This is a genomic window from Cupriavidus sp. 2KB_3, assembly GCF_052115685.1.
In the GTDB taxonomy this organism is placed as follows: domain Bacteria; phylum Pseudomonadota; class Gammaproteobacteria; order Burkholderiales; family Burkholderiaceae; genus Cupriavidus; species Cupriavidus campinensis.
The window spans coordinates 169,483-225,105 of the sequence record NZ_JBFRHD010000005.1 but is presented as its reverse complement, the minus strand read 5'-3'; the positions used below and the strand labels follow the sequence as shown (position 1 = coordinate 225,105).

57 protein-coding genes (2 of these 57 cut by a window edge) are annotated in these 55,623 nt (G+C 65.3%); 34 read left to right on the top strand and 23 right to left on the bottom strand.

The window, feature by feature from the left end:
- Both AB4120_RS07180 and AB4120_RS07175 read left to right on the top strand, forming a co-directional pair.
- On the top strand, positions 1 to 473 hold the 3' portion of the coding sequence (locus tag AB4120_RS07180) for an alpha/beta fold hydrolase (protein ID WP_441642087.1). 352 nt of this gene lie to the left of the window's left edge; the window shows 473 of its 825 coding nt (coding positions 353-825); the start codon falls outside the window, past its left edge; its stop codon occupies positions 471 to 473.
- Positions 474 to 509: 36 nt separating this feature from the next.
- Positions 510 to 827, top strand: coding sequence for an Mpo1-like protein (locus AB4120_RS07175; protein WP_144195912.1), 318 nt, complete (start codon positions 510 to 512; stop codon positions 825 to 827).
- A 25-nt stretch (positions 828 to 852) separates the two neighbouring features.
- Here the strand turns inward: AB4120_RS07175 and AB4120_RS07170 are convergent, their stop codons facing one another.
- Entirely contained in the window at positions 853 to 2,223 is a 1,371-nt protein-coding gene (locus AB4120_RS07170; protein ID WP_149136236.1) for a YihY family inner membrane protein, read from the bottom strand.
- A gap of 118 nt (positions 2,224 to 2,341) precedes the next feature.
- Between AB4120_RS07170 and wrbA the strand changes: the two genes are divergently transcribed.
- Genes wrbA through AB4120_RS07155 form a run of 3 tightly spaced genes read left to right on the top strand, consistent with a single transcriptional unit; the run spans position 2,342 to position 4,823 of the window.
- Positions 2,342 to 2,950 (top strand): NAD(P)H:quinone oxidoreductase, encoded by a 609-nt coding sequence (wrbA, locus tag AB4120_RS07165; protein ID WP_441642086.1) that lies wholly within the window; start codon positions 2,342 to 2,344, stop codon positions 2,948 to 2,950.
- Positions 2,947 to 3,384, top strand: a complete 438-nt coding sequence (locus AB4120_RS07160) for a DUF2069 domain-containing protein (RefSeq protein WP_441642085.1) — start codon at positions 2,947 to 2,949, stop codon at positions 3,382 to 3,384. The genes wrbA and AB4120_RS07160 overlap by 4 nt, the downstream gene beginning before the upstream one ends.
- Positions 3,381 to 4,823 carry an FAD-binding oxidoreductase gene (locus AB4120_RS07155; RefSeq protein ID WP_441642084.1) on the top strand — a complete coding sequence of 481 codons (1,443 nt, stop codon included), beginning with the start codon at positions 3,381 to 3,383 and terminating at the stop codon, positions 4,821 to 4,823. The genes AB4120_RS07160 and AB4120_RS07155 overlap by 4 nt, the downstream gene beginning before the upstream one ends.
- On the opposite strand, the gene AB4120_RS07150 is transcribed toward AB4120_RS07155, so the two are convergent.
- From AB4120_RS07150 to AB4120_RS07115, 8 genes are all read right to left on the bottom strand, one after another.
- Positions 4,797 to 5,156 carry an ArsR family transcriptional regulator gene (locus AB4120_RS07150; RefSeq protein ID WP_441642083.1) on the bottom strand — a complete coding sequence of 120 codons (360 nt, stop codon included), beginning with the start codon at positions 5,154 to 5,156 and terminating at the stop codon, positions 4,797 to 4,799. The genes AB4120_RS07155 and AB4120_RS07150 overlap by 27 nt on opposite strands.
- Entirely contained in the window at positions 5,153 to 6,595 is a 1,443-nt protein-coding gene (locus AB4120_RS07145) for an aminotransferase-like domain-containing protein (protein WP_441642082.1), read from the bottom strand. Before AB4120_RS07145 ends, AB4120_RS07150 begins: the two co-directional genes overlap by 4 nt.
- A gap of 61 nt (positions 6,596 to 6,656) precedes the next feature.
- Positions 6,657 to 7,580: a formate dehydrogenase accessory sulfurtransferase FdhD gene (gene fdhD, locus AB4120_RS07140; protein ID WP_441642081.1), complete on the bottom strand. Its 924-nt coding sequence runs from the start codon at positions 7,578 to 7,580 to the stop codon at positions 6,657 to 6,659.
- Positions 7,577 to 9,901: an FdhF/YdeP family oxidoreductase gene (locus AB4120_RS07135; RefSeq protein WP_441642080.1), complete on the bottom strand. Its 2,325-nt coding sequence runs from the start codon at positions 9,899 to 9,901 to the stop codon at positions 7,577 to 7,579. The genes fdhD and AB4120_RS07135 overlap by 4 nt, the downstream gene beginning before the upstream one ends.
- Before the next feature lie 226 nt (positions 9,902 to 10,127).
- The gene (locus tag AB4120_RS07130; RefSeq protein WP_262389654.1) at positions 10,128 to 11,066 is read right to left on the bottom strand and encodes an amino acid ABC transporter substrate-binding protein; all 939 of its coding nucleotides are present in this window, start codon (positions 11,064 to 11,066) and stop codon (positions 10,128 to 10,130) included.
- Positions 11,067 to 11,070: 4 nt separating this feature from the next.
- Complete coding sequence (locus tag AB4120_RS07125; protein WP_441642079.1) at positions 11,071 to 12,396, bottom strand: dicarboxylate/amino acid:cation symporter; 1,326 nt, start codon at positions 12,394 to 12,396, stop codon at positions 11,071 to 11,073.
- Positions 12,397 to 12,524: 128 nt separating this feature from the next.
- Entirely contained in the window at positions 12,525 to 13,508 is a 984-nt protein-coding gene (locus AB4120_RS07120) for a YihY/virulence factor BrkB family protein (protein WP_441642078.1), read from the bottom strand.
- A gap of 21 nt (positions 13,509 to 13,529) precedes the next feature.
- Positions 13,530 to 13,781, bottom strand: a complete 252-nt coding sequence (locus AB4120_RS07115; RefSeq protein WP_149136243.1) for a hypothetical protein — start codon at positions 13,779 to 13,781, stop codon at positions 13,530 to 13,532.
- A 236-nt stretch (positions 13,782 to 14,017) separates the two neighbouring features.
- Between AB4120_RS07115 and AB4120_RS07110 the strand changes: the two genes are divergently transcribed.
- Positions 14,018 to 15,037, top strand: coding sequence for an HAD family hydrolase (locus AB4120_RS07110; RefSeq protein WP_392388514.1), 1,020 nt, complete (start codon positions 14,018 to 14,020; stop codon positions 15,035 to 15,037).
- Positions 15,038 to 15,081: 44 nt separating this feature from the next.
- Here AB4120_RS07110 and AB4120_RS07105 read toward each other — a convergent pair whose 3' ends face one another.
- Positions 15,082 to 16,215: a citrate/2-methylcitrate synthase gene (locus AB4120_RS07105; protein WP_149136244.1), complete on the bottom strand. Its 1,134-nt coding sequence runs from the start codon at positions 16,213 to 16,215 to the stop codon at positions 15,082 to 15,084.
- Between the two features lie 107 nt (positions 16,216 to 16,322).
- On the opposite strand from AB4120_RS07105, the gene AB4120_RS07100 reads away from it, so the two are divergent.
- From AB4120_RS07100 to AB4120_RS07085, 4 genes are read left to right on the top strand one after another with little or no spacing between them, the layout of a single operon-like run.
- Entirely contained in the window at positions 16,323 to 17,276 is a 954-nt protein-coding gene (locus AB4120_RS07100; protein WP_441642077.1) for a 2-hydroxyacid dehydrogenase, read from the top strand.
- Between the two features lie 7 nt (positions 17,277 to 17,283).
- Positions 17,284 to 17,967: a fumarylacetoacetate hydrolase family protein gene (locus tag AB4120_RS07095; protein WP_149136246.1), complete on the top strand. Its 684-nt coding sequence runs from the start codon at positions 17,284 to 17,286 to the stop codon at positions 17,965 to 17,967.
- 38 nt (positions 17,968 to 18,005) lie between these two features.
- Positions 18,006 to 18,764 (top strand): SDR family oxidoreductase, encoded by a 759-nt coding sequence (locus AB4120_RS07090; RefSeq protein ID WP_149136247.1) that lies wholly within the window; start codon positions 18,006 to 18,008, stop codon positions 18,762 to 18,764.
- Positions 18,765 to 18,811: 47 nt separating this feature from the next.
- Complete coding sequence (locus AB4120_RS07085) at positions 18,812 to 19,801, top strand: Bug family tripartite tricarboxylate transporter substrate binding protein (RefSeq protein WP_441642076.1); 990 nt, start codon at positions 18,812 to 18,814, stop codon at positions 19,799 to 19,801.
- 121 nt (positions 19,802 to 19,922) lie between these two features.
- On the opposite strand, the gene AB4120_RS07080 is transcribed toward AB4120_RS07085, so the two are convergent.
- The 4 genes from AB4120_RS07080 to AB4120_RS07065 all read right to left on the bottom strand — a co-directional run bounded on the left by AB4120_RS07080 (position 19,923) and on the right by AB4120_RS07065 (position 22,820).
- Positions 19,923 to 21,584, bottom strand: a complete 1,662-nt coding sequence (locus AB4120_RS07080; RefSeq protein WP_149136249.1) for a cation acetate symporter — start codon at positions 21,582 to 21,584, stop codon at positions 19,923 to 19,925.
- Positions 21,581 to 21,886, bottom strand: coding sequence for a DUF485 domain-containing protein (locus tag AB4120_RS07075; protein WP_149136250.1), 306 nt, complete (start codon positions 21,884 to 21,886; stop codon positions 21,581 to 21,583). Before AB4120_RS07075 ends, AB4120_RS07080 begins: the two co-directional genes overlap by 4 nt.
- Positions 21,887 to 22,052: 166 nt before the next feature.
- Positions 22,053 to 22,478: a universal stress protein gene (locus tag AB4120_RS07070; protein WP_149136251.1), complete on the bottom strand. Its 426-nt coding sequence runs from the start codon at positions 22,476 to 22,478 to the stop codon at positions 22,053 to 22,055.
- Positions 22,479 to 22,508: 30 nt separating this feature from the next.
- Positions 22,509 to 22,820 (bottom strand): hypothetical protein, encoded by a 312-nt coding sequence (locus AB4120_RS07065; protein ID WP_149136252.1) that lies wholly within the window; start codon positions 22,818 to 22,820, stop codon positions 22,509 to 22,511.
- A gap of 264 nt (positions 22,821 to 23,084) precedes the next feature.
- On the opposite strand from AB4120_RS07065, the gene AB4120_RS07060 reads away from it, so the two are divergent.
- From AB4120_RS07060 to AB4120_RS07035, 6 genes are all read left to right on the top strand, one after another.
- The gene (locus tag AB4120_RS07060) at positions 23,085 to 24,209 is read left to right on the top strand and encodes a PAS domain-containing sensor histidine kinase (RefSeq protein ID WP_441642075.1); all 1,125 of its coding nucleotides are present in this window, start codon (positions 23,085 to 23,087) and stop codon (positions 24,207 to 24,209) included.
- A gap of 4 nt (positions 24,210 to 24,213) precedes the next feature.
- Positions 24,214 to 24,858, top strand: a complete 645-nt coding sequence (locus AB4120_RS07055; RefSeq protein WP_149136254.1) for a response regulator — start codon at positions 24,214 to 24,216, stop codon at positions 24,856 to 24,858.
- Between the two features lie 117 nt (positions 24,859 to 24,975).
- Positions 24,976 to 25,824, top strand: a complete 849-nt coding sequence (locus tag AB4120_RS07050) for a universal stress protein (protein ID WP_149136255.1) — start codon at positions 24,976 to 24,978, stop codon at positions 25,822 to 25,824.
- Between the two features lie 197 nt (positions 25,825 to 26,021).
- Entirely contained in the window at positions 26,022 to 26,804 is a 783-nt protein-coding gene (locus AB4120_RS07045; protein WP_149136256.1) for a helix-turn-helix domain-containing protein, read from the top strand.
- A 144-nt stretch (positions 26,805 to 26,948) separates the two neighbouring features.
- Positions 26,949 to 29,222, top strand: a complete 2,274-nt coding sequence (locus tag AB4120_RS07040) for a heavy metal translocating P-type ATPase (RefSeq protein WP_441642074.1) — start codon at positions 26,949 to 26,951, stop codon at positions 29,220 to 29,222.
- Positions 29,223 to 29,347: 125 nt separating this feature from the next.
- On the top strand, positions 29,348 to 29,803 hold the full coding sequence (locus AB4120_RS07035; RefSeq protein ID WP_149136257.1) for a universal stress protein: 456 nt from the start codon (positions 29,348 to 29,350) through the stop codon (positions 29,801 to 29,803).
- Between the two features lie 34 nt (positions 29,804 to 29,837).
- On the opposite strand, the gene AB4120_RS07030 is transcribed toward AB4120_RS07035, so the two are convergent.
- The 4 genes from AB4120_RS07030 to AB4120_RS07015 are packed head-to-tail and all read right to left on the bottom strand — an operon-like array spanning position 29,838 to position 33,739.
- Positions 29,838 to 31,196: an MBL fold metallo-hydrolase RNA specificity domain-containing protein gene (locus tag AB4120_RS07030; protein ID WP_149136258.1), complete on the bottom strand. Its 1,359-nt coding sequence runs from the start codon at positions 31,194 to 31,196 to the stop codon at positions 29,838 to 29,840.
- Between the two features lie 12 nt (positions 31,197 to 31,208).
- Complete coding sequence (locus AB4120_RS07025; protein ID WP_149136259.1) at positions 31,209 to 32,042, bottom strand: universal stress protein; 834 nt, start codon at positions 32,040 to 32,042, stop codon at positions 31,209 to 31,211.
- A gap of 10 nt (positions 32,043 to 32,052) precedes the next feature.
- A complete protein-coding gene (locus AB4120_RS07020; RefSeq protein WP_149136260.1) occupies positions 32,053 to 32,889 on the bottom strand; it encodes a universal stress protein in 837 nt (278 codons plus the stop codon).
- A 22-nt stretch (positions 32,890 to 32,911) separates the two neighbouring features.
- Positions 32,912 to 33,739 carry a universal stress protein gene (locus AB4120_RS07015; protein WP_149136261.1) on the bottom strand — a complete coding sequence of 276 codons (828 nt, stop codon included), beginning with the start codon at positions 33,737 to 33,739 and terminating at the stop codon, positions 32,912 to 32,914.
- Positions 33,740 to 33,926: 187 nt separating this feature from the next.
- Here AB4120_RS07015 and AB4120_RS07010 point away from each other — a divergent pair, with 187 nt between their 5' ends.
- The gene (locus AB4120_RS07010; protein WP_149136262.1) at positions 33,927 to 34,946 is read left to right on the top strand and encodes a zinc-dependent alcohol dehydrogenase family protein; all 1,020 of its coding nucleotides are present in this window, start codon (positions 33,927 to 33,929) and stop codon (positions 34,944 to 34,946) included.
- Here AB4120_RS07010 and AB4120_RS07005 read toward each other — a convergent pair.
- Positions 34,933 to 35,355, bottom strand: coding sequence for an Hsp20/alpha crystallin family protein (locus tag AB4120_RS07005; RefSeq protein WP_441642073.1), 423 nt, complete (start codon positions 35,353 to 35,355; stop codon positions 34,933 to 34,935). The genes AB4120_RS07010 and AB4120_RS07005 overlap by 14 nt on opposite strands.
- 234 nt (positions 35,356 to 35,589) lie before the next feature.
- On the opposite strand from AB4120_RS07005, the gene AB4120_RS07000 reads away from it, so the two are divergent.
- From AB4120_RS07000 to AB4120_RS06940, 13 genes are all read left to right on the top strand, one after another.
- Complete coding sequence (locus tag AB4120_RS07000; RefSeq protein ID WP_441642110.1) at positions 35,590 to 37,095, top strand: thymidine phosphorylase family protein; 1,506 nt, start codon at positions 35,590 to 35,592, stop codon at positions 37,093 to 37,095.
- 135 nt (positions 37,096 to 37,230) lie between these two features.
- A complete protein-coding gene (locus tag AB4120_RS06995) occupies positions 37,231 to 37,761 on the top strand; it encodes a flavodoxin family protein (RefSeq protein WP_149136264.1) in 531 nt (176 codons plus the stop codon).
- Positions 37,762 to 37,778: 17 nt separating this feature from the next.
- Complete coding sequence (locus tag AB4120_RS06990) at positions 37,779 to 38,219, top strand: universal stress protein (protein WP_149136265.1); 441 nt, start codon at positions 37,779 to 37,781, stop codon at positions 38,217 to 38,219.
- Positions 38,220 to 38,319: 100 nt separating this feature from the next.
- A complete protein-coding gene (locus AB4120_RS06985; protein WP_149136266.1) occupies positions 38,320 to 38,823 on the top strand; it encodes a universal stress protein in 504 nt (167 codons plus the stop codon).
- A gap of 110 nt (positions 38,824 to 38,933) precedes the next feature.
- Positions 38,934 to 39,269 (top strand): ArsR/SmtB family transcription factor, encoded by a 336-nt coding sequence (locus AB4120_RS06980; protein ID WP_441642072.1) that lies wholly within the window; start codon positions 38,934 to 38,936, stop codon positions 39,267 to 39,269.
- Positions 39,266 to 39,748, top strand: coding sequence for an ArsI/CadI family heavy metal resistance metalloenzyme (locus tag AB4120_RS06975; protein ID WP_441642071.1), 483 nt, complete (start codon positions 39,266 to 39,268; stop codon positions 39,746 to 39,748). Before AB4120_RS06980 ends, AB4120_RS06975 begins: the two co-directional genes overlap by 4 nt.
- 9 nt (positions 39,749 to 39,757) lie before the next feature.
- A complete protein-coding gene (locus AB4120_RS06970) occupies positions 39,758 to 40,252 on the top strand; it encodes an arsenate reductase ArsC (RefSeq protein ID WP_441642070.1) in 495 nt (164 codons plus the stop codon).
- 42 nt (positions 40,253 to 40,294) lie between these two features.
- Positions 40,295 to 40,789 carry an arsenate reductase ArsC gene (locus tag AB4120_RS06965; RefSeq protein WP_149136270.1) on the top strand — a complete coding sequence of 165 codons (495 nt, stop codon included), beginning with the start codon at positions 40,295 to 40,297 and terminating at the stop codon, positions 40,787 to 40,789.
- Between the two features lie 3 nt (positions 40,790 to 40,792).
- Positions 40,793 to 41,869 carry an ACR3 family arsenite efflux transporter gene (arsB, locus tag AB4120_RS06960; protein ID WP_149136271.1) on the top strand — a complete coding sequence of 359 codons (1,077 nt, stop codon included), beginning with the start codon at positions 40,793 to 40,795 and terminating at the stop codon, positions 41,867 to 41,869.
- A gap of 9 nt (positions 41,870 to 41,878) precedes the next feature.
- Positions 41,879 to 42,304: an arsenate reductase (glutaredoxin) gene (arsC, locus tag AB4120_RS06955; protein ID WP_441642069.1), complete on the top strand. Its 426-nt coding sequence runs from the start codon at positions 41,879 to 41,881 to the stop codon at positions 42,302 to 42,304.
- A complete protein-coding gene (arsH, locus tag AB4120_RS06950; RefSeq protein ID WP_149136273.1) occupies positions 42,301 to 43,065 on the top strand; it encodes an arsenical resistance protein ArsH in 765 nt (254 codons plus the stop codon). The genes arsC and arsH overlap by 4 nt, the downstream gene beginning before the upstream one ends.
- A gap of 12 nt (positions 43,066 to 43,077) precedes the next feature.
- The gene (locus tag AB4120_RS06945; RefSeq protein WP_441642068.1) at positions 43,078 to 44,283 is read left to right on the top strand and encodes an MFS transporter; all 1,206 of its coding nucleotides are present in this window, start codon (positions 43,078 to 43,080) and stop codon (positions 44,281 to 44,283) included.
- Between the two features lie 153 nt (positions 44,284 to 44,436).
- Entirely contained in the window at positions 44,437 to 45,297 is an 861-nt protein-coding gene (locus AB4120_RS06940) for a transglutaminase-like domain-containing protein (RefSeq protein ID WP_441642067.1), read from the top strand.
- Between the two features lie 43 nt (positions 45,298 to 45,340).
- Here AB4120_RS06940 and AB4120_RS06935 read toward each other — a convergent pair whose 3' ends face one another.
- Both AB4120_RS06935 and AB4120_RS06930 read right to left on the bottom strand, forming a co-directional pair.
- A complete protein-coding gene (locus AB4120_RS06935; protein ID WP_262389624.1) occupies positions 45,341 to 45,748 on the bottom strand; it encodes a hypothetical protein in 408 nt (135 codons plus the stop codon).
- Between the two features lie 114 nt (positions 45,749 to 45,862).
- The gene (locus AB4120_RS06930; RefSeq protein ID WP_441642066.1) at positions 45,863 to 48,559 is read right to left on the bottom strand and encodes an excinuclease ABC subunit A; all 2,697 of its coding nucleotides are present in this window, start codon (positions 48,557 to 48,559) and stop codon (positions 45,863 to 45,865) included.
- A 659-nt stretch (positions 48,560 to 49,218) separates the two neighbouring features.
- Here AB4120_RS06930 and AB4120_RS06925 point away from each other — a divergent pair.
- Complete coding sequence (locus tag AB4120_RS06925; protein ID WP_441642065.1) at positions 49,219 to 51,024, top strand: kelch repeat-containing protein; 1,806 nt, start codon at positions 49,219 to 49,221, stop codon at positions 51,022 to 51,024.
- A 64-nt stretch (positions 51,025 to 51,088) separates the two neighbouring features.
- Here AB4120_RS06925 and AB4120_RS06920 read toward each other — a convergent pair whose 3' ends face one another.
- The gene (locus AB4120_RS06920; protein ID WP_441642064.1) at positions 51,089 to 51,271 is read right to left on the bottom strand and encodes a hypothetical protein; all 183 of its coding nucleotides are present in this window, start codon (positions 51,269 to 51,271) and stop codon (positions 51,089 to 51,091) included.
- Positions 51,272 to 51,543: 272 nt separating this feature from the next.
- On the opposite strand from AB4120_RS06920, the gene AB4120_RS06915 reads away from it, so the two are divergent.
- A complete protein-coding gene (locus tag AB4120_RS06915) occupies positions 51,544 to 52,038 on the top strand; it encodes a BCAM0308 family protein (protein WP_441642063.1) in 495 nt (164 codons plus the stop codon).
- 48 nt (positions 52,039 to 52,086) lie between these two features.
- Here the strand turns inward: AB4120_RS06915 and AB4120_RS06910 are convergent, their stop codons facing one another.
- Positions 52,087 to 52,524, bottom strand: a complete 438-nt coding sequence (locus AB4120_RS06910; protein ID WP_149136280.1) for a hypothetical protein — start codon at positions 52,522 to 52,524, stop codon at positions 52,087 to 52,089.
- 404 nt (positions 52,525 to 52,928) lie between these two features.
- Here AB4120_RS06910 and ppsA point away from each other — a divergent pair, with 404 nt between their 5' ends.
- On the top strand, positions 52,929 to 55,346 hold the full coding sequence (gene ppsA / locus AB4120_RS06905; RefSeq protein ID WP_441642062.1) for a phosphoenolpyruvate synthase: 2,418 nt from the start codon (positions 52,929 to 52,931) through the stop codon (positions 55,344 to 55,346).
- Positions 55,347 to 55,361: 15 nt separating this feature from the next.
- A protein-coding gene (locus AB4120_RS06900) for a polysaccharide deacetylase family protein (protein WP_441642061.1) crosses the window boundary here: on the top strand, positions 55,362 to 55,623 show its beginning. The gene runs 584 nt beyond the window's last position; 262 of the gene's 846 nt are visible here — the first part of the coding sequence; it begins with the start codon at positions 55,362 to 55,364; its stop codon lies off the right edge, out of view.

The following is a 55,623-nucleotide window of genomic DNA, read 5'->3' as shown; positions in this document are numbered from 1 at the left end:
TCGGGCTGCTGGCCACGGCCTATCCGATGAAGGTGTCTGATGCCCTGCTCGATGCCGCGCTCCACCGCGAGGACGAGGCCATCGCGATGGTCAACCAGTGGTCAATCTCCAGCCTCGCCAGCAAGCCGTCGTCTCCCGGGCCCGGCGCCTGGATGCATGGCGGCAGCCAGCGGCTGATGGAGCGCGTGGCGGCGCGCAACCCGGGTGCGCACGTGTTCCACAACGATTTCTCGGCCTGCAACGCCTACGCGCACGGCGAGGAAGCGGCCGCCGCCGTAATCTGCCCGGCGGTGTTCGTAATGGGGTCGAAGGACATGATGACGTCGCCGAAAGCCGCGCAAGCGCTGGCTGGCCGGATGCGCAACGCCACCCTGGTCACGGTGCCGAGCGGCCACGCGATGATGGGCGAGAAGCCGGACGAGGTGCTCGATACGCTGGCCGCCTTCGCGCGCAAGGTCGTGGCGAGCACCTAGACTGGAACCATAACAACACCGAACCCGGAGACGACCATGGCGCAAACCCACAGCCGCGAATTCGAGAGCTTTGCCGCGTTCTATCCGTATTACCTGAACGAGCACCGGGACCGGACCTGCCGCCGGCTCCATTTCGCGGGCTCGACGGTGGCGCTGGCCTGTCTGGCAGCGCTGGTGGTTACCGGCAACGCGTGGTGGCTGCTGGGTGCGGTGGTGTCCGGCTATGCGTTTGCCTGGGTGGGTCACTTCGGGTTCGAGAAGAACCGGCCCGCTACGTTCCGGCACCCGTTCTACAGCCTGATGGGCGACTGGGTGATGTACGCGGACATCCTGCGCGGGCGGATTCCGTTCTAGCCGGGAACCGGCCCGCCCGCCGAGTTCAGACCTGCCCGTGCCAGCCGGGCGGCACTACCTCCAGCGTGCGGCGTTGCGGGCCGCCTTCGTCCCCGGTATCGCCGCCGGCTCCCGGCGCCTCGTTGGCGGCAGGCGTCAGCAATTGCTGGCGGAACACAGCCTCGAGCGGCTGGTCCAGTTGGGGGTTGTCGAGCATCGACCGGAGCAGGTCGACGCCCTGCAGTTGCTGCGCCAGCGCCGTGCGCGGCAGGCGTGCGAGGTTCAGCACAAGGCGGTCGTACAGGGTGCGCAGCGTCACCTGGGACGGGTCACAGAGCAGCGCCCAGTGCGCCTGCCCGCGGTCCTGCTGGAGCTTGCCCACCAGGTGCAGGGTCTTGAGCTTGGCCAGCAGGCTGGCCAGATAGTCGGCTTCCATCCGCAGCTTGCGGCCCATGTCGAGTTCGCCCACGCTGCGCGGCACCTCCTCGCGGGCGCGGTAGAGCAGCAGCAGGATACCCAGCGCGTCGAAGAACTCGCTGCCGGCGAAGGTGCGGCGGCGCCAGTGGCCTTCCCGGATCACGGGCAGGTTGGCGGCGATGGTCGCCCCGAGCAGCGTGACCAGCCAGCTTACGTACATCCACAGCAGGAACAGCGGCAGCACCGCGAAGGTGCCGTAGACCGCCGTGTAGGTGGGAATATGGGTGATGAAGTAGCCGAACGCGCGCTTGGCCACCTCGAAGGCCACGGCGGCCACCACACCGGCCACGATGGCATCGCGCCAATCCACGTAGGCGTACGGCACGGCCATATAGAGGAAGGCGAAGGCCAGCGCCGAGAGCATCACCGGCACGGTGCTGACCATCAGCCCCATGCCCATCGGCATGGAGCCAACGTAGCCCATCGATACCGAAATCAGATAGGAGCTGACCGAGAGACTGGCGCCGATCAGCACCGGGCCCAGCGTCAGCACGGCCCAGAACACCAGCACCCGCTGCGCCAGCGGCCGGCGCCGCTTGACGCGCCAGATGGCGTTCAGCGCGTCTTCCACGGTCAGCATGGTCAGCACCGAGGTCACCATCAGGCCCGCCAGACCCAGCGCGGTCAGCCCGCGCGCGCTCTTGGCGAACTGGCCGAGGTAGCGTGAGACCGAATCGCTGATATTGCCGCCGGGAATCAGATTCTGGAACAGGAAAGCCTCGATCTGGCCGCGGAAGTCCCGGAACACCGGAAACGCGGCCAGCAGCGCGAACGCCACGGTCAGCACGGGCACCACGGCCAGCACGGTGGTGAAGGTCAGACTGGCGGATACCTGGGGCAGGCGGTCCTCGCCGGCGCGGCGCAAGGCGTAGCGCGCGAGCGCGCGCACCTTCTGCAAATTCCACTCCCTGCGCAGGCGGGCGATACGTGCGGCGGACATGCGGGGGCTAGCTCCTGAGTCTTATAGCGGGGCCCAACTATAATACGCGCATTGTTTCGCGGCGCCGGTCCGGGCCGCCCCTCCCGATCCACGACTGAACACCCGACTCCGCGATACCTTGGCCGCCCTTCCCATCCTGGTCCTGTACTACAGCCGTCACGGCAGCACCCGCAAACTCGCCGAACTGATCGCCACCGGCATCGACAGCGTGCCCGGCGCACAGGCCCGGCTGCGCACCGTGCCGCCGGTGTCCACCGTCTGCGAGGCCACCGCGCCCGACATCCCGCCCGAAGGCGCCCCGTACGCCGAACTGCGCGATCTGGAGGAATGCGCCGGACTGTCACTGGGCAGCCCCACCCGGTTCGGCAATATGGCCGCGCCGATGAAGTATTTCCTCGATGGCACCGTCGCCCAGTGGCTGTCCGGCGGCTTGTCCGGCAAGCCCGCCTGCGTGTTCACGGCCACCGGCAGCCTGCACGGCGGGCAGGAAACCACGTTGCTGTCGATGATGCTGCCGCTGTTCCACCACGGCATGCTGGTGATGGGCCTGCCCTATTCGGAGCCCGGCCTGATGACCACCACGGCCGGCGGCACGCCCTACGGCCCGAGCCATTTCGCCCATGTGGACAATCGCGGCCCGGTCACCGACCAGGAAGCCGCGCTGGCCACGGCCATGGGCCGGCGCCTGGCCGAGACCGCGCTGAAGCTGGCCGGAGGGTCACGATGACCGCTCCGATGACCGCCCGGCCCGTTGGCAGTGACGGCGACCTCCACAGCGCGGCGCTCTGGCGCGTCAGCGTGGCCAGCCTGCTGGCGCTGGTGGCGCTCTGCATCGCCTGGGAGTGGTTCCTCGCCCCGCTGCGGCCCGGCGGCTCGTGGCTGATCCTCAAGTTCGTCTTTCTGCTACCGGTGCTGCGCGGCGTGCTGGCGCGCAACCGGTACACGATGCAGTGGTCGTCGATGTTGATCCTGCTCTATTTCACCGAAGGCATCGTGCGCGCCACCAGCGACCGCGCGCCGTCGTCGCTGCTGGCCTGGGCCGAGGTGGCCCTCACGCTGGTGTTCTTCTTCAGCACCATCCTCTACCTGCGCCCGTACAAGCGCCGCGCGCGGGCACGGCAGCAAGCCATCCAGCCCCCCTCCCCCGACACCCGACCATGACCGCTCCGCACCTGGATTCGTTCCTCGACCTCTGCCGCGCCGCAGTGGGCCCGCAACACGTGCTGACCGAGGCCGCCGACAAGGCCCCCTACCTGACCGACTGGCGCCAGCGCTACACCGGCGATGCCTTGGCCGTGCTGCGCCCCGGCAGCACCGAGGAAGTGGCCGCATTGGTCCACGCCTGCCACGCCCACAAGCTGGCCGTGGTGCCGCAGGGCGGCAACACCGGCCTGTGCGGCGGCGCCACGCCCGAGGCTGGCCCGACCGCCGCGGCCGGCGTGGTGGTGCTGTCGCTGCAACGGATGAACCGGGTGCGCCATGTGGACCCGCTCAACAATACGATTACCGTGGAAGCCGGCGTGATCCTCCAGCAGTTGCAGGATGTGGCGCGCGAGCATGGCCGCCTGTTCCCGCTGAGCCTGGCGGCCGAGGGCAGCTGCACGATTGGCGGCAACCTGTCCACCAATGCCGGCGGCACGGCGGTGCTGCGCTATGGCAACACGCGCGAGCTGTGCCTGGGGCTGGAGGTGGTGACGGCCAAGGGCGAGGTCTGGGACGGCCTGCGCGGCCTGCGCAAGGACAACACCGGCTACGACCTGCGCGACCTGTTCATCGGCGCCGAAGGCACGCTCGGCATCATCACGGCGGCGGTCATGAAGCTGTATCCGCTGCCCCGGGCGCGCGTCACGGCGCTGGCGGCGGTGCAGAGCCCGCGCGCCGCGCTGGCGCTGCTGGCCATCGCCCAGTCCCACGCCAGCGCCATGCTCACCGGCTTCGAGCTGATGTCCGCGATGTGCATGGACCTCGTGCGCAAGCATTACCCGCAGCTGCGCTACCCCTTCACGGCGGCCACCGACGCCCATCCGCAGCTGGTGCTGCTGGAGCTGTCCGACAGCGAGGGCGAGGCGCACGCCCGGGCCATCTTCGAAACGATGATGGAAGCGGCCTTCGAAGCCGGCGTGGTCACCGACGCCGTGGTGGCCGAATCCGTGCAGCAGTCGCGCGATTTCTGGAACCTGCGCGAGCACATCCCGATGGCGCAGGTCGAGGAAGGCAAGAACATCAAGCACGATATTGCCGTGCCGGTCTCGCGCGTGGCGGACTTCATCGAGACCACCGACGCGCTGGTCCAGGACGCCTTCCCGGGCGCCCGCATGGTCACCTTCGGCCATCTGGGCGACGGCAACCTGCACTACAACGTGTCCCCGCCGGTGGGGGTGGATCACGAGCAGTTCCTGATCCATCAGGACGCCATCAACCTGATCGTCCACAACAGCGTGCAGTCGCACAACGGGTCGATCTCGGCCGAGCATGGCCTGGGCCAGCTCAAGCGCGAGGAGAACCGGCGCTACAAGAGCGAGGTGGAACTGGGAATGATGCGCGCCATCAAGCAGGCGCTGGACCCGCAGGGGCTAATGAATCCGGGGAAGGTGCTCTGACCGGCCCGGGTCTTCATCGTCATCGGAATCATCCAGATCGGGCAGCGCGCCGGGGGTCTCGAACAGCTCGTCGCACAGCGCGCGGCCCTCGGCAGTCAGCCGGGCGGTGCCCCGCCCTGACTCGTCGATCTCGGCCTCGGCCAGGTCCGCCTCGGCCAGTTGCGTCAGCACGCGCCGCAGCACGCTCATCTGCACTGCCGCGCGCTTGCTGAGGCGGGCCAGCGAGAGCGCCCCGCCGCCGGGCTCCCGCGCGGCCTGCCACAGGGCACCGAGGATGCCGGCCAGTACCGGATCGAGCGTGTCCTCATCGGCATTGTCTTCTGGTTGATTCATGCGCTTGTCTCCTTGCCGGGCGCCGCCTCTGCGAGCGACGTCACCAGTTTGCCCAGCGTCACGACGGCCGCTTCCACCTCGGCCGACCATGCGCTGCTGTAGTTAAGGCGGATGTAATGCGTGTACGTGGGCACCGGCGAGAAGATGTGCCCCGGCGCCACGGTAATCCGCCGCTCCAGCGCCGCGTGATACAGCGCCATGGCGTCCACGCCCTCGGGCAACTCCACCCAGAGCACGTAGCCGCCGGCCGGCCGCGACACACGCGTGCCGGCCGGAAAAAAGCGCCGCACCGCCGCCGCCATGATATTGGCCTGCTGCGCATAGGTCTTGCGCACGCGCCGCAGGTGGTAGTCGTAGCCGTCGTTCTTCAGGAATTCGGCGATGGCCAGCTGGGGAATCGCCGGCGTGGTCAGCGTGTTCAGGAACTTGAGCCGCTCCACCTGATCCCGGTAGCGCCCCGGCAGCGCCCAGCCGATGCGGTAGGCGTTGGTCAGCGTCTTGGAGAACGACGAGCAGTGCAGCACGATGCCAGCCTTGTCGTAGGCCTTCAGCGAGGTGGGATGCACATCGCCGTAGTACAGCTCGCCATAGACATCGTTCTCGATGACCGGAATGTCGCGCTCGGTGAGCAATTTGACGAGTGCCTGCTTGCGTTCGTCCGACATCTGGAAGCCGAGCGGATTCTGGAAGTTCGGCATGACCATGCAGGCGGCCACGGGCCGTTCGTCGAACAGGCGGGCCAGCGCCTGCACGTCGATGCCTTCCACCGGATCCGTCGCCACCTCCACGGCGCGCATGCCCAGCCGCTCGATGGCGTGCAGCATCGCATAGTAAGTCGGCGATTCCACGGCGATGGTGTCGCCCGGCTTGGCCACCGCCCGGAGGCACAGGTTGATGGCCTCGGTGGCGCCGATCGTCACGATCACCTCGTTCGGGTCCACCGCCTGGCCGTTTTCCAGGTAGCGCCGCGTGATCTGGCGGATCAACTGGGGCGAGCCGGGCGGCAGGTCGTCCAGCAGGCTCCACGACTCGTAGCGTTTGCCGATGGCGTTGGCGTACTGGATGATCCGCTGCCACGGGAACAGCTTGGCGTCGGGATAGGGGGAGCCGAGCGGGACGGCGTCGTCGGCGCGGATCGAGCGCAGCGTGGACAGCACCAGCGCGCTCACGTCCACCGGCGACGGGCGGGCCGCCGGGCGGGTCGGCTGGAGGTCGATGGCCGGCTCGCCGGGCCGGGCGCGCACGAAGTAGCCGGACTGCGGCCGGCTCTCCAGCATGCCGCGCGACTCCAGCAGCAAATAGGCCCGGATGACCGTGGTAATGCTCAGGCGATGATGCTGGGCGGCCTGCCGGACCGACGGAATCTTCTCGCCGGGCAGCAGCACGCCTTGCTGCACCAGCGCCTCGATCTCGGCCGCGAGCTTTTCATACAGGGTCACACCGCCAACCTTTCGCCACGTCAGGGTTCATCGGAACGCTGGCGGGCGGGGCGGGGTTGCCCTATTCGGTCACCGTGGTCACCGCGGCCGCCTGTGCCGCCTGTGCCGCCTGTGCCGCCTGTGCCAGCGGCTCAGATCGTAATACGGATTGGGATTTTCCGGGCGGCGACGTGTATTCGACAAAGCCGTCCTGCCGGCAGAAGCTCAGCAGCCGCAGCCCGGCCTGCTCGGCAATGCGGATGGCGAGCGCCGTGGGCGCCGAGATCGTCGCCAGCATCTGGATATGCATGCGCGCGGCCTTGCGCACCAGCTCGTAGCTGGCGCGGCTGGACAGGAACACGAAGCCCTCGTCCATCACCACGCGGCGCCGGGCCAGGTGGCCGATCAGCTTGTCCATGGCGTTGTGCCGCCCCACGTCCTCGAAGGCGTGGAGCACCTCGCCATCGGGCCCGCACCAGGCGGCGGCATGCACGCCGCCGGTGGTGCGCATCAGCATCTGGTGGGCCGGCAGGCCGGCGGCGGCGCGCTGGATCACCTCGCGCGACGGCACGATGCGATGGCGCGGCACCGGCATCCGCACGGGCTGGAGGTCCAGCAGTTGCAGGCTTTCCACCCCGCACACGCCGCAGCCGGTGCGGCCGGCCAGCGAGCGGCGGCGGTCCTTCAGCGCCATGAACGCGCGGTGGCCGATCTCGATGCGGACTTCGATGCCGGCGATGCCATCCAGGCCACCGTCCACGCAGGCCGGCTGCACCTCGACATCGTAGATCTCCTTGATGCTGTCCACGATGCCCTCGGTCAGCGAGAACCCGACCGCGAACACCTCCAGGTCCAGCGGTGTGGCCATCATCACGGCATGCGAGATGCCGTTGTAGACCAGCGCCACCGGCACTTCCTCGGCCACGTTGTCCAGGTCGACCGTGCGGGCGTCGCCTTTGTGACGGGCGACCTGCCGCTGGGCGTAGCCCAGTTCCGCCTCGCTCATGCCGCTGCTTGCGCTGACGCAGCCCGGGCCAGCAGCACCGGGATCGACTTCGAAGTCGGCGTGCCGGAGCGGTCGCCGATGCTCTCCAGCGGCACCAGCGGATTGGTTTCCGGGTAGTAGGCGCCCAGGCAGCCGGCCGGGATGTCGTAGTCCACCAACAGGAAGTCCCTGGCATGGCGCGTCACGCCGTCTTCCCAGACGCTGGTGATATCCACGCGCTCGCCCTCGGCAAACCCCAGCCGCGCGCGGTCCGCCGCGTTGATGAACACCACCCGGCGCAGGCCGAACACGCCGCGATAGCGGTCGTCCAGCCCATAGATCGTGGTGTTGTACTGGTCGTGCGAACGCGTGGTCATCATCACCAGCAGGTCGTCGCCGTAGCGGGCGCGGGCGCGCTGGATCGGGGTGTCCTTGTCGATCGCATGGACCAGGAACTGGGCCTTGCCCGATGCGGTGCGCCACACGCGGTTGCGCGAGGCCGGCGTCAGGTGGAAGCCGCCCGGGTGCGCCACGCGCTCGTTGTAGCGCTCGAAGCCGGGGATCACGCGCTCGATGGCATCGCGGATGCGCGCATAGTCCTGCGCGTACCAGTGCCAGTCCACCTTGTCCGAACCCAGCGTGGCGGCGGCCATGCCGGCCACGATGGCGGTCTCGGACCGCAGCTCCGGCGAGGCCGGCTTGTTCATGCCGTAGGAGATATGCACCATGCAGACCGAATCCTCGACGGTCACGCCCTGGGCCACGCCGCCCTGGAGGTCGATCTCGGTACGGCCGAGGGTCGGCAGCAGCAGCGCGTCCTTGCCGATCACGAGGTGGCTGCGATTCAGCTTGGTCGCGATGTTCACGGTCAGGTCGCACTGGCGCAGCGCTTCCCAGGTGCGCGGGGTGTCCGGCGTGGCGATCGAGAAATTCCCGCCCAGGCCGATGAACACCTTGACCTTGCCGGCCAGCATCGCGTTGATGGCGGCCACCACGTCCTGGCCATGTTCGCGCGGCGGCTCGAAGTCGAACGCGGCGCCCAGGCGGTCCAGGAAGGCCTCGTCCGGCTGTTCCTCGATGCCCATCGTGCGGTCGCCCTGCACGTTCGAATGCCCGCGCACCGGCATCAGGCCGGCGCCGGGGCGGCCGATATTGCCGCGCAGCATCATCACGTTGGACAGCAGCTGGATCGTGCTGACCGAGTTCTTGTGCTGCGTAATGCCCATGCCCCAGCAGGCGATGGTGCGCTCGCTCTTGACGTAGACTTCGGCCAGCGCGTCGATGTCTTCGCGCGGGACGCCCGATTCGGCCACGATGTCGGCCCACGATTCGGCGCGCAGGTCGGCTGCGAAGGCTTCGAAGCCGGCCGTGTGCTCGGCCAGGAAGTCCACGTCCACCACGCGCTTGCTGCCGGTAGCGATGGCTTCGTCATCGAGTTCGATCACGCGCTTGCCGAGGCCCTTGATCAGCGCGAAGTCGCCGGCCAGCTTGGGGCGGACGAACATCGACGCAATCTTGGTGCTCTGCCCCGTCACCATCTCGGAGACGTGCTGCGGGCTCGTAAAACGCTGAAGTCCGCGCTCCTTGAGCGGGTTGATCGACACGATGGCCGCGCCCCGCTTGGCGCAGTCGCGCAGCTCGTTCAGCATGCGCGGATGGTTCGTCGCCGGATTCTGTCCAAAAACAAGGACGGCGTCGGTCAGCTGGAAGTCGTCCAGCAGCACCGTGGCCTTGCCCACGCCCACCGTCACCGGCAGGCCACGGCTGGTGGCCTCGTGGCACATGTTCGAGCAATCGGGGAAGTTGTTGGTGCCGACCATGCGCACGAACAGCTGGAACAGGAAGGCGGCCTCGTTGCTGGCGCGGCCCGAGGTGTAGAACGTGGCGGCGTTGGGGTCGTCCAGCTGGTTCAGATGCCGGGCGATCAGCTGGAACGCGTCCTGCCAGGCCACCGGCTGGTACTTGTCGGTGGCGGCGTCGTAGACCATGGGGTGGGTCAGGCGGCCGTGCTGCTCGAGTTCGAAATCGGACTGGGCCATTAGCGCCGTCACGGTGTGATCGGCAAAGAACTCGGGCGTCACGCGCTTGCTGGTGGCCTCGGCGGCCACGGCCTTGACGCCGTTTTCGCAGAATTCGAAGGTCGAGGCGTGCTGGCGGTCAGGCCACGCGCAGCCGGGACAGTCGAAGCCGTCCGGCTGGTTCTGCTTGAACAGGGTCTTGTACTTGCCGCCTGCAACCTTCTCCTTGATCAGGTTGACAGCGACTTGCTTCAGGGCGCCCCAGCCGGCGGCCGGGTGCGTGTAGGGGGCAACATGCCCCTTCTCTGGGGTAGGGATACTCATCGGGGGGCGACTCGCAATCAAGTGCTCGGAGCGCGGCCCGGTTATCCGTGATGTCGGCGCATCCGCAGCGATTGATGCAGACTAGGCGCGATTGATGAGTGGAGGGACGTACAGAACACCTGCGGGCGAAAGAGTACAGTTTGCGCCATCGCGGTGCAGCAATGCAAAACTGTACTTAGGTGTTAGTGAACACTACCCCGGTATGGCAAGCCCGTATTGAATCGACTCAGTCCGGCTGCTGCGGCGTGCTGCTGAGAATGTCTTCCAATTGTGCGCTCATCGGGATGTTCAGCCGCTCCCCGGTGGGCAGCCGGCTCAGGAACCACTGCTTGTAGAGCCGCTCCAGTTCGCCCGTGGTGATGAGGTCGCGCACGGCGCGGTCCACCACCGCCGCGAACTGTGGATCGTCCTTGCGCAGCATGATCCCGTAGGGGTCGTAGGACAGGAAATCGCGCGTCACATCGAACTGCTTGCCCGCGCCGGACTTGGCCAGGAAGCCGTAGAGCAGCACGTCGTCGCCGGCGTAGGCATCGGCGCCGCCGTGGCGCAGCACCTCGAAGGCATCGGCATGGTCGCGCGCCCGGATCACCTTGAGGTTCAGGGCGAAGCGGGTGGAGAGCTTCTCCAGCGCATCGGCATTGGTGGTGCCGGCGGTGGCCACCACGGTCTTGCCCTTGAGGTCGCGGAAGGTCTTGATGGCGGAGCCGCGCGGCACCATCAGCTTGGTCCCGGCGATAAAGATCACCGGCGAGAACGCCACCACCTTCAGCCGTTCGGCGTTGCGCGTGGTGGAACCGCATTCGAGATCGACCTTGCCCGAAGTCACGGCATCGAAACGGTTTTCCGAGGTCACCGGCACCCACTGGATGGCGAGGTCACGCCCCACCTCCGCCGCCGCGGTCTGGACGATGGCCGTGCAGACGTCGATGGAATAGCCGATCGGCCGCCGCGCCTGGTTCAGGTAGGAGAACGGCAGCGATGATTCCCGGTAGCCGATGATCAGGCTGCCGGTGTCCTTGGCCTTGCGCAGCGTGCCGGAGAGCGCGCCGGTGTCCTGCGCGACGGCGGCGCCAAGACAGGCAAGCCAGCACACGGCCGCCGCCGCCGCGCCGGCCAGCCATCTGGGCGAACCCCGGGACAGATGAGGGAGACGGAGAATGGACATGGCATCAGGCCTGTGCGGTCCCAGGCTTGTGCAGCGGCGGCCCGCCGCCCTCGTCCACGCCGCCCTCGCTGCCTTCACCCCGATCCCCGAGCGTGGATTCGCTCGACAACTGCCCTTCCCACTTCGCCACCACGGCCGAGGCAATCGAGTTGCCCACGGCATTGGTGGCCGAGCGGCCCATGTCGAGGAACTGGTCCACGCCCATGATCAACAGCAGCCCCGCCTCGGGGATGTTGAACTGGTTCAGCGTGGCGGCAATCACCACAAGTGACGCACGCGGCACCCCCGCCATCCCCTTCGAGGTCAGCATCAGCAACAGCAGCATCGTGATCTGGGTGGCCAGCGGCAGGTGGATGTCGTACGCCTGGGCGATGAACAGCACGGCGAAGGTGCAGTACATCATCGACCCGTCCAGGTTGAACGAGTAGCCCAGCGGCAGCACGAAGCTGGAAATCTTGCGATTGACGCCGAAGCGGTCCAGCGCGTCGAGCATCTTCGGATACGCCGCCTCGGAACTGGCCGTGGAGAAGGAAATCAGGAACGGCTCGCGGATCAGCCGGATCAGGGAGACGATGCGGCGGCCCAGGAACGCCCAGCCGGCCAGCGCCAGCAGCCCCCACAGCACGAACAGCGACAGGTAGAAGCTGCCCATGAACTTGGCGAAGGTCAGCAGGATGCCCAGCCCCTGCGTGGTCACCGTGGAGGCAATCGCCGCGAACACGGCCAGCGGCGCCATCCACATCACGGCGCCGGTGATCTTCAGCATCACCTGCGCGAGATCTTCGATCACCCCGGCCATGCGCGCACCGCGCTCGCCCAGCGCCGCCAGCGCCGTGCCGAAGAAGATCGAGAACACCACGATCTGCAGGATCTCGTTGTTGGCCATGGCCTCGGCCACGGATTTCGGCACCAGATGCGCGATGAAGTCCTTGAGCGTGAAGGCGTTGGTCTTGAGATTGGTGGCGGCGCCCACGTCGGGCAGCGGCAGGCCGATGTTGATGCCGGGCTGGAGCACCGTGGCCATGATCAGGCCCAGCGTCAGCGACACCAGCGAGGCCGTGATGAACCACGCCAGCGCCTTCACGCCCACGCGGCCCACGGTGCTGGCGTCCCCCATATGGGCGATGCCCATGACCAGCGTGGAGAAGACCAGCGGCGCGATGATCATCTTGATCAGCCGCAGGAAGACATCGGTGATGACGGAGATGTAGCCGGCCACATCCTTGGCCAGCTTGGGGTCGGGAAAGGCCGTGTGGCACGCGTAGCCGACCACGCCGCCCAGGATCATCGCAATGACGATGTAGGTCGTGATACTGGACTTCTTGCTCATGACGACTCCTTGGGCTGCCGCATCGAACAGGTCCTGCGCCGGGGCCGGCACTTAACGATAGAACGCGGATGCGAAATGCCCAAATACGAAGTCACGCGGATGGTGCATGTGGATCGGACGCCACGCAGCTACCGGCTGTCAGTCAGCCCGTCCCGGGTCGGCGCAGCAGGTGCCACTGTTACCACTGTTGCCACTGGTGCCACTGGTGCCACTGGTGCCACTGGTGCCACTGGTGCCTCCCGCGGCGCCGCGTGCTTGAGCGAGCCGTAGCGGTTGGCGTAGAGCCAGGTGAATTCCGCCCCCAGCAGGAAGATCTGCGCGGAGTAGTAGACCCACATCAGCAACACCACGAGCGAGCCGGCCGCGCCATAGCCGGACGCCACCCCGCTCTTGCCGATGTAGAGCCCGATCAGGAACTTGCCGATGCTGAACAGCACGGCGGTGACAGTGGCGCCGAGCCAGACGTCCGGCCAGCGCACGGCGGCGTGGGGCATGATCTTGTAGATCATGGCGAAGACGACGGTCACCATGGCCACGCTGACGAGCAGGTCGAGCACATGGCCGAGCAGTTCGCCGTCGAACAGCGGCCCCCACACCCGCCCCAGCGCTGCAAGCCCGGCGCTGGCCAGCAGCGAGACGATCAGCAGGAAGCCAATGCCCAGCACCATCCCGAAAGACAGCAGCCGCGCGCGCAGCAACGCCAGAATGCCGGACGCTTTCTTGCGCTCCGGCACCTGCCAGATGCGGTCCAGCGCGCTCTGGAGTTCGGCGAACACTGTGGTGGCGCCAATCAACAGCGTCACCGTGCCGACCAGCGCGGTCAGCGTGCTGAGACCGGGGTCGCTGAGCGCGAGGAGCATGTTCTCGATGGCCTCCGCGCCTTCCGCGCCGATCAGCCCGGTGAACTCGCTCATCACCGCCCCGCGCGCCGCCTCGGCCCCAAAGACCATGCCGGCCACCGAGATCACGATCAGCAGCAGCGGCGCGATCGAAAACACCGTGTAGTAGGCCAGCGCGGCGCCCATGCTGGGCGCGTAGTCGTCCATCCACGCGGTCACGCTGTCGCGCATCAGGCCGTAGGCCTGACGGAGGGAGATGGGTCGCCAGCGCATCGCCGCGCCTGCTCCGTGGATTTACTTCTTCGGCTGGTCCTGCCCCACCGGCACCGGCCCCTTGCCCGGCACATGCTTCACGAGGTCGGACGTGGCCCAGTCGCTGCCGTGATCGCGCGGCTTTTTCTGGTCGCGGTTGTCTTCGCCATAGTGCGGCGGCCCCGAGGCGGGGTCGCGCGGCGTGCCATCGGGCCAGACGCCGCCGTCGCTGCGGCGGTGCACGCTGTGCGCATCGCCGTGTTCGGTGAGTTTCCCATCGGCTGGTTTGGTCATCTTCGTCTCCGGTCATGGCATAGCGGAACCAAGAGAAGCGAATTCCATACCCGGCCCCGGGGCACGGCCCAGCACCACCGGGCGGGTTGCGGGCGGGCCACCAACCGGCAAAAACTACACACCCGCCCGTGCGCCGCCTATATTGGAATGTATCCAATCCATCACAGGAGACCTCGATGCGCTTCCCTTTGCGCTGGATGCAAGCCGATTTGCCACGTGCAGCCGCCACTGCCGCCATGCTGCTCGCACTGGCGGCCTCGGGCGTGGGACTGGGCGGATGCTCGACCGCGCCCGTGGACCCGTCGGCCAAATCGACGTCCGCCTCTGCCAGCGCTCCGCAGGCCGACGCCCTGCCCTCCTGGCGCGACGGCCCCGCGAAGCAAGCCATCGTCAAGTTCGTCTCCGACGTGACGCGCCAGGGCTCGCCCACCTACGTGCCGCCCGAGCAGCGCGTGGCCGCCTTCGACAATGACGGCACGCTGTGGAGCGAGCAGCCGCTCTACTTCCAGTTCTTCTTCCTGCTCGATCAGGTCAGGGCCGCCGCGCCCCAGCATCCGGAATGGCGCAACAACCCAGCCTTCAAGGCCCTGATGGCCAACGACCTGGCCAAGGTGATCGCCAACGAGAAGCAGCTGTTGCAGTTGATTGCCGTCGCCAACAGCGGCATGAACGTGGATGACTACGACAAGACCATCCGCAACTGGATCGCCAGCGCGCGCCACCCGAAGTTCAATCGGCCCTACACCGACCTGGTCTACCAGCCGCAGCTGGAGCTGCTGTCCTACCTGCGCGCAAACGGCTTCAAGACGTACATCGTGTCCGGCGGGACCATCGAGTTCATGCGGCCCTGGGTGGAGCAGGCGTACGGGATTCCGCCCGAGCAGGTGGTCGGCTCGACGCAGGCGGTGCGCTATGGCATGTCCAACGGCAAGCCGGCGCTGGTGCGTGACCCGAAGCTGGAGTTCATCAACGATGGCCCCGGCAAGCCGGTTGGCATCTATCGCCATATTGGCCGCCGGCCGATCCTGGCCGTGGGCAACTCGGATGGCGACTTCCAGATGCTGGAATACACCACCACCGGCGACGGCCCGCGCCTGGCCGTGCTCGTGCATCACGACGATGCCGAGCGGGAATTCGCCTACGACCGCGCGTCCAAGATCGGCAAGCTGGACAAGGCGCTCGACGCCGCGAAAGTGCGCGGCTGGACCGTCATCAGCATGAAGCAGGACTGGCAGGCGGTGTACCCGAAGCGATAGGGATAGGGTTAGCGACAGGGTTAGCGCCCCGCGCCCCGCGCCCGCTACGGCATGATTCCGATGTAGCGCCCGCGCGGGCGGATCACCTGCCCCACGCCCAGTTGCTCCAGGCTGTGCGCCAGCAGGCCGATGCTGCGCGCCGTGGCGAACAGGGCGAACGCGGCGTCGTCCGGCAGGTGGTAGTGGATGACCAGCGCCGCCAGCGCCACGTCGATATTGGGCTGCAGGCCGGTCAGCCGGGTGGCCTTCTCGATAAAGCGCGTGATGACATCGGGCGGATCGAACAGGGCCAGCAGCGCCACCGCGCGTGGGTCCCCATCGGGATAGAGGTGATGGCCGAACCCGGCCAGCGGCAATCCGGTGGACAGGTAGTGGGCAATCACCTGATCCTCGCCCAGCCGCTCCACCTCGTTGAACAGCGCCTTGACCCGGCCGGACGCATCGCCGTGCAACGGCCCGGACAGCGTGGTCAGCCCCGCCAGCAGGCAGGCCGGCAGCGAGGCGCCCGTGGACGCCGCGATACGCGCCGCGAATGCCGAACTGGTCAGCTCATGGTCCACCAGCAGCACCATTGCGGTCCGCAGCAGATCCGCCACCTGCGGCGACTGCTGCCACCCCTGCGCAAAGCGGAGGTGCAAGGGCTGCTGCCCCGCCTGCGCGCCAAAGGCGTTGGCCAGTTGGCCAACCAGCTCCTGCGCTTCCAGATGCAACACCCGCGTCATGCGCCCATGCGTGGAGTGGCCCGTGGCCGCCAGCGTGGCCAGCGTATGGAAGGCCGCCACGCGCCCGGGCTCGGCAACGCTTGCCGTCGATGAGAAATCGACGGTCTGTCCGGCATCCCAGAGCAGGTGCGCCACCTCTTCCAGCGTGGCCGATCCGGCCAGCGTCACGGCGTCCTGCCCCCGGTAGTACAGCCGCTCGCGCACGAAGGTCGAGAGCGCGGTGGGGATGCTCGGCTCCGCGCCGAACAGCGTGTTGGTGGCCAGCGTCTCGTGCTTGCGCCCGGCCTGCTTGCGCCGGGCGAGGCCGGCCACATCCTCGGCCCGATAGAGGCTGCGCCGCGTGTCGGCAGGGTCGGACATGACCTCAAGCTTGCCCCGGCTCACGTAGGCATAGAGCGTTTGCGGCCGCACGCCAAGTCGGCTGCACGCCTCGTCCATCGATATCCAGGTTCCCATGTTGACGCTTCCCGTACGAATTTATATTGATTTTATATATCAATCTTGCCTCGTTAATCAACTATTACATACCATGCATCCATCAACAACACCCCAGCGCTACGCACATGAAGCCGCAAATCCTCCAGCTGAACCCGATCCTGATCCCGGCGGCCAATGACGAACTGGCCAGCCGCTACGTGGTGCACAAGTACTTCGAGATTGCCGACCAGGCGGGCTGGCTGCGCGAGCACGGCGCGTCCATCCAGGCGGTGATCACCGGCGGGCACACCGGGATTTCGCGGGCGATGCTGGAGCAGTTGCCGGCCCTGAAGGTGGTCGCCGTCAATGGCGTGGGCACCGATGCGGTGGACCTGGCCTACTGCCGCGAGCGCGGCCTGGCGGTGACTGCCACGCTGGGCGCGCTGACCGAGGACGTGGCCGATCTGGCCATCGGCCTGCTGATTGCCGCCTGCCGCAATATCTGTGCGGGCGACCGCTTCGTGCGGGACGGCCAGTGGGAACTGCATCCGCAGCCCAGCGCCATTCCGCTGGCGCGCCGGTTCAGCGGCATGCGCGTGGGCATCGTCGGCATGGGCCGGGTCGGGCGCGCCGTGGCCACGCGGGCAGCGGCGTTCGGCTGCCCCATCCGCTACACCGACCTGCGGGCCATGGACGACGTGCCGCACACCTTCGTGGCAAACCTGCTGGATCTGGCCCGCGAGAGCGACGCGCTGGTGCTGTGCGCCGCCGCCGACAAGGCCGAAGGCATCATCGATGCCGCCGTGCTGGACGCGCTCGGCCCGCAGGGCTACCTCGTCAACGTGGCGCGCGGCCGGCTGGTCAACGAAACGGATCTGGCCGATGCCATCGTCGCCGGGCGCATCGCGGGCGCGGGCCTCGATGTGTTCGTGGATGAGCCGCGCGTGCCCCGGGCACTGCGCCAGTCGGACCGCACCACGCTGCAGGCGCACCGCGCCAGCGCCACCTGGGAGACGCGCGGCGCCATGGCGCAGATGGTGCTCGACAGCGTGTCGCAGGGGCTGGCGGGCGAGCGTCCGGCCATGAGCCTGACCACCTGAGACCGCGATGGATTTCGTCTTCCCACCGGCCCCACCGGTCTCGCTGCCGGTCTTGGGTGACACCGCGCGGTTTCCCATCGCCCGGGTCTTTTGCATCGGCCGCAACTATCGATGGGACCCGGCCGAGCCGGCGCCCCAGGCCATGCCCGCGTGGTTCATGAAGCCGGCGACGGCCGTGGTGCCGGCCCGGGGCGAGCTGCCCTATCCGCCGGAGACGGCCGAGTTCTGCCACGAGGTGGAACTGGTGGTGGCCATCGGCCGGGGCGGGCGTGACATCGATCCGGCACAGGCCGAGGCGCAGCACATCTGGGGCTATGCCGTCGGGCTGGACCTGACCCGGCGCGACTTGCAGCAGCAAGCCAAGCGCGTCGGCGGCCCCTGGGAGCCCGCCAAGGCCTTCGACCACTCGGCGCCGTGCAGCGCCCTCGTGCCCGCCGCCACCTGCGGCCATCCCCACGAAGGCGCGATCCAGCTGGCCGTGAACGGTGTCGAGCGGCAGCGCGCGGACCTCTCAGGCCTGCTCTGGCCGGTGCCGGAGCTGGTGGCGATGCTGTCCCGATCCGTGACGCTGATGCCGGGCGACCTGATCTTCACCGGTACGCCGGTGGGCGTCGGGCCCTTGCAGCCCGGCGATGTCATCCAGGCCAGCGTGGCGGGGATCGGCGAGCTAGCGCTGACCGTCGCCCGCTGAAGACCATCCGCCACAACATATATATATAGGAGACCCCCTTGAACGCACCCCGCAAGATCGCCCTCGTCACCGGCGCCGGCAGCGGCGTGGGCCGCCTGACGGCCATCGCCCTGCTCAATGACGGCTGGACCGTCGTGCTGGCCGGCCGGCGCGCCGAGCCGTTGCAGGCGCTGGCTGCCGAGGCCGCCGAACGTGGCCAGGCCGCCATGGCGGCGCCCACCGACGTGACCGACCCGGCCAGCGTGCAGGCCCTGTTCGACACCATCGAGCGCGAGTTCGGCCGGCTGGACCTGCTGTTCAACAACGCCGGCGTCAACGCCCCCGCCGTGCCGATGGACGAGCTGCCGCTGGACAAGTGGTTCAATGTGATCAACACCAACGTCACGGGCGTCTTCCTCTGCGCGCGGGCGGCCTTCGGCCTGATGCGCCGGCAGTCCCCGCAGGGCGGGCGCATCATCAACAATGGCTCGATCTCCGCGCACACGCCCCGCCCGTTCACGGCGCCGTACACGGCCAGCAAGCACGCCGTCACCGGGCTGACCAAGGCGCTGGCGCTGGACGGCCGCGCCTACCACATCGTGGCCAGCCAGATCGACATCGGCAACGCCCTGACCGAGCTGTCCGAGCGCATGACGCGCGGCGTGCTGCAGGCCAACGGCACCACCGCGCCGGAGCCGATGATGGATGCCACCCATGTTGCCAATGCCGTGCGCCACATGGCCTCGCTGCCGCTTGAGGCCAATGTCCTGACCATGACCGTCATGGCCAGCGCGATGCCCTTCGTCGGGCGCGGCTGACATCACAGAGTTAACAAAAGTTGACCAGACATAGAACGGAGACAACCATGCAATTCACCCCCCTTATCAAGACCCTTGCCCTGTCCGCAGCACTGTCCACCACGCTGATCGTGGCGCCGGGGCTGGCCTCGGCGCAGCCCAACTACCCGAGCCGCCCGGTCACCATCATCGTTCCGGCCCCGGCCGGCGGCGGCATCGACCTGATCGCCCGGGTCGTGGGCGAGAAGCTCTCGGTCAAGTTCGGCCAGCCGTTTATCGTCGAGAACCGCCCGGGGGCGTCCAACAACCTCGGCACGGCGGTGCTGGCCAACGCCAAGCCGGACGGCTACACCATCGGCATCGTGGGCGGCAGCCACAACATCAACAAGTTCCTGTTCAAGAACCTCGGCTGGGACCCGCAGAAGAGCTTCGAGCCCATCGTCTACACCCACGAGATTCCGCTGGTGTTCGCGATCTACCCGAAGCTGCCGGTCAAGACCATGCCTGAACTGGTGACGTGGATGAAGGCCAACCCCGGCGAAGCCAAGGTAGCCACGTCCGGCCGTGGCAGCGCGCAGGAGATGGCCGCCGAGATGTTCCGCATGGTCAGCGGCGCGCCGGTGCTGCTGGTGCCCTACAAGGGCTCCTCCGCCGCCCACCCCGACCTGGTGGCCGGCCGCACGGCGCTCTACATCGACACCATCAGCGCCATTCAGGAGCAGGTGAAGGCGGGCAACGTGCGCGCGGTGGCGGTATCCACCCGGAACCGCTCCAAGGCGCTGCCCAACGTGCCGACGGCCGAGGAACAGGGGCTCAAGGGCTACGACGCCAACACCAACGGCGGCTTCCTGGCCCCGGCCGGCACGCCGAAGGAGATCGTCACCAAGCTCAATACCGAGATCAACGCGGCGCTGAAGCTGCCCGAGGTGCGCGCCAAGCTGGAAGCGGCCGGCATCGAGGTGCAGGGCGGCACGCCGCAGGCTTACGCGGCCCTGATCCAGTCCGACCTGACCAAGTGGGGCAAGGTCGTGAAGCAGGCCGGGATCGAGGCGGAGTAATCGGCGGAGTAATCCGTACCCGCTGGCTAGTGGTGAGGCGCCCCGGATCCTGCACCGGGGCGCCTCCCAACTGTCCCGGTTCGCGCAGGACAACCGCCAGGTGTGCCGCGAGTTGCCGGACTCAGTGGCCAGCCGCCTCGACCGCACCGATTCCGGTCTCGGAACGCAGTTCCTGCGCTTCGAAGCCAGCCTTGTCCAGGCGCGCTCTTGCCGACTTGTCGGTTACCGATACGATCCAGATGCCAAGGAAGCCGATCGTCATCGAGAACAATGCCGGGGACGTATAGGGAAACGGTGCGCTCTTGAAGTGGAACACATCGACCCACACGGCCTGCGACAGGATCGTGAGCACCACAGCCGACAACAGCCCCATGAAGCCGCCTATCGTCGCGCCACGTGTGGTGCAACCCTTCCACAGCACTGACATGAACAGCACCGGGAAGTTGGCCGAGGCCGCCACCGCAAAGGCCAGCGATACCATGAAGGCAATATTCTGCTTCTCGAAGACGATGCCAAGCACAACGGCGACCATCCCGAGGATGACGGTAGTGATACGCGAGACCCGCAGTTCATCGCGACTGCTTGCATTGCCATGCTTGAACACGGTGGCATACAGGTCGTGCGACACGGCCGATGCACCGGCCAGTGTCAGGCCAGCCACGACGGCCAGGATGGTGGCGAAAGCCACGGCCGAGATAAAGCCGAGAAACACGTTCCCGCCGACCGCGCTGGCCAGGTGGACGGCCGCCATATTGACGCCGCCAAGCAGCTTGCCGCTGCCATCCTGGAAGGTCGGATTCGTCCCCACCAGCACGATGGCACCGAAGCCAATGATGAAGGTCAGGATATAGAAGTAGCCGATCCAGGTCGTGGCCCAGAAGACCGACTTGCGCGCCTCCTTGGCATTGGGCACCGTGAAGAAGCGCATCAGGATGTGCGGCAGCCCGGCCGTGCCGAACATCAGCGCAATCCCGAACGAGATGGCCGAGATGGGATCCTTGATGAAGTTCCCCGGACCCATGATGGAGTCCTTCTTCGCGTGGACCTCCACGGCCTTGGCGAACAGGATCTCCGGGCTGAACTGGTGCTGGGCCAGCACCATGAAGGCCATGAAAGACGCGCCGGCGAGCAGCAGGCAGGCCTTGATGATCTGTACCCACGTCGTCGCGGTCATGCCGCCGAAGAGGACATACACCATCATCAGCGTACCGACGATGACCACCGCGATCCAGTATTCCAGCCCGAACAGCAGCTTGATGAGTTGCCCGGCACCCACCATCTGCGCAATCAGGTAGAAGGCGACCACGACCAGCGTGCCCGATGCCGCGAACGCGCGGATCGGCCCCTGCTTGAAGCGGTAGGCAGCAACATCGGCAAAGGTGAAGCGGCCCAGGTTGCGCAGCCGCTCCGCCATTAGAAAAGTGACGATCGGCCAGCCGACGAGGAAGCCGATGGAGTAGATCAGGCCGTCATAGCCATTGGTGAAGACGGCCGCCGAAATGCCTAGGAATGAGGCCGCCGACATGTAGTCGCCAGCAATCGCCAGGCCGTTCTGGAATCCGGTGATGCCGCCGCCACCGGTATAGAAGGCGGCCGCTGATTTTGTCTTCGTGGCTGCCCACTTGGTAATGAACAGCGTGCCAATGACGAACACGGTGAACATGCCGATGGCCGTCCAGTTGGTCGGCTGCCGCTGCATCTGCCCGAGGTCTCCGCCCGCTGCAAGGGCGGCCGATGCCAGCAGCAGCGCCGCGCTGGCGACGATGGCGTGGTGGGTTCTCATGCCACCTCCCGCTTGATCTGCTCGGTCAGCTTGTCGTACGAGTCATTGGCATGGCGCACGTAGAAGCCGGTGATGGCCACCGTGAATGCAATCACGAACAGGCCGATCGGCATCCCCCATGTCATCACGCCGCTTCCCATTCTTGTAGAGAGAAGCTCCTTGTCGAAGGCGATCAGCAGAACGTACCCGTAGTAGACAACCAGCATCACGGCGGTCAACGACCAGCCAAGCCTGCTGCGTTTGCGGACAAGCTCATGGTATGCGGGATTTGCCCTGAGTCTTGCGACCAGATCTTCATTCATCGATGTCTCCTGCCATTTCTTATGCTTCGTCATCGCCGACCTTGGGCGGCGCAGTGCTGGACGCGATGGATGTCATCGCAATCCATGCCGCTAGGTTAATCGCTACCCCTTACCCAGGTCTTACACGCGCGGTGACTGGCGCGGCGCATCGCGCATCGGCATGCGGCTAGCGCCGTTGAGGCACGAGCACTACCGGAACGGCACTATGGCGCACGATCTCCTCTGCAACGCTACCCATCAACAGGCTCTTCAGGCCGCTGCGCCCGTGCGTGCCGGTCACGACGAGTTGCGCATCGCTACGCTCCACGATCCGCCGAAGCTGGCCGGCGATGTTTCCCGGCGCGTCGATGTCATCGACCATCACGACGCGGCCTCGAACATTCCTCGCTTCCGCGCTCGCCAGGGCATCCGCCAGCAGCTTCTTGCCCTCTGCCACGAGCCTTGCCCGCACGCCCTCCTCCTCATAGCCGGGGTCGACGATGTGCACGATCTCAAGTTCGGCATCGAAAGCCGCCGCCAGCCTGATCGCCTCGTCGAGGCCTCTCGCCGCGCATTGGCTCCCATCGACGGCAACCAGAATTTTCTGGTACATGACCTGTCTCCTCTACCAATGGCCGGCCGTCTACTTGCTCTGCCCCTCGGTGTAGGGATCGAACTTGCCCGACCGCGCCACATCGTCCGGTTGGGGCCGCTCGTCCGGCAGCTTCTTCGCCGGCGCAGCGTTGGACTTCGTCCTCACGCCATCGGTGTACGGGTCGAAATTCCCGGCCTTGCTGGCACCTTCCTTCCCCTTTTCAGGCGACGACGGCTTTGCCTTGGTCGTATGGGAGCCGCCATACAAGTCGCCGCCATCCGTGTAGTTTTTCTGCGCCATGGCGGGTGCCGCCACGAGGGCAACGACGGCTGCGGTAGCCACTAAGATCATCCGTTTCATTCTGGTCTCCTTCAAGCACAAGATGGCGTTGAGTCCAGACTAGGTGCCACGGCCCGGCAGGGCTTGATACATATCAAGCCGCCCCGCCGAGCGGAAAAGGGAGACGATGCCGAGTGGTCACGGCGTGGTGGCGCTAATGATTCTCGGTATTCAAGCACGCTCTCAACGTCATATTTCTCACTGGAAGAAGCTATATTGTGATGAGCCGGGCCATCAGGCCGCCGGCGCAGGCGCCTGCCCGCGCCACCTCCAAATGAGCCGAATATGACGCTCCCCTCACCGAATGCGGATGGCCGCTGGATCCTGCCGGATCAGATCACAGGGAACGAGGCATGTTTTTCTGCAATAGTGCGCACCTCCATGGAGGCCATTGTTTCGGTAAACGAGGGGCAAAGCATTGTGCTCTTCAACCCCATGGCTGAAGCGCTGTTCGGCATTTCCGCCTCCGAGGCCGTCGGAAAACCGCTGGACCTGCTGATTCCGAGCCGATTCCGTGCGTCGCATGTGACGCACGTCAAGCGCTTCGGCGTCACCGGCGTGTCCGATCGACAAATGGGCCAGCAGCGCACCCTCTTCGGCCTGCGTCGGGACGGCAGTGAATTTCCGATCGAGGCTTCCATCTCACAAACCAGCGATAGCCAGGGACGCAAGCTATTCACCGTCATGCTGCGCGACGTCACGGAGCGTGTGCGCGCCGAAGCACGGTTGCGTCACTCCCGGGAAGAACTGCAGGCCCTCTCCGACAGCATCCTCTCCACCCGGGAGGAGGAGAAACGGCGGGTGGCCAGGGAACTGCATGACGATATCGGCCAGCGTTTGAGCGCCCTGAAAATGGACCTCGTCATGCTGGAGGACGATCTGCGCAGGGAGGGCGCCTCCACAGGCAGTTGCAGTCAGGCCGCCGCCATGCACGCCGGGCTCGATGCCGCCATTGCCGCGGTCCGACAGATTTCGGCAGACCTTCGGCCAGCCCTCCTGGATGAGCTGGGCCTGACTGCGGCACTCGACTGGCTGGGAAAGGACTTCAGCCATCGTTACGCGATTTCGGTCGACACCCATGTGCCGGATCATGTCGAGGTTTCCGATCAGGCAGCGACGGCGGTGTTCAGGATCGTTCAGGAAGCCCTGAATAACGTCGTCCATCATGCCAACGCGAGCCGGGTGTGGATCGACCTGCATCAGGCCGACGACGACCATGTCCTGTCTGTGCGAGACGATGGCGACGGCTGGGACGGCGAGATCAAGGATCCTGCCCGTCGCTCGTTTGGATTACTCGGTATTCGGGAGCGCGCACGCCTGCTTGGCGGCACCCTGTCTCTTGCCAATACCCCGGGCCGGGGCTTCGAACTTTCCCTGCGGTTTCCCACCAGGTTTGCCGAGACGAGGTAATGCCATGATACGTGTGGTGATTGCAGACGATCATGCCGTCGTGCGTAACGGCTTGCGGCATATTCTCGAACGAGAATCCGATGTCGGGGTCGTTGGCGAGGCCTCCAAGGCATCGGAGGTGTCACATGTGGTCAGGGAAACTTCGCCGGATGTCATCCTGCTCGATCTTTCCATGCCTGGCCGCAGCGGCCTGGAACTGGTGCGACTGGTCCGTACCGATCATCCCGCCACGCGCATCCTCGTACTGACGATGCATGCGGAGGAACAATACGTCGTCCGCGCGTTTCGCGCGGGCGCCGCCGGCTACCTGACCAAGGACAGTGCGGCGACCGATCTCGTAGCTGCGCTCCGGAAGGTTGCCGGCGGCGGCACCTATGTCAGCCCGGAAATGGCGGAGAAACTCGCCCTCGGCCTGCAGGAGCGCCCAGACGCCCCGCATAAGGGCCTGTCGGACCGGGAGCTCGAAGTCTTCCGCCGCATCGTGAACGGGGAGTCCCTGACCGAGATCGCCGAGGCCCTCTCCGTGAGTGCGAAAACCGTCAGCACCTACAAGATGCGCCTGCTCGAAAAGTTGCAACTGCGCAGCGACGCGGCACTGGTGCGTTACGCCATCCAGGCCAATCTCTTCCCCGACGATTCAGAAATCTAGCCCCTTGGCGCCAAGGATGAGGAAAGCTGTTCGACGTTGATGTATCGCAACGTCGACCTTCCGCACTCACTTAGAGTGAAACCATCCCCGTGCTCGACCCCTTGCCAAGGAGCCTGGATGGACATCTCGGCCATCATGATCCATGTGGACGCATCCCCACAATCCGCGGCCAGGCTCTCGCATGCGGTGGCGATCGCTACGGCATTCCATGCCACGTTGATCGGCCTTCTTTCGCAGAATGCCGGCGCCCCGGCCGGGACCGATCGCCACCACAATGGAAAACACGTGGGAAGCGCCATCGCAGCCGACCTCTCGGCCAACTGTGATGCGGCGAGGCTGGCCTTTGACACCGCCACGGAGCACCTGCCCGTGGCGGTGGACTGGCGTGTCGGGGAAGGCACGCCTATCGATGCCATGCATTGTGAAGGCCGGCTGGCAGATCTCATCATCGTGGGCCAGCCGGCGCCAGGTGAGGTCGGCGCATCTGCCACACGGCGGTTCATTGAATTGACGATCGTGGGCACGGGCCCGCCGGTGCTGGTCCTCCCCGCCGGCGGCAAGATTGCCGCGGCACCGTGGCCCTATGCATCGGCCATGGTGGCGTGGAGCGGCACCCGTGGATCGGCCATGGCGCTGCGGAGCGCACTACCCTTTCTCCTGCTCGCCCAGCGCGTGAACCTCGTATCCTGCCCGCCTGACGGCCTGGGGCGCCACCCGGGTGTCGCGCCGCCAAGCTACGCGATGAGCTGGCTTTCCCGCCATGGCGTGAAAGCGACGCTGACGGAAATGATCGTCCATCCATCCGGCAGTGTGGGCGACGCCCTGCTGGAATTGACCGCGCGCCGCAAGGCCGACCTCCTCGTCTGTGGGGAATACGGACGCCGCGCCATGAGCGATCTCGTCCTGGGCAGGGTCGCCGACACGCTGCTGAGCAAATCGCCGATTCCCACGCTCTTCGCCTGCTAGACATCCGGGCACGTCATCCCCGCCATGTCAGGTTACCCTGACAGAAGCCGACTCATTCCTGACGCTGGTCTCAGCCATTGCTGATTTCGCTCGGCCTCGCGCTCGTCAATACTCAATCCAACGGCTCACGTCTGATGCGACCGCCGGCGCAGGACTCAAGTCCGCGCCCACTGCAGCCTCAACAGGAGGAAGCAATCATGTACGGATCCACTCAGGTGTTGGAAGCGTCGCATTCGCCTGGCGCGGACGACCTATTGGCGCCGCCTGATACGCGCCTCGGCGAAGCGCCAAGGCAGATGAATGCGAACTGTTCGCTTTGCAGCCTCCGGGCGCTCTGTTTTGCGTCGTGTCTGGGCGAAGACGAACTGCCCCGCCTCGAACGGGCTGTCAGTCAATGGCGCATGATTCATCGCGGCGATTATCTCTTCCGCGTCGGCGACAAGTTCCACAGCTTGTATACCCTGCGCTCGGGATCGTTCAAGACCGTTGCCGGCCACGAAGATGGCCTGGAACATGTCAGCGATTTCATCCTGCCGGGCGAAACGCTTGGGCTGGGCGCCATCGGCAGCGGGCAATACGATTGCGATGCCATCGCGCTGGAAGACAGTGCAGTCTGCATCATCCCCTTCGCCGCGCTGGAATCGCTCTGCCACGACGTGCGCAGCGTGCAGCACCACCTCAACCAGACCCTCAGCCGCGAAATCGTGCGCAATTCCAGGCAGATGGTCCTGCTGTCCGGCATGACCGCTGAACGACGCGTCGCGTCTTTCCTGGTTGATTTCTCGCGACGCCTGCTTGAGCGGGGATACGCCGCGCGATCGTTCACGCTGCGCATGACGCGTGAGGAAATTGGCAGCTACCTCGGCATCAAGCTCGAGACCGTCAGCCGGACCTTCTCCCGATTCCAGCGCGAAGGCCTGATGCGGGTCGACGGCAAACAGATCGAGATCTTCGACCCGGAGGCGTTGGCGCAAATCTAGTTGGGCCGCTGAGACGGGGGGAGCGGATCGCGAATGATTCTCAGCAGCCGCATTCGTCACCTCAGCACCTACACTGATTGCAGCGCCGCGGCGAGTGCCGGCGCCAGGTGCCATCCCGCTCGCACATGGCGAAAAGCCGACTTCATGAATCTGCTGTTACTGGTCATCTCAGCACTGACTCTCCTTGGCGGCTGGGCGGCCAGTCAGTTCGGCGATGCGAACCTCGCTCGCTGGATCTGGATCGGCGGCATTGCCCCGAATGTCCTCGCCTTGCTCGTCGACTGCACAAGATCGCTGTTGCGACGGCAGGCCGGGGTCGATCTGCTCGCCCTCCTCTCCATTGGCTTCGCACTCTGGTTCGGCGAATGGCTGATTGCGTCCGTCATCACGCTCATGCTTGCCAGCGGGCGCATGCTGGAGTCGTACGCACAAGCGCGCGCGCAACGGGAGATCACCGCACTGCTCGCCCACGCGCCGAAGCGCGCGCACCGGTTCGACGGGCAGCAGTGGCAAGACATCGACCTCGCTGACGTACGCGTTGGCGACCAGCTGATGGTCAGGCATGGCGAGATCGTCCCCGTCGACGGCACGCTCAGCCATCCGGCCGATCTTGACGAGTCCACCCTGACCGGCGAGGCCGCAATCCGGAAACGGGCGGCGGGCGAGGCGGTCAGCAGCGGCGTGCTGAACTCGGGCGCGGCCGTCGAAATGATCGCCGGCGCCACTGCTGAACACAGCACCTTCGCAGGCATCGTCCGGATGGTGGAAGCCGCCCAGAAGGAGCGCAGCCCTGGGGCACGCCTTGCGGACCGCTACGCCGTCGCCTTCATGGCCGTCGCGGTGCTGCTGGCCGCCGCGGGCTGGATCTGGACTGGCGATCCGCTGCGGAGTCTCGCTGTGCTCGTAGTGGCTACCCCGTGCCCCCTGATCCTCGCGGTACCCACCGCGATCGTTTCGGGGATGTCCCGTTGCGCCAAACGGGGGGTGCTTGTCAAGGGCGGCGGCGCGCTCGAGCGTCTGGCCGTCGCGAACACCCTCTTCTTCGACAAGACCGGCACCCTGACCAGCGGGCGCGCCCACCTCGCTGCCGTCGATTGCGCCCCCTCGTTCCAGTCGGACGAGATCCTCCGCCTTGCCGGGTCCGTCGCCTGTGCCTCCACGCACGTCATCTCCGATGCAATTGCCGTGGCGGCACGCGAGCGGGGATTGCAGCTGGCGCCCCCCGCCAACGTACGGGAAGTGCCAGGATCCGGCGTACAAGCCATGGTCGGTGGCCTGGATATCAAGCTGGGGGCCATGCAGTATGTGCTCGGCACAGGCGACCTTCCGTCCTGGGCAGGCGCGTCCCTGAAGCGCATGCGCCCGGAAGGCGCCTCTACCGTGTTCCTCAGCATCGATGGTCGCCTTGCCGGCCTCCTGCAGTTTCTGGATGGTATCCGCCTGGAGGCACCCCGCGCGCTGCGCATGCTCCGGGAGCTCGGCATTCAGCGTCAGGCCATGCTCACCGGCGACCAGCTCGACATGGCGCAGTCCGTCGGCGAGATCCTGGGCATCACGGAGGTCTTCGCCGAGCAGTCTCCTGCGGACAAGCTGGACAAGATCAAGCGCGCGCGGGCGTCTGGAACCGTGATCATGATCGGAGACGGCACCAATGACGCCCCGGCCCTGGCTGCCGCGGACGTCGGGGTGGCCATGGGTGCGCGAGGCGCCGCCTCCACCGTGCAGGCTGCGGATGTTGTCCTGCTCGTCGACCGCTTCGACCGCCTGGTCGACGCCGTCACCATCGCCCGAGGAACGCGTCGCATCGCCTGGCAGAGCGTCATGGTCGGCATGTCGTTATCGTTCCTCGGCATGCTGGTGGCGCTGGCCGGGTATCTTCCGCCCTTCTCCGGCGCGGTGTTGCAGGAAGTCATCGATGTTGCCGTCATCCTCAATGCACTGCGCGCGCTGCGCCTGTCGCCCGCAAAGTCGACGAATTCCCTGCCTGCAACGGAGGTGGCCAGGCTCCAGCACGAGCATGTGGAGCTCGGCCAGTACCTCGACCAGATCCGGACCCTGGCGGCAACCCTACCGCAGCTTGACCCCGGCAAGATGAAATCCGAGCTGGCCGCCGTGGTGCAGCTTCTGGCCGAGAACATCCTCCCCCACGAGCGCGATGACGACTGGAACCTCTATCCCGGCATCGCGCGGCGGCTGGGCGGCGAGGATCCGCTGGCGGCGTTGAGCGCCGTGCATCGCGAGATCTTTCGCACCGCCCGCCAGCTCGACCTGATCGTACGGGAGATGCACCCCTCCGGCCCCGACAGCAGCGAGATTCGCGAGGTGCAGCGACTGCTCTATGGTCTGGAGGCCATCCTGCGCCTGCACTATTCACAGGAGAACGAGCTGTTTCACGTGCTGGGCGAGGCGCCAGGCTGAGATCGCACTGGCGGCCTTGACCTGGCGCAAGGCCCCGGCAATCGCCCCGCCTATGCTGGATGCAAGGCGTCATGCCAAGCGGCGACGCCCCATGCAGCGCTCCAACGGCTACCAGGGGATTCTCCATGTACGAACGCATTTTGCTCGCCGTCGATGGCGGCCCATCCTCCGACCTTGCCATCTCGCAGGCCGTTCTGGTCGCCAAGGCGATGAACGCCGAAGTCAAGGCGATCTTCGTCGTGGACGATAGCGAACTCTTCTTCGAGAGCAGCTATATCAACCCGGACGATGTCTTGCGCGACCTCTTCAGCGTCGGGCAGCAAACGCTTAGCCGCGTGGCAACGCGACTTCAGGATGCGGGGGTGCGCTGCACCACCGCGGTGATCGAAAGACCGGTGTCACCCGGGCAGATCTCGTCGACGATCGTGGCGCAAGCGGATACGTGGCCCGCAGACATGATCGTGATGGGCACGCACGGCCGGCGGGGTGTCAGGCGGATGATCATGGGGAGCGTGTCCGAAGGCGTCATTGCCAAGACGAACAAGCCCGTGCTGCTGGTACGCAGCGAACGGGACGCCTGAAGGACGCCTGACCGGTCCGTCCGCCTCCGCCAGTTCACGCCAGGGGGTACGACGCCCGATACTCGGGCATCGTGACATGCCACCGCAGTTCGCGTTCGATCCGCTGGCGCAGTGCATCGCTGGCCTCCGGCTCGCCGTGTACAACGAAGGTGCGTCGAGGCGGCGCACTGAAGCCCCGCAGCCAGACCATCAACTCATCCGCATCGGCGTGCGCCGACAAGTGCTGGATCTGCGCCACCGAAGCGCGCACGGTAATGTCCTGCCCGTGCATGCGTAGCGTGCGCCGGCCGGCGGCCAGTGCCGCGCCGCGCGTGCCGGCGGCCTGAAATCCCGACAGCAGGATCGTGCTGCGAGCATCCTGCCCGTAGGTCTCCAGATGGTGGACAACCCGGCCGCCAGTCGCCATTCCGCTGCCCGCGAGGATGATCTTCGGATTGCCAACGTGATTCAGCGCGATCGACTCCTCCATGGTCTGCACGGGAGTCGCCATCGCACACGCCGCCGCACACGCCTCGCGCGGAATATGCAGCTCCTCCGGATGCAGCGAGAAGATCTGCGTGGCATCGATCGCCATGGGGCTGTTGAGGTAGATCGGCACGTCAGGCAGGCGACCCTGCTGCCGCAGCCGGTAGAGGCAATAGAGGATGGACTGGGCACGGCCTACCGCGAACACCGGCACGATGAGGCTCCCTCCCCGGCCGATCGTGGCCTCGATGATCTCGCCCAGGGCGTCCACAGGGTCTGTCGCAGGATGGAGCCGGTCGCCATAGGTGGACTCCACCAGCAGGTAATCCGCCCGGGCGATGGCTTCCGGCGGGCGCATGACCACGTCATGCTGGCGGCCGAGGTCGCCCGAGAACACAATCCGCTGGCCTTCCACGTATAGCGTCACGATCGCCGCGCCGATGATGTGCCCCGCCCGGTGGAACTCTACCTCCACGCCCGGCGCCACCGCCACCCGGGAGGCAAATCGGGTGGGCTCGAGTCGACGCAGCGCGCGCGCGGCGTCGGCGGCCGTATAGAGCGGTAACGCCGGATGGTGGCGCGAGAAGCCCTTGCGGTTGGCGAAGTTGGCGTCCTCTTCGGCGAGATGCGCGCTGTCGGGCAACAGGATGCCGCAAAGCTGCGCGGTGCCCATGGTGCAGAAGACCCGACCGCGGAAGCCGTTGCGCACCAGCAGCGGCAGATAGCCGCTGTGATCGATATGGGCATGCGTGAGCACCACCGCATCGAGCGAAGCCGGATCGACCGGAAAGGGATCCCAATTGCGCAAGCGTAGCGCCTTATAACCCTGGAACAGACCGCAATCGACCAGAATCCGGCTCCGGCCGGTGTCCAGCAGATACTTGGAGCCGGTCACCGTATCGGTCGCGCCGAGGAACTGGAGTTGCATCGTCGATCTCCGTCAGTGCGACATGAACAAGGGCACCTCGCACCGCTGCAGCAAGGTGCGGGTCGTGCCGCCGATGACCAACTCCCGTAGCCTGGCGTGCCCATAGCAGCCTGCCACGAGCATATCTGGCGCCAGCGTCTCCAGACACGACAGGATCGCTTTTCGCGGCGCACGGTCAGAGGGCAAGCCACGGCTCGCGGCGTCGATGCCGTGCCGCCGCAGATAGGCCTCCAGGCCGGCGTGTGCCGTGCCCGGCTTCCCATGCGTGGGGCCACCCTCGGACGTGAGGATGGTGACCTGCCGGGCGCGCCGCAGCAGCGGTAGCGCGTCAGCGACGGCTCGCGCCGCCTCGCGCCCCCCATCCCACGCGATGGCCATGTGGCCGCCATGCAGTTCCCGCATCGCCTGGGGCAGCACCATGACCGGCCGCCCGGCGCTCAGTATCACTTGCTCGGGTACATCGGGCACCACCGGCGGCACGCCGTCCCACGGCGGGCGCTGCGCCAGCAGGCTGAGATCGGCCAGCATTCCGCGCGTGACGAAGGCCCGGGGCGCTTCATCCTCGACGGCCTCATGCGCAAACGATATCGCCAGCCCCATCTCGGCCACCATGTCCTTCATCAGGTCGCCATATGCGGCAGCTTCGGCCCGCAATCTGTCGCGTGCCAGGGCGGCATGACGTGGGCCATCGTCATCCGAACCGCGCAGGTGCCCTAGCGGCACGCCCGTCGCCGTGACGCCGGCAAGGTGTGCACCAAAAGCGGACGCCAGGCGCGCAGCCGCGCGCAGGCGGTCACGGCAGCCCGCGTCGCGGCCAACTTCCACCAGAATTGTCTTGAAGTCCATGTCGTAAGGGCTAGTGGGTCATCAGTACCGGAACGGTCATCGAGGCGAGCAATGTCCGCGTCACGCCGCCGAGCACCAGCTCCCGGAAGCGCCCATGTCCGTATGCACCCATGATCACGAGGCTGGCGTCGAAGTCGGCGGCGCGGGACAGGATCAACTCGCCGATCGCCAGGTCCGTCCCGCCGGGAGCGTGCTCGACGACCACTTCCGCACCTTGCCCTTCGAGCAGGCGCACCGCTGCCGCCACCGGCGAAGCATCGGTACGCAGCGCCATGGTTGCCGAATTCGCGTGGAGCACGCATACCTGGCCACCCGCCAGCAGGGGAATCGCATCGTGCAAAGCGCGCGCAGCTTCGCGCCCGCCATCCCACGCGACCATGGTGCGGGGGCCGAGCGCCCCGAAAGTGCCCGCGCAGGGGATGACAAGGATCGGCCGCCCCGACTCCAGCACCAGCGACTCGAGGAACTGCGGGGCGACATAGCTATCGGGATCGTTGGCATCGTACTGGCCAGCCACGACCAGTCCGGCCTCGCGGACTTCCCTTAGCGCCATGGTCACGGGCTCTCCCTCCGTGGCGCGCCATTCCACATCAATCGACAAGTTCTTTACCGCAGCCTCGAATTTGGCGCGGACCTGCTCGCGCGCCTCGTTGCGCCGGGCCCGGTCCGCTTCCAGGTACTGCGCCGCGTTGTCCATCAGGTAGAACCAGCGCGGATCTGGTGCAAAGCCCACAAAGAGCCCCACCAGGCGGCATTGGTGCGCCACCGCCAGCCGCACCGCCACATCGAGCCGGATCAGCGCCTGGTTGCTGGTGTCCAGGTGGACGAAGATGCTGTGATAGGTCATGACAGGCTCCGAAGATGACGAGCTAGTGCGAGAGAAGGAGCGGGATGGTGCTGTGGCGCATCAGGGCGTGCGTCGTGCCGCCCATGACCAGCTCACCCAATCGCGAGTGTCCGTAGCCGCCCGCCACCAACAGGCTGGTGGCATCGGCATTCGCAATCCGCAACAGGCTGTCTGCGGGGTGCTCGCCTTCTTCCACCCGTACCGTGGCCGAGATGCCGTGCGTGGACAGCCAATGCGCCATGCCGGCAACGTTCGCCTCGTCGGGCCTGCCCGCCTTGACAATCACGACGATGGTCACGCGTGTGGCCTCGGCCAGCAGCGGCAATGCATCCGCCACCGCGCGCGTGGCCTCCCGGCGGCCGTCCCAGGCGATCAGGACGTGTCCGCCCAGGCGGAACCGCGCGCCGCCGGGCGGTACCAGCAGTATGGGTCGTCCCGCGTGGAGCAATGCGTACTCGGCGGCCTTCGCCATCGGCAATGGCGCCGTCTCGAACGCGGATGGCGGTGCCGGCAGCACGATATCGGCGAAGTGGCCTTGCAAGGCGAGGGCCGATCCGGCCTCCTGCTCCAGGATGACCTGGGAAGTCTGCACCTGCGGCGCCACGCGGCTCACGACCGCGTTCATCGCCGTGGCGTCCGCGCGCACGGCGCGTTCCCGGCCGTTTTCATACAGCGCCTCGTAAAGGCCGGCCTGCTGCCCGGCGCTGCGGTACGGCTCGAGCTGCATCCCCAGCGCGGTGAGCCCAACGACATGTCCCGAAGACGCCGACGCCAGCAAGGCCGCTGCCTCAAGGCGCACTTCACGCGCAATGTCATCCCCTAGATCCACGAGGACGGTCTTGTAGTCCATGGCATACCCTTAATCAGCCGAGTGGAAGCTCGTTGCCTCTGGAATGTAGCCATTGGCCGCTACGCCGGGTTGCGCCAAGTCAAGCCCCCGGGTCTCCCGTCTCTCCCCCTTATGCCTCAGGGCCATCTAGTCTTGTGAATGGGCGGAAGCACGATGCGCCCGGCGGACGACGTGCGGGAGGTGGGCCATGCATGGCACGATGCGGGCGATGATCTTCGATGGCGGCAGCGCGCACCTGCGCGCGGCGCTTGTGCCGGTTCCGATGCCTGGACCGGCCGAAGTGCGGATTGCGGTATCCAGATGCGGCATTTGCCGTACTGACCTTCATGTCGTCGATGGCGAGCTGCCGCACCCAAAGCCGGCGCTGATACCAGGGCACGAAATCGTCGGAAGAGTCGATGTGTGTGGCGCCGGCGTCACCGGCCTGACACCTGGCGACCGGGTCGGCGTGCCGTGGCTGGCGCATACCTGTGGCCAGTGTCCCTACTGCCTCGCCGGCCTTGAAAACCTCTGTGACAAGCCCCTGTTCCACGGCTATACGCGCGACGGCGGCTACGCCGAGTACGTGATCGCCGACAGCCGGTACTGCTTTCCGATTCCGGCCGGATACGATGACGAGCATGCGGCGCCGTTGCTATGCGCCGGGCTGATCGGCTTCCGGACGCTGCGCATGGCCGGGGAAGCAGCCAGACGGATCGGCGTCTATGGCTTCGGCGCCGCGGCACATATCGTCACGCAGATTGCAGTCGCGCAGGGCCAGCAGATCTACGCCTTCACCCGGCCTGACGACGAGGCAGCAAAGCGCCTGGCACTGGAAGTCGGCGCGAGCTGGGTCGGATCGAGCGCGGACCCAGCGCCTGTAGCGCTCGATGCCGCGCTGATCTTCGCGCCTGTCGGCGCCCTGGTGCCCACCGCGCTTCGTGCCGTGCGCAAGGGTGGCACGGTGGTGTGCGGCGGCATTCACATGTCCGACATTCCCACCTTCCCCTATCGGCTGTTGTGGGAGGAACGACGGATTGTCTCGGTCGCCAACCTGACCCGCGAGGACGGCCACGAGCTGATGCGCGTCGCCGCCAACACGCCGCTGCGCACCCACACCACGTCCTACCCGCTCGAACGCGCGGAAGACGCCCTCTCCGACCTGCGTAGCGGGCGGCTTACCGGCGCGGCCGTGCTGGACATCGGATCGACGCTCAGCGGATGCTGATGGACTTCTGTGGCGTGGCCTCCCGCTTCGGCAGCACGAGGCGCAGCACGCCGTCCTGGTAGCTCGCATCGACCTTGCTCTCGTCGATGTTCGTGTCGAGCGTAAAAGCCCGCTGCATCGATCCGCTATAGCGTTCACGCCGGATCACCCGCTCGCCTTCCTTCTCCTCGCTGGCCTTCTCGATCCTGGCGGAGATCATGACCGTGCCACGCTCGACGGATACCTGAATGTCCTCCTTCTTGGCGCCCGGGATCTCGGCCACCACGGTATAGTCCTTGTCCGACTCGGTGACATCGACCTTGAATGCGAGGCCAGTGTCGGGCCCCCCCCGCAGTGCGCGAAACATGCCATGGAACATGTCGCCGATGGGTTCCATTGCAAACGGGTCGTACAGACGGATATTGCTCATGAAGATCTCCTTGATGGATGGCTCGCTGTAGCACGAACGACTTCATACTGGCAAAGACGACGGCATTGCCATTGCGCCAGATCAAGCCTGCGCCACCGTGCATTCTTATATTGGAGTCATGAAACCCCATGTAATCTCGCATGTCCCCATCCTCGCCATCCTGCTCGCGGATGCCGGCACCGTGACGTGGGCGTCCTGACCGTGAGCGAAGCGGTCAGTGAACCCGGCGCGCCGGTGGGATCGAGCCATGACGTGCTATTCAAGCCGCTTGGCATCGATACGTGGCGAGAGCATGTCGTGTACCTCCACCGCGATTGCGCCGTGTGTCATGCCGAAGGCTTTACGGCACAGACGCGGGTCACGGTCACCATAGGCCCGCGCAGTCTGGTCGCCACGCTGAATCTGGTGGGGTCGGCATTGCTCAGTCCCCTGCAGGTATCGTTGTCGACGAGCGCCTGCCACATCCTGCAAGCGCGGGAAGGCGACATCGTTCGCGTGTCTCATGGTCCAACGCTGGATTCGTTGCGCGGGGTGCGGGCAAAGGCCTATGGCCACCGCCTGGATCGCGCCCAACTCTGCGCGATCATGCATGACGTTGCGGCTGGCCGGTACGCCGACGTGCATATCGCCGCGTTCCTCACTGCCTGCGTCCACGCCAAGATGAATCTGCGCGAGACGGTGGATCTGACCCGGGCCATGGTGGAAACCGGCGAGACGCTGCATTGGGACAGGGCGATCATCGCTGACAAGCACTGCGTAGGCGGCCTGCCCGGCAACCGGACAACCCCAATCGTAGTCGCCATCGCCGCCGCGTCAGGCCTGATGATTCCGAAGACATCCTCCCGCGCGATTACCTCTCCCGCCGGCACGGCGGACATGATGGAGGTTCTCACACCCGTGGCGCTGAACGCCGGCCGCGTACGCGAAGTCGTGGCGGCAACCGGCGCCTCCCTCGTTTGGGGCGGCGCCCTGTCGCTCAGCCCCGCCGACGACGTATTGATCCAGGTAGCCCGCGCGCTGGAACTGGATAGCGATGCACAAATGGTGGCATCCATCCTGTCAAAGAAGATTGCCGCAGGCGCAACGCATGTGCTGATCGACGTTCCGGTGGGGCCCTCGGCCAAGATCCGGCAGGAAGCGGATCTGAACCGGTTGCGCAAGCTGATGGCCCACGTGGCGGCGGCATGCGGTATCCGCGTCCTGGTTGTCCGCACCGACGGCACCCAGCCCGTGGGCCGTGGCATCGGGCCGGCGCTGGAAGCCCGCGACGTTCTTGAAGTCCTGCAATGCAAGCCCGGCGCACCGCAGGACCTGCGCGCACGCAGTGTGATGCTTGCGGGGCTGCTGCTTGAATTCTGCGCGAGCTGCCCCGAAGGAGCCGGCCCGGCGCTGGCCGTCCGCGCATTGGACAGCGGCGCCGCCTGGAGAAAGTTCGAAGCCATCTGTGAGGCACAGGGAGGCTTGCGCGCGCCCGGCGAAGCGGTATTCCGGCAGGAAATGACTTCGCCACGCGACGGCATCGTGACGGAAATCGACTGTCGTCTTCTTGCCCGCACCGCCCGCCTTGCCGGCGCGCCGGAACGGCAGGTGGCCGGGATCGACATGAACGTACGCCTCGGGGACGCGGTTCGACGTGGTGACACGCTCTACACGCTGCACGCCCAGGCCTCCGGAGAGCTCGCCTACGCCGCCGCGTACGCCGCAAGCCACCCGGCGATCCAGATTGGCGAACCCCGCTGAAAACCGGATGTGCGCTGTTGACACAAGTCAAGGGTGCCGCCGAAGCAGCTTCTAGACTGATCATGCACTGGCGAGGTGCTGCCCTGTGACGAAGCTCCCCGTCATCGGTTCAGCAAGCCGGAAAAGGGGAATGTCATGCCTGATAACGTCATCGTCTACTACTCTCGCAGCGGGACTACGCGGCAGGTTGCCGAAGCGCTGGCGACGCAGACCGGTTGGCCGTTGGCCGAAATCCAGGACGTGCAAAGCCGTGCAGGGCTGATCGGCGATCTGCGCTGCGTGGTGGACAACCTGTTTCACCGGCGTCCGGCTTACCGCTACAACGGTCCGCGACTCGCCAACTGCCGCTCGGCGGTAGTGCTGGCGCCGGTGTGGATTCGCCATCTGGCCGCCCCGATGCGCAGCTTTCTCCACGATCAGATGCCATTCCCCGCAAGGCTTGCCGCCGTGTGCGTGATGGCGGCACGGGGTGGTTTCGATGCGGCCGCGGAGATCGCGCTGATCTGCGACAAACCGCCCCACCCAACGCTGGTGCTGTTGCAGCGCGATATCGCCAGCGGAGAGGCCTTCCAGGATCTTTCGGCATTTTCCAAGACCCTGCTCGAAGGCGAGAGGGAGACGGTCAGCAGTCCACGCCAGGCCTGGCTATCGCCAAACGAGGCATGACGTCCATGGAGACCAACATGAGCAATATCGTTCTCGCTACCGATGGTTCGGCCTACGCCGATGCCGCCGCGCGGAGTATCGTCCAGAAACGTCTCTTCAGGGATGACGTGACCGTCCATCTGGTGCATTGCACGCCCGACCTGTCCGGCGAGGTCAAGCAATTCGTCAGCCGCGACGACATTACGGCCTGGCATACCGACGAAAGCAATCGAGCAATGCAATCCACGCTCGATATCCTTCGCGCGGGCGCCGTTCCGGTGGAGACCCATGCACTGATAGGTTTCGCCCCCGAACGCATCGTGGCCGTGGCCAAGGAGGTCAACGCCATCGCCATCGTCATGGGCACGCATGGCCGTGGCGCCTTCCTGGACGCCATCATCGGGTCCGTGGCGGGGCGGGTCATCGCCCACGCGCCCTGCCCCGTCGTGCTTGTGAAAGCCACGGCAAGCGCAGCCTGAACTCGCCGGGCCTCAGACTCAACGGGACCATTGGCGCCTGGATGCTTCCACGCCGAAGTTTCATTCCACCAGGGCGCTACGGCCCGAGAGGAGGTTCACCATGTATCAAAGGATCCTGGTCGCCATCGACGACAGCCATTGCGCACGCGCGGCGCTGACGGAGGCCATTCACCTGGCGGCGTCCTGCAAGGCCCAACTGGAGATCACGCATGTGATCGACTACGGCTTCCTGCAGCACGAACTCGGCCAAGGGGAGCTAAGCACCCGGCGGCCGCAGCTCGCGGCGGCCGGGAACACGCTCTTGTCCCGGGCGGGGGCCATCGCCAAGGCGGCCGATGTGCCATACACCACGACGCTCGTCGACGAGATGTCCGTGCTGGGGGATATCGCAGCGGAAGTGCGCAAGATCGCTGCCGCGTGCGGCGCGCAGATCATCGTCGTGGGCACCCATGGGCGTCGTGGGATTCGGCGCCTGCTTGTTGGCAGCGTGGCGGAGAGCCTGGCACGCGAGTGTTCCGTGCCCGTGCTGCTTGTGCGCGAACCGGTTCGGCCGGAAGGCGAGGTCTCCGGCCCTGCACCGGAGGTCACAGAAGCCGCAACCTAGCCACAACTTGGCCGCTGGCCGCGCTCGACGATGTCGGGCGCGGCCGAGCGAGCCGGGTAACTACACGGCGCGCGGTTGCACAATTTCCATATTTCGACTACATTCGAAACATGGAAACAGATAACGCACTGGGCGCGCTCGCCGCCCTCGCCCACGCAATACGCCTGGCAGTGTTCCGCCTGCTCGTGCAGGCCGGGCCGGCGGGGCTGCCGGCCGGCCGCATCGCCGACCTCATGGTTATGCCGGCGTCCTCCCTCTCCTTCCATTTGAAGGAACTGCACCGTGCCGGCCTGCTCACCAGCCGCCAGGACGGGCGATCAATCATTTACATGGCGCGCTTCGAAACAATGAACGCGTTGATTGGCTATCTCACAGAGAACTGCTGCGGCGGAAACCTGTGCTCGCCGCTCGCCGGCTGTTCCGTGACCTCGGAGTCTCAATCATGAAGCGCTTCCACGTGCATGTGAGCGTGGCCGACCTCTCGGCCAGCATCCGTTATTACTCCGCGCTCTTCGCCGCCGAGCCGAGCGTCGTCAAGGACGACTATGCGAAATGGATGCTTGAAGACCCGCGGGTGAACTTCGCAATTTCGGCGCACGGTGGGGAACCGGGTGTCGACCACCTCGGATTCCAGACCGACGACGCTGACGAACTCGCCGAGTTGAAGTCGCGGGCTGAGGCCGCAGACATGGCGCGGCTCGATGAAGGAGAGACAACCTGCTGCTACGCCCGCAGCGACAAGTATTGGCTGACCGACCCACAGGGGATCGCCTGGGAGCACTTCCATACGCTCGGCACGGTGCCGGTGTATGGGGAATCCCGCCAGACCGACGCTGCGCCCGTCGAATCCGCATGCTGCGCCCCACGAGCGCCCAAGGGAAAGCCCATTGGCGTTGCAGTGACCTCCAAATCGTCTTGCTGCTAAAGGCCGGTCATGAGCGAAAAGATCTACAACGTCCTGTTCATCTGTACCGGCAATTCGGCCAGGTCGATCCTCTCCGAAGGGCTGATGAACCATCTAGGCCAAGGCCGATTCCGCGCCTACTCGGCCGGCAGCCATCCGACCGGCGTGGTCAATCCGCTGGCACTGGCGGCGCTCGCGCGGCACGGAATGGATACCGCCAGCTTTCGCAGCAAAAGCTGGGACGAGTTCTCGCAAGACGGCGCCCCGCCGCTCGATTTCGTCTTTACCGTATGTGACAAGGCAGCCGGAGAGATGTGCCCCATCTGGCCGGGCCAACCGATGACCGCCCACTGGGGGGTGCCCGATCCCGCTGCATGCGAAGGTTCCGTCGCACAAAAGCAGCAAGCCATCAACGACGCCACCATCGCGTTGAAGCGCCGCATCGAGCTGTTCCTTTCCTTGCCGCTGCCGAAACTTGACACCGTCGCGCTTCAAAAAGCCGTGCGGGACATCGGAAAGAGCTGACGCCTCTCCCCCGCCCCGCCCTTGTTTCTTTCTCGCCGCCCCATGACCACCAACGTCCTGATTCTCTGTACCCATAATTCCGCGCGCAGCGTGCTGAGCGAAGGCATGCTGAACCATCTTGCCAGGCAATTTGGCCGGGATGTGCGCGCCTACAGCGCCGGCAGCTCGCCGAGCGGCCGCATCAACCCTTTTGCCATCGACGTCCTGCGCGAGGCCGGTGTCGACGTGAACGACTTCCGCAGCAAGAACTGGGATGAGTTCGTCGCAGACGGGGCACCCAAGATGCGCGTCGTCATTACGGTCTGCGATAGCGCCGCCGAAGAGGAGTGCCCCTACTGGCCTGGCAGCCCTGTGAAGATTCACTGGGGCTACCCCGACCCCTCGAACACGGACGGCGGGGACGACAAGAAGCGACTCGCGTTCGAACTGACCCGGCAGGCCATCGCCTACCGGATGCTGCAATTGCTGCTCTTGCCGATTGAAGATATGAGCGATGCGGAACTGCAAGAGACGCTCCAGCGTCTGGCCGGGAGCTGAGCGATGTCGAGCCAGAACATCGCTGCTTCGAACCAAACTGCCAGCAAACCGGCCATTGGATTCTTCGAGCGCTACCTCACTGTCTGGGTCGCGTTGTGTATCGTCGTCGGCATTGCGCTGGGACAGATCATGCCGGACGTGTTCCAGGCCATCGGCCGTATGGAGTACGCGCAGGTCAACCTGCCCGTTGGCTTCCTGATCTGGGTGATGATCATCCCCATGTTGCTAAAGATCGATTTTGCGGCGTTGGGCCAGGTGAAATCACATTGGCGCGGCATCGGCGTGACCTTGTTCATCAACTGGGCGGTCAAGCCATTTTCGATGGCACTGCTGGGCTGGCTCTTCGTGCGACATCTGTTCGCGCCGCTGCTGCCCGCCGATCAACTCGACAGCTACGTCGCCGGGTTGATCCTGCTGGCCGCCGCGCCCTGCACGGCCATGGTGTTCGTCTGGAGCCAGCTCTGCAAGGGCGACCCGTATTTCACGCTGTCGCAGGTGGCGCTGAACGATGCGATCATGGTCGTGGCGTTCGCCCCAGTCGTGGCGCTGCTGCTTGGCCTCTCGTCGATCACGGTGCCCTGGGACACCTTGCTGACTTCGGTCGCGCTGTACATCATCGTGCCGGTCATCCTCTCGCAATTGCTGCGCAAGGTGCTACTCACGCGTGGCGCGGCGCATTTCCAGCGCGTCACCCATGCACTCGGCCCCTACTCCATCTCCGCACTGCTGCTCACGCTAGTCCTGCTTTTCGCCTTCCAGGGCAAGGCGATCATCGACCAGCCACTCGTGATTGCACTGCTGGCGGTGCCGATCCTGATCCAGGTTTTTCTGAATTCAGGTCTGGCATACCTGCTGAACCGCAAGCTTGGCGTCGCCCACTGCGTGGCAGGCCCGTCGAGCCTGATCGGGGCGAGCAACTTCTTCGAACTGGCGGTGGCCACCGCAATCAGCCTGTTCGGCTTCCAATCGGGGGCCGCGCTGGCAACCGTGGTCGGAGTGCTGATCGAGGTGCCTGTCATGCTGTTGGTCGTCAACATCGTCAATCGCTCACAGCACTGGTACGAGGCCAAGGCTCAATAAGGAATCTCGATGTCTGTCACGATCTACCATAACCCGGCATGCGGCACGTCGCGCAACACGCTGGCCATGATCCGCAACGCCGGGATCGAGCCGGAAGTCATCGAGTATCTGCACGCCCCGCCTTCGCGCGCGCAGTTGCAAAAGATGATTGCCGACGCAGGCCTGACGGTGCGCGAAGCCATCCGGGAGAAAGGCACGCCTTACGCGGAACTGGGGCTTGGCGACCCGGCGCTCACGGACGCTCAGTTGCTTGACGCCATGCTCGCCCATCCCATCCTGATTAATCGGCCGTTCGTCATCACTGAACAGGGCGTGCGGCTGTGCCGCCCCTCCGAACTGGTACTCGATATCCTGCCGTTGCCGCAGCTAGGCGCATTTACCAAGGAGGATGGCGAAGTCGTCATCGATGCGCAGGGCCGGAGGGTGATGCGATGACAGCGTCGTTGCCGAACATCGTCCCCGCCGTCCTCGATATCCCCGACCAGCACAAGCTGGAGCCGGCACGCGTCAGCACGCATCCGCCGCGCATCCTGCTGCTTTATGGCTCGCTGCGGGAAACGTCCTACAGCCGGTTGCTGACGCTGGAAGCCGAACGCATCCTGCAGCACTTCGGCGCCGAGACGCGCGTGTTCGATCCACGCGGACTACCGGTGACCGACAGCGTGCCGGCCGACCATCCCAAGGTCGCGGAGCTGCGCAAGCTGTCCGAATGGTCCGAGGGCCAGGTCTGGTGCAGCCCGGAGCGTCACGGCACGTTGACTGCCGTCTTCAAGAACCAGATCGACTGGCTGCCGCTCGAGAGTGCCGGCATTCGGCCCACGCAAGGCCGCACGCTGGCGGTCATGCAGGTTTGCGGCGGCTCACAATCGTTCAATGCGGTCAACGCGTTGCGCGTGCTGGGCCGCTGGATGCGCATGGTGACGATCCCGAACCAATCGTCCGTGGCCAAGGCTTACCAGGAATTCGATGCATCTGGCCGGATGAAGCCCTCTTCTTACTACGACAGGGTTGTCGATGTGATGGAGGAGTTGTACAAGTTCACGCTCCTGGTTCGTGACCGGTCCGACTACCTGACCGACCGCTACAGTGAGCGCAAGGAGGCCGCCCCAGCGCGCGCCGCGGCACTTGCCGCCGCCGCAATGGATCACGAGCGGACCGCGGCGTCCGCGGACACCGACGACGGCGAAGTCGAGTAGGTAGGACAGAGCATGTCGCAATCGCCGAATGGCAGCCTCGTGGCCCGCCTGGGTGCCGCGCAAACACTCGCGTGGGCGTCCTCCTACTACCTGGTGGCGATGCTGGCGGTGCCCATGGCGCGCGACACTGGCGTGTCCGTGCCCACGGTCTTCGCGGCATTCAGCGCGGCACTGGTCGTCTCCGCACTACTCGGCCCCTATGCGGGGCGGCTGATCGACCGACTGGGTGGACGGCCGGTGTTGATGGCTACAAGCCTCGTGTTCGCGGCGGGACTGGCCGGCCTCGGACTTGCCCGGGAAGTGGTTGGCCTGTTCGCTGCCTGGCTTGTGCTCGGCATCGGCATGGGCAGCGGCCTCTATGAAGCGGCTTTCGCCACCCTGGTGCGCCTGTACGGCACGCGCTCGCGCAATGCCATCACTGGCATCACGCTGATTGCTGGCTTCGCCAGCACGGTGGGGTGGCCCCTCTCCTCCTATCTCGAAAGCCACCACGGCTGGCGCGTTGCCTGCTTCGTATGGGCGGCGCTGCACTTGACGCTGGGCCTCTTGCTCAATGCGAGCCTGCCGCGTGCCGACGAAGAACCGGCATCGCCAATCATCCGACAGACCGCGCAGCCCGACGGTATTGATCTGGACGGCCCGACGCCCGACCCGATGGCGACCTACGTGCTGGCCTTCGTGTTCGCCGCGACATGGTTCATCAGCACGGCAATGGCCGCGCATCTGCCACGATTGTTGCAGGCGGGCGGCGCGACCCTGGCGACAGCGGTGGTGGTCGGTGCGCTCATCGGCCCTTCGCAAGTGGGTGCGCGCCTGCTCGAGTTCGGCCTGCTGCGCAAAGTTCATCCGCTGCTGTCGGCGCGGCTTGCCGCTTCCCTCCATCCAATAGGCGCGGCGGTCTTCGTCATTGTCGGCGCGCCGGCAGCCACGCTGTTTGGCGTGCTGCACGGCGCGGGCAACGGTATCCTGACCATTGCCAAGGGAACCCTGCCACTTGTGATTTTCGGCCCCCATGGCTATGGCCATCGCCAGGGCTTGCTGATGGTGCCCGCACGCATCGCCCAGGCGCTGGCACCCTGGCTGTTTGGCATCTGCATCGATCTTTGGGGCGCACAGGCGCTGTGGCTATCGGGCGGGCTAGGACTTGCCGCCACCGGGGCGCTGTTCGCCATTCGCGTTCGTTCTGCGACGGCCGAGCCCGCGGAAAGCCTGGCTTAGGCGCGTCCTCTCATGGTGATCAAGGGCCTGGCCCAACAAATGTGAGCGGCCGTACAACAGGCGCCTCTGCATAGCAGTACACTCCTATTGCCATCGCCGTCCCGATTCGCTACAGACGGCGATCCCAGCCCCCCCTTCGGCGCAAGGTCAACGATGAACCGCATCCGGTACCTGGTGAACCTGTCCTATGAGATCCTCGATCCCACAGCGGACTTTCTGTTGCGTATCGAAGCGGCGAGGACGGGACGGCAGTCGATCGTGTCCGAACACCTCGCGATCACGCCGGAGATGCCCGCCACACGCTACACGGATCCTGTCCTGTGCAACCGCCTGCTGCGGATTCGGGCGAACAAGGGCCTCCTGGCCATCCGGTATGAGACCGTGGTGGAGATCGACCATCGGCTCGACGATGGAAAATCGATCAGGCAGGTCCCGGTCGCCGAACTGCCTTTTGAGGTACTTCCCTTTCTGACGCCGAGCCGCTATTGCGAATCCGACCGGCTGATGGAATTCGCGATGCGCGAGTTTGGCGGCATGCGCCCTGGCTACCCGCGCGTATATGCAATCAGGGAATGGGTGCGCAACCACATCCGTTTTCTCTCGCACTCGACCAATGAGCGGACGTCTGCGACCGATACGATCGTGGAGCGGACCGGGGTGTGCAGGGATTTCGCCCACCTGATGATCGCCATCTGCCGCGCACTGAGCATTCCGGCCCGGATTTCCAGCAGCCTGGACTATGGCGCGGATCCGGCAATGGGGCCGCCGGATTTCCACGCGGTGGTGGAGGTGTACCTGTCGGGAGGCTGGTACGTGCTTGATCCCTCGGGGGTGTCGATTCCAACTGGCCTGCCGCGCATCGGCACCGGCCGGGATGCCGCCGACGTTCCCTTTGCGGCGATATTTGGGAAGGTTCAGTCGGAACGTCCCTATATCGAAATCGAGGCATTGACCGATCCTGCCGCCGGCATTGACATGCCACTCGCCACGACCCACGCCATTTCGACCTGGTGACCAGTGGGCGCGCACTTACCCAGCGACACGGGGGGGGCTGTGCTTAGACGGGCGAGTGCCGCCGCGCTGGTCGCCTTGCCATATTGCCTCCGCCGACGGGCTTCAGTTCCCCCTCCCATGGCAACGCGTCGAGATCGAGCACATGATCGCCGTCGGCGGTCTTGTGGTAAAGCTGGTCGCGCAAGACCTGGCCAATGGCAATGCGGCATAGCCGTTCGCTGGTCTGGTCGGTCACAGGCTGGAGATCGCTGTCGGGGCTTCGCACCGCAAAGGAACGTCTTCCGGTGCCCACAAAGCTCGTGAATTGCACACCCGTTGGGTGGTTGCCATCCCGGAAACTGACCGCCACATGGTAGGCAAGGTGCTCAACGTCGGCCGCTAGTGTGCAGAGGAAGCTGAAAGGAGAAGTGGCGCCGTGCATACTTGTATCGCCCTTATAGGAGAAAGTCATGAATTTTGCGACTGCCTCTGACTTTACTCCTTCCCCCCAACTCGCGGCGGAACTATTTCTCCGCACCGAATATTCCCCCTCGCTCCCGGACACGCCGCCGCAACAATAAGCGTGCTACGCGGCAGGCGGCCCCGATCGCCCTAACGCCTTTGCCAGATATTCGCCGGTGCGGCTCGTCGCCACGCTGGCGATCTCCGGGGGACGGCCGCAGGCCACGACGCGGCCGCCCTGCTCTCCCGCGCCGGGGCCCATGTCGATCACCCAGTCCGCCTGGGCCACGACACGCATGTCGTGCTCGACCACGACCACGGTGTTGCCCGCATCCACCAATTCCTGAAGTTGCACGAGCAGGCGGTCCACATCGGCGGGATGCAGTCCGTTGGTGGGCTCGTCCAGCACGTAGAGGGTGTCTCCGCGCTGGGCGCGCTGCAGCTCGGTGGCCAGCTTGATCCGCTGCGCCTCACCGCCGGACAGTTCAGTCGCTGGCTGCCCCAGGCGAAGGTACCCCAATCCGATGTCCCGCAGCGCCTTCAGCGATCGCATCACCGGCGGCTCATCCGCAAAGACTTCGCATGCCGTATCGACGGTCAGGTCGAGGATCTCGGCAATATTCCTGCCCTGCCAGGTAATCTCCAGCGTCTGCGCCTGATAGCGCGTGCCGTGACAGGCGGTACACGGCGCATACACGCTCGGCAGGAACAGCAGCTCCACGCTGACGAAGCCCTCGCCTTCGCAGGTCGGGCAACGGCCCTGGGCCACGTTGAAGGAGAAGCGTCCAGGCGTATAGCGTCGCCTGCGGGCCGCAGGAGTGTCGGCAAACAGCTTGCGCACATGATCGAACAAGCCGGTATAGGTGGCGAGATTCGATCGCGGCGTCCGGCCAATCGGCTTCTGGTCGACGCGCACCAGCCGGCGCACCGCCGCCGTGTCACCCGCCACGCGCCCCGTAATCGGCGCATCCGTCACCGCGAACAGTGGATCGCGTTCCTCGTCGGCGTCGCTATCGTTCGTGCGGCCAAGATGCCGGTTCACCAGTTCCGGCAGGGCCTGGCTGATCAGGCTCGATTTCCCCGATCCCGAGACGCCCGTCACGGCCACGAAGCAACCCAGCGGTATCGCCGCATCAATCTTATGCAGATTGTTGCGAGAAACATGCACCAGCTTGAGCCAGCCAGCCGGGTCGCGAGGCGATCGCGCGGCCAGCTGTTGCTCGCCAAACAGATACGCGGCAGTACGCGACGCCTGCACTGCGGCGAGCCCGTCAATCGGCCCGCTGTAGAGCACGTGGCCGCCGCCCTCGCCGGCGGCGGGCCCGACGTCTACGATCCAGTCCGCGCTAAGCATGGTCTGCGTGTCATGTTCGACGACGAACAGCGAGTTGCCAGCCGCCTTCAATCGTCGCAACGCCACCAGCAGCGCTTCGCCATCTGCCGGATGCAGCCCTGCCGAGGGCTCGTCGAGCACATAGACCACACCGAACAGCTGAGAAGACAGCTGCGTGGCCAGCCGCAGCCGTTGCAATTCGCCCGATGAGAGCGTCGGCGTGCTGCGGTCCAGCGACAGATAGCCCAGTCCGAGATCGATGAGCGTGGAAATCCGCTCCATCAACTCTTCCGCGATGCGCTGCGCGGCCAGCCGCTTTTCGTCGGAGAGGTTGGGCGTGCGCCGCACGTCAGGCGCGGCTTTGTGCGCAGATCCCCCAGCTGCCACGCGCCGCGCCGTGGCGGCGCGCATCGTCTTCGTGCTCAGCACCGCGCCGGAGGCTGCCTTCTGGCTCGCCCACTCGCCGTGCGCAATCGGCCGCATGATCTCCGCCACACGGGCAAGCGGAAGGTTCGCGAACTCGCCGATATCCATGCCCGCGAACGTCACCGATAATGCCTCCTTCTTGAGCCGCTTGCCGTGACAGGCCGGGCATTCGCGTCCGATCATGTATTGCGAGACGCGCTTCTTCATCAGCGGGCTCTGCGTCGTGGCGAAGGTCTGCAAGACATAGCGACGGGCGCCCGTGAACGTGCCCTGGTAGCTGGGCTCCAGCTTGCGCTTGAGCGCGGCGCGCACCTCCTTGGGCGTGAAGCCTGCGTAGACCGGCACCGTGGGCTGTTCCTCGGTGAACAGAATCCAGTCACGATCCTTCTTCGGTAGCTCGCGCCACGGCTTGTCTACGTCGTAGCCGAGCGTGACGAGGATGTCGCGCAGGTTCTGCCCGTGCCATGCGGGCGGCCACGCCGCGATGGCGCGCTCGCGTATCGACAAGGAGTCGTCGGGCACCATCGTCTGCTCGGTCACATCGTAGATGCGTCCCAGACCATGGCAAGTGGGGCAGGCGCCCTCCACCGTGTTCGGCGAAAAATCCTCCGCATACAGCATCGGCTGCCGGGCCGGATAGGTGCCCGCGCGCGAATAGAGCATACGGACAAGGCTCCCCAGCGTCGCGACGCTAGCCACGGTGGAGCGTGCATTCGGCGTGCCGCGCTGCTGCTGCAGAGCGACGGCGGGCGGCAGCCCTTCAATCGCATCCACCTCCGGCACACCCACCTGTTCGATCAGCCGCCTGGCATAGGGGGCCACCGACTCGAAGTAGCGGCGCTGCGCTTCCGCGTACAGCGTGCCGAACGCCAGGGACGACTTGCCGGACCCCGAGACGCCGGTAAATACCACCAGCGCGTTGCGCGGGATATCGACATCCACGTTCTTGAGGTTGTGCTCGCGCGCGCCGCGCACGCGGACGAAGTTGTCGGGCACGCCAGCGCGCGCAGCCGGCAATGAGTCGTCAGGTGTCAATGGGTGCTGGCGGTCTTCATCCTTCATGCGAATTGGCCTGGACTCGATGGGGGCAGTACTCGTTTCGCTCGTTCGGCACCGTCGGTCTTGCAAAAATTCCCGACAGAATCTACGTGCTTTCAGCTTATTCGCACGCCGGCAGCCGACGCGCGGTCCGTCGCGTCTTCCGCACGCACGCCTCCCTGAAAAGCAGCGTGCCGACCGTCCCAAGCACGCAGCAAACGTGCCAATACACCAAGGTGGGGAGGATTCAGCGAAAAGTGCACAATATGTCACTACTGACCAAGGAGACGCGCCGGAAACGCCGACGTCAACCCGGCGACAAGCAACCGTTGCCGCGTTCACCGCCTTGGGCTTGTCCCCAGAACTGGGGATGCGCAGACCCTGCACGCACTGCTAAAGTCGCGCACGCGCCAAAGATCAGCGCACGCCCATCTTCGCCCATATGGCAGGACGGTACGTTTCCATAGATTCGGGTCCTGTTCATGTCTCATTGCTCTGTCGGGGGCGCCCCCGCTGTCGGCTTCGTCTCGCCACTCACCACCAAGTACGCATCGCTGACACGTCGCACGCCATCGCGACACCCCGCGATCTTCTGGACCCTTCTGCTGGTCCTGACGTGCCTGCTGCTAGGCTGCAGCGATGAGGACCCGGCGCTTCAACCGCCTGCCGGTCTGATGTACGGTATGACGTCGGCGACCTACCAGGTCGGGAATCCGATTGTGGCAAACCGCCCCACCGCGAGCGGCGGAGCCGTCGACCGCTACACGATTGTCCCCGCACTGCCCACAGGCCTCTCGCTTGACGCGGATTCCGGCGCAATCACCGGCACGCCAACCGCAGAAAGCGTCTCGGCCGTCTATACGGTCACCGCGCAGAATAAGGCCGGCAGCGCCACCGCGCGCCTGGAGATCGAAGTGCGCAGCGTGGGCGCGGCCCCGGTCATGCTGAGTTACCGGGAAGCCGCGGTCACCTACACCGCCGGTCAGCCCATCACCGCCAACGCGCCGACCAGCAGCGGGGGCCCGATTGCGGCCTACAGCGTCACGCCCGCGCTCCCGGCGGGTCTCTCGCTCGATGCCCAGACAGGCATCATCAGCGGCACGCCGACCACCACGACACCCACCGCGACATACACCGTTACCGGCAGCAACGTGACCGGATCAACCACCGCGACGCTGCAGATCACGGTACAACCCGCCGCGGTTGCGCCCGCAAGCCTGTCTTACCCAGCGGCCAGCGTACTGTATGTCACGACCGAGCCCATTACCCCGAACACGCCTGCGGCAACGGGCGGTGCAATCGCAAGCTTCACGATATCGCCGGCGCTGCCTGCAGGGTTGAGCCTCAACGCCACCACAGGGGTCATCAGTGGCACGCCCACCGCGATCCAGTCGTCGGTCACCTATACGATCGTCGGCAGCAACGCGGCAGGCAGCGTGCAGGCACAGGTGCAGATTGTGGTGACGGCGCGAGGCACCTGGAGCGCAGCCAGCCCCGCGCCGATGCCGTTGCCTGTGCACTACTTCACGGCCACGCGGCTCACCGACGGGCGCGTGCTCGTCGCCGGCGGCTACGGCGCTGGCGGCATCACCAATACCGCATGGTTATACGATCCCATTGCCAATACGTGGCTGCCCACCGGCGCGATGGCCACGGTGCGGGCCGGCCATACCGCCACGTTGCTGCCCAATGGCAGCGTTCTTGTGGCGGGCGGCCAGACCAGTTTCTCAACCGAGACCGCTGCCGTGGAAGTCTACGATCCCGTCACGGAGACATGGATCGCCGTCGGTAACATGACCGAAGAGCGCGAGAATCATACTGCGACGCTGCTCGCAAATGGCAAGGTGCTGGTTGCGGGGGGCTATAACCACTCTGGCGGCGGCGTCACGTTCACGGCGAGCATGGACGTGTTCGACCCCGCCGCCAACACCTGGACCCGGATGCCCACTTCGCTGGCCACACCGCGCGCCCAGCATGCCGCCGCACTGCTGCCCGACGGCAACCTGCTCTTGATTGGCGGCACGAGCAAGCTGGGTCCATTGAATACCGCCGAGCGCGTTGCGATCGACGGCAGCGGCACGACGCTCGAGGCGTCGCCAGTAGTCGGCAATGTGACCGTCGCCACGACGTTGCCGGACGGCACCATCCTCGCCTGCGGCGACGGCTCGGCCAATGCCTATCGTTACACGCCGGCCACGTCCAACTGGACTGCAAGCACCATGCTCGGGTGGCGTTTGATCCCGACAATCACCCTGCTGCCGGACGGACGCGCCCTGGTGGCCGGCGGCATCATCATGGGCGGCGGTGGTGTGCGCACGAACTCGGCCGAGATCTACAACCCGGACACCAATAGCTGGACTGCGGCCGCTTCGATGACCGCTGGCCGCAACGCTGCACAAGCGGTGGTGCTTACCGACGGGACCGTACTCATGATGGGCGGTTTCAGCGGCACCGGCGAGGTGGCCACCGTCGAGCAATATCAGCCTTAGAGAATGGCACCGCACGAGCGGTCGCGGGTGCTCCAGCATTCGTCAATTGCCGCGAGGTGCTCCATCAACTCTTGTGGAGCACGCCTCTAAGTAACTGTTCAATCGCTCCGAATCGACTGTTCAGTAGTTCGGTCTGCATCTTGAGGGCGTCAATTAGCAGGGAAATCTCCGGGTGACCCGTATTTTGGGCTTTTGTCGACAGCTCATCAAATACCGGCCACAACTGTTGGATCTGATTCGGTTCCACGGCAAGTCTCCTTGTGCAATACGGTGCCGTTCAACGCTGCACAACCACAGCGCCAATCCGGCTAAGCGGGCGCGACAGGAAAAACGCCTGTCCTGATCAGTCTATGCTGGTTCGACAATCCCACTCATATCAATTGAGACGACCGTGAAGCTCAACGCAGCGCATGTATCGTCGCGCACGCTCAGCGAGGGACCTGAGGATTGATCGAGGTCAAGGGGGACAGGCAGCGCGGGACTAGAGTAGTTTCTATACGACATCCGAGGGGAACGCACATGAAGTCCCACACTAGGCCTTTTAAGGCAGGTAGCCAAGAAAAGATATTCCCGGAGCATGAAAACGATGCATACAAGCTGAAAGGCAAATTGCGCGACCCCTCAGTGTGCTCTACCTGCGAGGCGGTTTATCAGGACGCACGGTGGCAATGGTCGCCCCGCCCCCCGAGCGCGGAGGAAGTCGTCTGCCCCGCCTGTCATCGGATTGCCGATCGTGAGCCTGCAGGTTTTCTGAATATCGAGGGTGAATTTGCGCCACAACATCGGGAGGAATTGGTCCAACTGCTTCGCCAGCATGAGGCGCGCGCGCGCGCAACGCACGTGATGCAACGCATCATGGCCATCGAAGACGATTCTGGGAAGATGATCGTGACGACGACTGACATTCATCTTGCCCGGGATTTGGGTGAAGCGCTCAAGGCGGCCTTCCATGGCTCGCTGGAGTTGAAATACAGTAAGGAGGACAACTTACTGCGTGCCTATTGGCGACGTTAAGGGAGAAAGACGACAAGCCGTCTGATATCGAAGACTCACCCGTCTTCCTTACGACGGGTAAGTCAGCGAGTGCTTGGTCGCCTGCGTTTCACTGGCCTTTTTGTAGGCATCAATCCACACTGCAAGTTGCGGGTGTATATAAAAATCGAGAACGTCTCCTACGTTGATCGAAAGCGGGTGGCGGCCCAGGATCATGGCCAGTGATATAAGCGGGATCTGAAAAGGTGCCAGATCGGTCGGGTCTACCAACAAACCATTGGGAGCGTGGCTGACGGTGAGCATGTCCGTCACTCTGTCACGGCCGCTCACCACCAGTGCCTCCATACTACCGAGAAGCGGCTTGTCCTGAATCTCAGGCGACACTGGATAGATGCTGACGGTGCCAGCACTGATCCGGTGTTCTTTGTGCCAAATGGACAATGCCCAGGTTTCAGTCGGATTCTCTCCCCAAATCTCTAGGGTGCCCTCATCAATCTGCGCCTTCATGGTTCTCTCCATACGCAATGTGCAGCAGCACGGCGGGCGGATGACACACAAGCAAATGGGTCCGCGTATGCATTATTGGCGCCACTCGGAGATCGAGCTTGAGGCAAGTCAACGTCGGGATAGTTGCCCTGCACGGATTCCGGCGTGCGCTGCGGAGCCCCGTCACACCTTGATCCGCGGCGCCCGGGGCCATGCTCTCTTCAGCGCACAGCGCTGCCGTCGTTAAAGCGTACGGCTGGGGCTTTTGCGTTGGATCAAGCTGCGGTTCCATTTCACCACTAGTTTGAATCAGTCTGCCGCTCCCTCGCGCTGTTCAGTATTCCTTACGGCCTGCCGGGGTATTACCGTGACAAACGAATCCTGGCTTCCCCGCGCCAGCATCATCTACCGAGCAGGAGCTGCACATGCCCAACGAACATACGCAGGTTGTGTGGTTCGAAGAACTACGGCGAACCGATGTTCCCCGCGTCGGAGGTAAGAACGCATCGCTGGGTGAGATGATGGCCAACTTAGCGCCCCGAGGGGTGATAGTTCCATCAGGGTTCGCAGTCACGGCGTATGCCTACTGGCGCTTCGTCGATGCCAATAACCTGCGGGAGCCGGTGTCCAGGATGCTCAGCAAACTTGCTGAAGGCAAGGCGTCCCTTGCCACGGCCGGAGCGGCCATTCGTCAGCTCATTCTTGACGGCGAATGGCCCAAAGATACGGCTGAAGCGATCTGTATGGCCTATGCCGAGCTGAACCGGAGGACTGGCAGGGCAAATATGGACGTCGCCGTGCGCTCAAGCGCTACCGCCGAGGACTTACCGGATGCGAGTTTCGCCGGTCAACAGGAAACCTTCCTCAATGTCCGGGGTGATCGCGCACTCCTTGACGCATGCCTGCGCTGCTACGCGTCGCTGTTCACCGACCGTGCAATCAGCTACAGGCAGGCCAAGGGTTTCGATCATCTGAAGGTTGCTTTGTCGGTCGGCGTTCAGCGCATGGTGCGATCGGACCTAAGCGGCGCCGGTGTGATGTTCTCGATCGACACGGAGACCGGCTTCAACAAGGTGGTCCTGATCAACGCCGCTTGGGGTCTGGGTGAGAGTGTTGTCCAGGGCACCGTGGATCCGGACGAGTACGAGGTGTTTAAGCCACTTCTTTCGAACCCGTCTCTCGCGCCAATCATCGGGAAGAAGCTCGGCAACAAGCGTCGCAAAATGATCTACACGCGGGATGACCGCGCCCCGACGAAGTACGTCGCTACCGCGAGGGCGGAACGTGCGTCCTTTGTATTGGGAGATCAGGAGATTCTTACCTTGTCGCGCTGGGCCTGCACCATTGAAGACCACTATGGCCAGCCCATGGACATTGAATGGGCGAAGGACGGTGAGAGCGGAGAAATTTTCATCGTCCAGGCCAGACCAGAGACGGTCCAGTCGCGACGCGAGGCAAGCGCGGTGAAAAGCTATCGCATCAAGAAGGCCGGCCGCAAGCTGGCGTCGGGCGTGAGCATCGGGGATGCCATCGCGGCGAGCGTCGTTTGCGTCATCGAAAGCCCACGCGAGATGGGGCGCTTCGTCGACGGCGCCATCCTCGTGACCCAAGCTACGGACCCCGACTGGGTGCCCGTCATGCGGCGCGCGGCGGCTATTGTCACCGATCAGGGTGGCCGCACCTCGCATGCAGCCATAGTCAGCCGCGAGCTTGGGCTTCCGGCAATCGTCGGCACAGGCAATGCAACCCTCCTGCTGCACGACGAGCAAGAGGTGACCGTGTCGTGCGCTGAGGGCCGGGAGGGCTTTGTCTACGAAGGCACCGCTGACTATGAAGTCGAGGAAATCGATTTTGGCAGTATCCCGGCAACGCGTACCAAGGTCATGTTGAACCTGGCCAACCCGGCGGCAGCTTTCCGCTGGTGGCGGATCCCGGCCGATGGTATCGGGCTGGCGCGGATGGAGTTCGTGATCAGCAATCACATCAAAATCCACCCAATGGCGCTGGTGCGCTACGACACGCTAAAAGACGCCGAGGCCAAGCAGACAATTGCCGGCCTGACAGCCGGATACGAAGACAAGACCGAGTACTTTGTGGACCGGCTCGCGCGCGGACTGGGGAGGATTGCCGCTCTCCAGTATCCCCATCCGGTCGTGGTCCGCATGAGCGACTTCAAGACCAACGAGTACGCTCATCTGATCGGCGGCGAGGAGTTCGAGCCGCGGGAGGAGAACCCGATGCTTGGATTCCGTGGCGCGTCACGCTACTACTCTCCCCGCTATCAGGAGGGATTCGCGCTGGAATGCAAGGCGATCTGCCGCCTGCGCAAGGAGATGGGGTTTACCAATGTGATCGTCATGATTCCGTTCTGTCGCTCGGCGAAAGAGGCGGACCGCGTACTTGCGGTGATGGCGGAGAACGACCTCGTGCGCGGCGAAGACGGCCTGCACGTATATGTCATGTGCGAGATTCCGGCAAACGTCATCCTGGCGAGCGAGTTCGCCAAGCGATTCGATGGCTTTTCAATCGGCAGCAACGACCTGACTCAGCTCACCCTCGGCGTGGATCGCGATTCGGCGATGCTCGCAGAGCTATTCGACGAGCAGGACGACGCGGTGAAATGGATGATCCGCAGTGTCATTGCAGAGGCGCACAAGGCGGGCGCCGATGTCGGCTTGTGCGGCCAGGTGCCTAGCGACCACCCAGAGTTCGCCGGGTTTCTTGTCGAAAACGGTATCGACTCGATGTCGGTGAGTCCCGACAGCTTTATCGCCGTCAAGCACCATGTCGCCGCCGCCGAACAGGTGAGATCCGGGATCGCGTCGCCGCCGCAGCCAGGATGATAGGCGCCTGTGTCCATGCTCGATCCTCCTTTCCCATTTCTCTTAATAAGAAGACGCCTCGCCGTGCCGGTTGGCATCGCACTTTGCATGGCGTTCGGTCCCGCGCTCGCGGTCAGCATTACCGGGACAGACGAAGAAGCAGTATCGCCTCAATCGGTTCCGGTGCTCGTCTACCATCGCTTCGCCGCCACTGCGGAAGACTCCATGACGGTGCGCGTCGACAATTTCCGCACGCATTTGCGTGCAGTCGAGGACGCGGGCTTTCACGTTGTACCAC

Bases quoted from the DNA above. Each gene is read 5' to 3' on its own strand.
- AB4120_RS07155 (WP_441642084.1), top strand. From the start codon at position 3,381: ATGACCGCTCCGCACCTGGATTCGTTCCTCGACCTCTGCCGCGCCGCA.
- AB4120_RS06970 (WP_441642070.1), top strand. From the start codon at position 39,758: ATGAGCGAAAAGATCTACAACGTCCTGTTCATCTGTACCGGCAATTCG.
- AB4120_RS07050 (WP_149136255.1), top strand. From the start codon at position 24,976: ATGGACATCTCGGCCATCATGATCCATGTGGACGCATCCCCACAATCC.
- AB4120_RS07010 (WP_149136262.1), top strand. From the start codon at position 33,927: ATGCATGGCACGATGCGGGCGATGATCTTCGATGGCGGCAGCGCGCAC.
- AB4120_RS07080 (WP_149136249.1), bottom strand. From the start codon at position 21,584: ATGAGAACCCACCACGCCATCGTCGCCAGCGCGGCGCTGCTGCTGGCA.
- AB4120_RS06990 (WP_149136265.1), top strand. From the start codon at position 37,779: ATGAGCAATATCGTTCTCGCTACCGATGGTTCGGCCTACGCCGATGCC.
- AB4120_RS06930 (WP_441642066.1), bottom strand. From the start codon at position 48,559: ATGAAGGATGAAGACCGCCAGCACCCATTGACACCTGACGACTCATTG.
- AB4120_RS07015 (WP_149136261.1), bottom strand. From the start codon at position 33,739: ATGGACTACAAGACCGTCCTCGTGGATCTAGGGGATGACATTGCGCGT.
- AB4120_RS07105 (WP_149136244.1), bottom strand. From the start codon at position 16,215: ATGGGAACCTGGATATCGATGGACGAGGCGTGCAGCCGACTTGGCGTG.
- AB4120_RS07065 (WP_149136252.1), bottom strand. From the start codon at position 22,820: ATGAAACGGATGATCTTAGTGGCTACCGCAGCCGTCGTTGCCCTCGTG.
- AB4120_RS06915 (WP_441642063.1), top strand. From the start codon at position 51,544: ATGAAGTCCCACACTAGGCCTTTTAAGGCAGGTAGCCAAGAAAAGATA.
- AB4120_RS07025 (WP_149136259.1), bottom strand. From the start codon at position 32,042: ATGGACTTCAAGACAATTCTGGTGGAAGTTGGCCGCGACGCGGGCTGC.
- AB4120_RS07130 (WP_262389654.1), bottom strand. From the start codon at position 11,066: ATGTCCATTCTCCGTCTCCCTCATCTGTCCCGGGGTTCGCCCAGATGG.
- AB4120_RS07150 (WP_441642083.1), bottom strand. From the start codon at position 5,156: ATGAATCAACCAGAAGACAATGCCGATGAGGACACGCTCGATCCGGTA.
- AB4120_RS06910 (WP_149136280.1), bottom strand. From the start codon at position 52,524: ATGAAGGCGCAGATTGATGAGGGCACCCTAGAGATTTGGGGAGAGAAT.
- AB4120_RS07030 (WP_149136258.1), bottom strand. From the start codon at position 31,196: ATGCAACTCCAGTTCCTCGGCGCGACCGATACGGTGACCGGCTCCAAG.
- AB4120_RS07035 (WP_149136257.1), top strand. From the start codon at position 29,348: ATGTACGAACGCATTTTGCTCGCCGTCGATGGCGGCCCATCCTCCGAC.
- AB4120_RS07005 (WP_441642073.1), bottom strand. From the start codon at position 35,355: ATGAGCAATATCCGTCTGTACGACCCGTTTGCAATGGAACCCATCGGC.
- AB4120_RS07055 (WP_149136254.1), top strand. From the start codon at position 24,214: ATGATACGTGTGGTGATTGCAGACGATCATGCCGTCGTGCGTAACGGC.
- AB4120_RS07085 (WP_441642076.1), top strand. From the start codon at position 18,812: ATGCAATTCACCCCCCTTATCAAGACCCTTGCCCTGTCCGCAGCACTG.
- AB4120_RS07040 (WP_441642074.1), top strand. From the start codon at position 26,949: ATGAATCTGCTGTTACTGGTCATCTCAGCACTGACTCTCCTTGGCGGC.
- AB4120_RS07045 (WP_149136256.1), top strand. From the start codon at position 26,022: ATGTACGGATCCACTCAGGTGTTGGAAGCGTCGCATTCGCCTGGCGCG.
- AB4120_RS07100 (WP_441642077.1), top strand. From the start codon at position 16,323: ATGAAGCCGCAAATCCTCCAGCTGAACCCGATCCTGATCCCGGCGGCC.
- AB4120_RS07175 (WP_144195912.1), top strand. From the start codon at position 510: ATGGCGCAAACCCACAGCCGCGAATTCGAGAGCTTTGCCGCGTTCTAT.
- ppsA (WP_441642062.1), top strand. From the start codon at position 52,929: ATGCCCAACGAACATACGCAGGTTGTGTGGTTCGAAGAACTACGGCGA.
- AB4120_RS07170 (WP_149136236.1), bottom strand. From the start codon at position 2,223: ATGTCCGCCGCACGTATCGCCCGCCTGCGCAGGGAGTGGAATTTGCAG.
- AB4120_RS07095 (WP_149136246.1), top strand. From the start codon at position 17,284: ATGGATTTCGTCTTCCCACCGGCCCCACCGGTCTCGCTGCCGGTCTTG.
- AB4120_RS06925 (WP_441642065.1), top strand. From the start codon at position 49,219: ATGACGTCGGCGACCTACCAGGTCGGGAATCCGATTGTGGCAAACCGC.
- AB4120_RS06940 (WP_441642067.1), top strand. From the start codon at position 44,437: ATGAACCGCATCCGGTACCTGGTGAACCTGTCCTATGAGATCCTCGAT.
- AB4120_RS06965 (WP_149136270.1), top strand. From the start codon at position 40,295: ATGACCACCAACGTCCTGATTCTCTGTACCCATAATTCCGCGCGCAGC.
- AB4120_RS07160 (WP_441642085.1), top strand. From the start codon at position 2,947: ATGACCGCTCCGATGACCGCCCGGCCCGTTGGCAGTGACGGCGACCTC.
- AB4120_RS06985 (WP_149136266.1), top strand. From the start codon at position 38,320: ATGTATCAAAGGATCCTGGTCGCCATCGACGACAGCCATTGCGCACGC.
- AB4120_RS06980 (WP_441642072.1), top strand. From the start codon at position 38,934: ATGGAAACAGATAACGCACTGGGCGCGCTCGCCGCCCTCGCCCACGCA.
- AB4120_RS07125 (WP_441642079.1), bottom strand. From the start codon at position 12,396: ATGAGCAAGAAGTCCAGTATCACGACCTACATCGTCATTGCGATGATC.
- AB4120_RS07070 (WP_149136251.1), bottom strand. From the start codon at position 22,478: ATGTACCAGAAAATTCTGGTTGCCGTCGATGGGAGCCAATGCGCGGCG.
- AB4120_RS07135 (WP_441642080.1), bottom strand. From the start codon at position 9,901: ATGAGTATCCCTACCCCAGAGAAGGGGCATGTTGCCCCCTACACGCAC.
- fdhD (WP_441642081.1), bottom strand. From the start codon at position 7,580: ATGAGCGAGGCGGAACTGGGCTACGCCCAGCGGCAGGTCGCCCGTCAC.
- AB4120_RS06935 (WP_262389624.1), bottom strand. From the start codon at position 45,748: ATGACTTTCTCCTATAAGGGCGATACAAGTATGCACGGCGCCACTTCT.
- AB4120_RS07075 (WP_149136250.1), bottom strand. From the start codon at position 21,886: ATGAATGAAGATCTGGTCGCAAGACTCAGGGCAAATCCCGCATACCAT.
- AB4120_RS07110 (WP_392388514.1), top strand. From the start codon at position 14,018: ATGCTGCTCGCACTGGCGGCCTCGGGCGTGGGACTGGGCGGATGCTCG.
- AB4120_RS07115 (WP_149136243.1), bottom strand. From the start codon at position 13,781: ATGACCAAACCAGCCGATGGGAAACTCACCGAACACGGCGATGCGCAC.
- arsH (WP_149136273.1), top strand. From the start codon at position 42,301: ATGACAGCGTCGTTGCCGAACATCGTCCCCGCCGTCCTCGATATCCCC.
- arsB (WP_149136271.1), top strand. From the start codon at position 40,793: ATGTCGAGCCAGAACATCGCTGCTTCGAACCAAACTGCCAGCAAACCG.
- AB4120_RS07120 (WP_441642078.1), bottom strand. From the start codon at position 13,508: ATGCGCTGGCGACCCATCTCCCTCCGTCAGGCCTACGGCCTGATGCGC.
- AB4120_RS06995 (WP_149136264.1), top strand. From the start codon at position 37,231: ATGCCTGATAACGTCATCGTCTACTACTCTCGCAGCGGGACTACGCGG.
- AB4120_RS06975 (WP_441642071.1), top strand. From the start codon at position 39,266: ATGAAGCGCTTCCACGTGCATGTGAGCGTGGCCGACCTCTCGGCCAGC.
- AB4120_RS06945 (WP_441642068.1), top strand. From the start codon at position 43,078: ATGTCGCAATCGCCGAATGGCAGCCTCGTGGCCCGCCTGGGTGCCGCG.
- AB4120_RS07060 (WP_441642075.1), top strand. From the start codon at position 23,085: ATGACGCTCCCCTCACCGAATGCGGATGGCCGCTGGATCCTGCCGGAT.
- arsC (WP_441642069.1), top strand. From the start codon at position 41,879: ATGTCTGTCACGATCTACCATAACCCGGCATGCGGCACGTCGCGCAAC.
- AB4120_RS07020 (WP_149136260.1), bottom strand. From the start codon at position 32,889: ATGACCTATCACAGCATCTTCGTCCACCTGGACACCAGCAACCAGGCG.